The organism is Pseudomonas sp. LARHCG127, assembly GCF_052871455.1.
Genome location: NZ_JBIXJT010000002.1, coordinates 138,557 through 183,373, shown reverse-complemented (window position 1 = coordinate 183,373; position 44,817 = coordinate 138,557). Strand labels below are relative to the sequence as shown.

Below are 44,817 nucleotides of genomic sequence, written 5' to 3'. Positions count from 1 at the left end.
TTACCTTAAGCCTTGTGCATAACCCTGTGGGAGCGAGCTTGCTCGCGATGGCGGTGTGTCAGCCAATACCTAGGCAACTGAACTGACGCCATCGCGAGCAAGCTCGCTCCCACAGAGAGGGAAAAGTCGGTGGGGTCAGGCGTCGTTCTCGTGCGTCAACTCCAACACCCGGTCCACCAGCTTGTTGATGCCCGAAGCCGCTTCGCTGATGTTCTGCGCCAGCATGTAGGCCGGGGTGCTGACCAGTTTGCGCGCGCGGTCCTCGACGATGTCGGTCACCGCGCAGTCTTCGTGGGTGCCGCCCATTTTGCCCACGGCCGCCGCCGTGTCCGGGTCGTTGCCGATGGTGCAGATCACCCCCGGGCCATAGATTTTTGCTGCCAGGGCCGGGGAGATGCAGATCAGTCCGACCGGTTTACTGGCCTCGGCAAAAGCCTCGGTCAAGGCCAGGACTTCTGGCTGGACCGTGCAACCGACGCCTTCGACGGCAAAGTTGGAGAGGTTTTTCGCCGAGCCAAAGCCACCGGGTACGATCAGCGCATCGAAATCGTCGACGTTGGCCTCACGCAAATCCTTCACGTTGCCCCGGGCGATCCGCGCGGACTCCACCAACACGTTGCGGCTCTCGGGCATTTCCTCGCCCGTCAGGTGATTGATCACATGCAACTGGGCAATGTTGGGGGCGAAGCACTGGACCTGCGCCCCGCGCTGATCGAGGCGCAGCAAGGTGATCACGCTTTCGTGGATCTCGGCGCCGTCATACACGCCACAGCCGGAAAGGATCACTGCAATTTTTTTGCTCATGGGCTTTTTCTCCAGATTCATGGCGTTAAATGTCTACTAATTTGTCACTCGTTGCCATAGGGGGATCGGGCAGCTACACCTAACCTGCCGGTTATCTCCCTGCCTCGCATGCCCGGGTTGCGTCATGAACTTCATCCTGTATGCCGTGCCGTTCTTCTTTGTGCTGATTGCCGTCGAGTTGTTGGCCGATCGCTGGCGGGGCGTGAGCCACTACCGCGTGGCAGACGCGATCAACAGCGTGAGCACCGGCGTGCTGTCGACCACCACCGGCCTGCTGACCAAAGGCGTGGGACTGGTGACCTATGCCTTTGCGTTGAAGCACCTGGCCGTCATCGAGCTCCCTGCCGACCGGGCCTGGACCTGGGTGTTTGCCTTCGTGCTCTACGACTTCTGCTATTACTGGCTGCACCGCATGGGCCATGAGCGCAACATCCTCTGGGCCGCCCATTCGGTGCACCACCAGAGCGAGGACTACAACCTGTCCACCGCGTTGCGCCAGACCAGCACCGGCTTCCTGTTGAGCTGGGTCTTCTATGTCCCGCTCGCCGTACTGGGCGTGCCGTTGGTGGTCTTCGTCAGCGTTGCGGCGTTGAATCTGCTGTACCAGTTCTGGGTCCACACCCAGCACATTCCCAAGCTCGGCTGGCTGGAGTGGTGTTTCGTGACGCCGTCCAATCATCGTGCCCACCATGCACAGAACCCTCTCTACATGGATCGCAACTACGGCGGGGTGTTCATTATTTGGGACCGTCTGTTTGGCACCTTCCAAGAAGAAGACGATAACGAGCCGGTGGTTTTTGGCGTGACCACGCCGCTGGCGAGCTGGAATCCGTTGTGGGCCAACCTGCAGTTCTATGCCCAGCTGTGGGCCGATGCGCGGCGAGCGGAGCGCTGGTGGGACAAGCTGCGAATCTGGTTCATGCCCACCGGTTGGCGTCCGGCGGATGTCGCGGCCCGGTACCCGCTGAACAAGCCGGACTTGAGCCAGTTCCGCAAATTCGAAGTGCCGCTGGACCTGCGCCAGCAGTGGTACGTAGGGCTGCAGTTCGGCGTCTACATTGCCTTGGGCAGTTATTTGATGAACCTTGAAGGCAGCCTGCCGGTGGCCGCCCTGGTGCTGGGGTGGGGCGCGGTGGCGTTCGGTCTGTTCGTGTTGGGCGTGGCCCTGGAGAATCGCCCGTGGGCGCTGAAGCTGGAGCTGTTGCGGCTGGCGTCGAACCTGCCGCTGGTATGGCTGGCGCCCTTGGCCGGGTTGTGGCCGGCCAGCGCTGTGATGAGCCATGGGGCTTGGGTCGGGCTGCTCAGCTACAGCCTGCTCAGCGGCATCGGGCTGTACTGCTGCCGCAGCCGGTTTACTCGGTTGGCGTCGTAGGCTCGGCAGACTTGGCTTGTTCGAGTCGCTCGGCTTCGAGGACTTTCTTGGCCAGCCGCGCATTCTTGATGCGTCGGCGCAGCCACAGGACCAGGCCCAGCACCAGCAACGCGCCAAGCACCCATAGTTCGTATTTCTTGATGCTGCCCAGCATGCCTTCCAGCACTGCGCCGAAGTGGTACGCGGCGGCGGCCAGGGCCGTGGCCCAGATCGCCGCGCCGATGCCGTTGAGCAGCAGGTAGCGGCCCGGCGGATAGCCTGACAGGCCGATGGCCACCGGCATCACCGTGCGCAGGCCGTAGACGAAGCGAAAGCTCAGGACCCAGATGTCCGGATGCCGGCGGATGTGCTCCAACGCGCGATCGCCCATCAACTGCCAGCGCGGCTTGCGGGCCAAGAGCTTGCGGCCGTGCTTGCGCCCCAGGAAATACCACAGCTGATCGCCCGCGTAGCTGCCGCAGAACGCCACGACGACCACCAGGTTGATGTCCATGTAGCCACGGAACGCCAGGAAGCCTGCGAGCACGAGGATGGTTTCGCCTTCGAAGAACGTGCCGATAAACAAGGCCAAGTAGCCGAAGTCATGCAGAAATTGTTGGAGCATTGTCTGGGTGCTGGCGAAATGAACGCGCAGCCTAACCCTTCGGGCACATTCAGGAAAGTATCGAAATGTGTCTCGACGTGAACAATTCCTACAGAAGACAATGACTGCGACTACCGGTCGCGCTTTCGCACAACTGTCATGCGTTCGTCATAATAGCCGCTTATAACTGTCACGCTCGCCCGTCTGCGGGCTCAGGAGTCTGCCGTGAGCTTTACCCCCGCCAATCGTCTGTTCCCTGCTACCCGTCTGCGTCGCAACCGTCGTGATGAGTTCTCTCGTCGGCTGGTGCGTGAAAACGTGCTGACCACCGATGACCTGATCCTGCCGGTGTTCGTGCTGGACGGTGAGAACCGTCGCGAAGCGGTGGCGTCGATGCCCGGGGTGGAACGCCTGACCATCGACCTGCTGCTCGAAGAAGCCGCCCACTGGGTCGAGCTGGGCATTCCGGCGCTGGCCCTGTTCCCGGTCACGCCGCCGGCGCTCAAGTCCCTGGACGCCGCCGAAGCCTGGAACCCGGAGGGCATTGCCCAACGTGCGACCCGCGCCCTGCGCACGCGCTTCCCGGAACTGGGAGTGATCACCGACGTGGCGCTGGACCCGTTCACCACCCACGGGCAGGACGGTATCCTCGACGAAGAAGGCTACGTGCAGAACGACATTACCGTCGATGCGCTGGTCCGGCAGGCGTTGTCCCATGCCGAGGCCGGTGCCCAGGTGGTCGCGCCGTCGGACATGATGGACGGGCGCATCCAGGCGATCCGCGAAGCCCTCGAGGTCGCCGGTCACGTCAATGTGCGGATCATGGCCTACTCGGCCAAGTACGCCAGCGCCTATTACGGCCCGTTCCGCGATGCGGTCGGCTCGGCGCTGAACCTGGGCAAGGCCAACAAGGCCTCCTATCAGATGGACCCGGCCAACAGTCAGGAAGCCTTGCACGAAGTGGCGGCTGACTTGTCAGAAGGGGCAGACATGGTCATGGTCAAGCCTGGCATGCCCTACCTCGACATTCTTTGCCGGGTCAAAGACGAATTCAAAGTGCCGACCTTTGTTTATCAGGTCAGCGGCGAGTACGCCATGCACATGGCCGCGATCCAGAACGGTTGGTTGGGCGAAGGGGTGATCCTGGAGTCCTTGACCGCTTTCAAACGCGCAGGCGCTGATGGCATCCTGACTTACTTTGCCGTGCGCGCCGCCCAATTGTTACGAGAGCAGAAATAGCCTCCCAGGAACTTGCGATGAATACCGAAGGACTCACAGAAGTTGCCGTAAAAGACGCTCAACCCGTGGTCGAGCAAGTCGCCGAGACACCGCCGGAGCTGGAGCCCGCTCCCCCGGCTGTGGTCGAGCCCGCCCCGGCCCCGGCGATTGCCATTCCGAACCTGGACGACAGCAGCCTGTACATCCATCGCGAGCTGTCGCAACTGCAGTTCAACATCCGCGTGCTGGAGCAGGCGCTGGACGAGTCCTACCCGCTGCTGGAGCGGCTGAAGTTCCTGCTGATCTTTTCCAGCAACCTGGATGAGTTCTTCGAAATCCGTGTGGCCGGCCTGAAGAAGCAGATCACCTTCGCCCGTGAACAGGCCGGCGCCGATGGCCTGCAACCGCACCAGGCCCTGGCCCGCATCAGCGAGCTGGTCCATGGCCATGTGGACCGCCAGTACGCGATCCTCAACGACATCCTGCTGCCGGAGCTGGAAAAGCACCAGGTGCGCTTCATCCGCCGGCGCAACTGGAACACCAAGATCAAGACTTGGGTGCGCCGCTATTTCCGCGACGAGATCGCACCGATCATCACGCCGATCGGCCTCGATCCGACGCACCCGTTCCCGCTGCTGGTCAACAAGAGCCTGAACTTCATCGTCGAGCTGGAAGGCATCGACGCCTTCGGTCGCGATTCCGGCCTGGCGATCATCCCGGCGCCGCGCCTGTTGCCGCGCATCATTCGCGTGCCGGAAGACGTTGGCGGGCCGGGCGACAACTATGTTTTCCTGTCATCAATGATCCACGCCCATGCCGATGACCTGTTCCAAGGCATGAAAGTGAAGGGCTGCTACCAGTTCCGCCTGACCCGCAACGCCGACCTGTCGGTGGACACCGAGGACGTCGAAGACCTGGCCCGCGCCCTGCGCGGCGAGTTGTTCTCCCGGCGTTACGGCGATGCGGTGCGCCTGGAGGTGGCCGACACCTGCCCGAAACACCTGTCCGACTATCTGCTCAAGCAATTCAACCTGCATGAGACCGAGCTATATCAGGTCAACGGCCCGGTCAACCTGACCCGACTGTTCAGCATCACCGGCCTGGACAGCCATCCGGAACTGCAATATTCGCCGTTTACGCCGCAGATCCCGAAACTGCTGCAAAACAGCGAAAACATTTTCAGCGTGGTGAGCAAGCAGGACATCCTCCTGTTGCACCCGTTCGAGTCGTTCACGCCGGTGGTCGACCTGCTGCGCCAGGCCGCCAAGGACCCTCACGTCCTGGCGGTGCGCCAGACTCTGTACCGCAGCGGCGCCAACTCGGAAATCGTCGACGCCCTGGTGGACGCGGCGCGAAACGGCAAGGAAGTCACGGCGGTGATCGAATTGCGCGCCCGCTTCGACGAGGAATCCAACCTGCAACTGGCCAGCCGCCTGCAAGCGGCCGGTGCGGTGGTGATCTATGGCGTGGTTGGCTTCAAGACCCACGCCAAGATGATGCTCATCCTGCGCCGTGAAGCCGGCGAGATCGTGCGTTACGCCCACTTGGGCACTGGCAACTACCACGCTGCCAACGCTCGCCTGTACACCGACTACAGCCTGCTGACTTCCGACGATGCCTTGTGCGAAGACGTCGGCAAGCTGTTCAGCCAGTTGATCGGCATGGGCAAGACCTTGCGCATGAAGAAACTGCTGCATGCGCCGTTCACCCTGAAGAAGGGCATGCTCGACATGATTGCCCGGGAGACGCAGTTCGCCCTGGACGGCAAGCCGGCCCACATCATTGCCAAGTTCAACTCGTTGACCGATCCGAAGATCATCCGTGCGTTGTACAAGGCCAGCCAGTCGGGCGTACGCATCGATCTCGTGGTGCGGGGCATGTGCTGCCTGCGGCCGGGCATTCCGGGGGTGTCCCACAACATCCACGTGCGCTCGATCATCGGGCGGTTCCTGGAGCACACGCGGGTGTTCTACTTCCTCAACGGCGGTGAGGAGCAGATGTTCCTGTCCAGCGCCGACTGGATGGAGCGCAACCTCGACAAGCGAGTCGAGACCTGCTTCCCGGTGGAAGGCAAGAAGCTGATCCTGCGGGTCAAGAAGGAGTTGGAAAGCTACCTGACCGACAACACCCACAGCTGGAGCCTGCAGTCGGATGGCCGCTACATCCGCAACACGCCGACCGGCAACCAGAACCCGCGCAGCGCCCAGGCGACCTTGCTCGATCGCTTGAGCAGCCCGGTGTTGGCGGTTCGTTAAACGTCCTGGGGCGAGCTTGGCTTTTGTGGCGAGGGAGCTTGCTCCCGCTGGGCCGGTCCGACGCTTCGGGCGCAGCAGCCCCAAGCCTTGGGAGGGCTTCGCCCTCCAGCGGGAGCAAGCTCCCTCGCCACAAAGATCTGTGTTGTAGCTGGATCAGTGAATGTTCAGCACAATCCCGACCCGCGTCAGCCATTCCGCTTCCTGGGCGAAGTCAGCCTGGGTCAGTTGGTTCTCTTCCAGCCAGCCGTCGGGGAACATCACGTCCAGCTGATCGCCGTCGGCATGCAGGGCCACTTGCGGCATTTCCTGGGTGCCACGGATGTGGTGGAACAGGATCGCAAAACGCAGCAGCACGCACAGGCGAATCAGCTTGATGCCGTCGTCGCCGAACTCGGCGAATTTATCCTTGGGAATGTTGCGCCGATGGCCGCGTACCAATAGCGCGAGCATCTGCTGGTCTTCCCGGGAAAACCCCGCCAGGTCCGAGTGCTCGATCAGGTAGGCGCCGTGCTTGTGGTAGTGATAGTGGGCAATGTCCAGGCCCACTTCATGGACCTTGGCGGCCCAGCCCAGCAACTCGCGCCAGACCCCGTCGTTCAAGTCCCAGTCGTCAGCCACCTGGTCGAAGGCGTGCAGGGCCTTGCGCTCGACCCGTACAGCTTGCTCCTGATCGACGTGATAGCGCTCCATGAGCGAGCCCAGGGTGCGCTCGCGCACGTCTTCGTGATGATGCCGCCCCAGCAGGTCATACAGCACGCCTTCGCGCAGGGCGCCTTCACAGTGGTCCATGCGTTGCAGTTCGAGGGCGTCGAAAATCGCTTCGAGGATCGCCAGGCCCGCCGGGAAAATCGTCCGGCGGTCGGGCTTGATGCCTTCGAAATCGATCTTGTCCGCTTCACCGAGCTTGAACACCTTGCGCTTGAGCCAGGCCAGGCCCTCGGCATTGACTTCGCCGGTGCCGTGGCCACCCGCCTTGAGCGCCAGGCCAATGGCGCGAATGGTCCCCGAGGAGCCGATGGCTTCATCCCAGGTCAGGCGGTGCAGGGCGTGTTCGATGCTCATGATTTCCAGGCGCGCCGCTGTATAGGCCTGGGCGTAGCGGGCAGGAGTAATCTTGCCGTCGCGGAAATAACGTTGGGTGTAGCTGACGCAGCCCATCTGCAGGCTTTCGCGAAGCAGCGGCTCGAAGCGCTGGCCGATGATGAATTCGGTACTGCCGCCGCCGATGTCCGCCACCAGGCGCTTGCCCGGGGTGTCGGCCAAAGTATGGGAAACGCCCAGATAGATCAGGCGGGCTTCTTCACGGCCGGAAATGACTTCCACCGGATGGCCGAGGATGGCTTCGGCGCGGCGGATGAACTCGCCCCGGTTGCGTGCCTCGCGCAGGGCGTTGGTGCCCACGATCCGCACCGCGCCCAGGGGCATGCCGTTGATCAGTTGGGCAAACCGCTTGAGGCAATCGAGCCCGCGCTGGATGGATTCTTCACTCAGTTGGCGTTCTTCATCGATCCCAGCGGCCAGTTGGACCTTCTCGCCGAGCCGCTCAAGGATGCGGATTTCTCCGTTCTGGGCCTTGGCGACGACCATGTGGAAGCTGTTGGAGCCCAGGTCGATGGCAGCGATCAGGGACAGATTCTTGGCTTGGGATGGCGGCATGGTCAAAAAGTCTCGGTCGATAACCTCGCCATCCTGCCACGATCGACCGCTTACGCCAACGCGCCTGAACCAAACCCTTGAGCCAGAGCAGGCTGCAGGGTGCCTTTGTGGCGAGGAAGCTTGCTCCCGCTGGGCTGCGCAGCAGCCCCAAAACCAGTCAACCCGGCACACCAGGGATACATCGGCAGGCAGATCCTGCGATTGCTGCGCAATCGAGCGGGAGCAAGCTCCCTCGCCACAGAGGACTTCCTTGACAGTAAAGATCAGGCAGGCTCGACCGTACCGATGAAGTTCGCCAGCTCCGCCGTCTGCGGATCGGCAAACAGCACCTTCGGATCGCCCACTTCATGCACCTTGCCCTGGTGCATGAACACCAGTTTGTCGCCCACTTCCCGGGCGAAGCGCATTTCGTGGGTGACCATGATCAGCGTCATGCCTTCCTTGGCCAGTTGCCGCACCACGCTGAGCACTTCGTTGACCAGTTCCGGGTCCAGGGCCGAAGTGATTTCGTCGCACAGCAGCACTTTCGGCGACATCGCCAGGGCGCGGGCAATCGCCACCCGTTGCTGTTGGCCGCCGGACAAGCGGTCGGGGAACGCATCGAATTTCTCGCCCAGCCCGACCCGTTCCAGCATCTGCCGCGCCAGCTCGGTCGCCTTGGCCTTGGGCACTTTTTGCACAACTTGCGGCGCGAGCATGACGTTCTCGCCGACGGTCAGGTGCGGGAACAGGTTGAACTGCTGGAACACCATCCCGACTTTCTGCCGCAGGCTGCGCAGGTCGGCACGGGCGGCGTCGAGGTATTCGCCGTCGACTTCGATCACACCGTCGTTGATCGACTCCAAGCCATTGAGGGTGCGCAGCAAGGTGGACTTGCCCGAGCCGCTGCGGCCGATGATCGCCACCACCTGGCCTTCCTCGACGCTCAGGTCGATGCCTTTGAGCACGTGATGATCGCCGTAGTATTTATGCAGGGCGGTAATTCTAAGCAGAGGCATGCAGTCTCCTTTCCAGGTAACGCGCACTGAGGGACAAGGGGTAGCAGAGCAGGAAGTAACCGAGGGCGACCAGGCCATAAACCATGAACGGCTCGAACGTGGCATTGGCGAGCATGCCGCCGGTCTTGGTCAGTTCGGTAAAGCCGATGATCGACGTGACAGCCGTGCCTTTGACCACCTGCACGGAAAAGCCCACGGTCGGCGCCACGGCGATGCGCAGGGCCTGGGGCAGGATCACGTAGCGCAGCTGTTCCAGCGGGTTGAGGGCCAGGCTTGCGGAGGCTTCCCACTGGCCGTTGGAAATCGAATCGACACAACCGCGCCAGATCTCCGCCAGGTAGGCGCTGGTAAACAGCGTCAGGGCGATCGCCGCCGCCATCCACGGTGAAATCTCCACCCCGGCCAGGGCTACGCCGAAGAACACCAGGAACAGTTGCATCAACAGCGGTGTGCCTTGGAACAGCTCGATGTAGGTACGGGCGATGTTGCGGGGCAGGGCGCGTTTGGAGATGCGCAGCACCATCACCAGCAAGCCGATCACGCCACCGCCGATAAACGCCACCAGCGACAGGGCCAGGGTCCATTGCAGCCCGGTGAGCAGGTTGCGCACCACGTCCCAGAAAGTGAAATCGCTCATTGGCTGCTCCTGGCGATGTAGCGACGCCCGACCCAATTGAGGAACTGGCGGATCAACAGTGCCATGCACAGATAGATCAGCGTGGTCAGCGCGTAGGTTTCGAACGCGCGGAAGTTGCGCGACTGGATGAAGTTGGCGGCAAAGCTCAATTCTTCGGTGGCGATCTGCGAACAGACCGCCGAGCCGAGCATCACGATGATGATCTGGCTGCTCAAGGCCGGCCAGACCTTGCCCAGTGCTGGCAGCAGCACCACGTGGCGGAACGCCTCGAAGCGGCTCATTGCCAGGGCCGCGGCGGCTTCCAGTTGCCCCCGCGGGATGGCCTGGATACCGGCGCGGATGATCTCGGTGGAGTAGGCGCCGAGGTTGATCACCATCGCCAGTACCGCGGCCTGCCATTCGGAAATCTGCAGGCCCAGGGACGGCAAGCCGAAGAAGATGAAAAACAGCTGCACCAGGAACGGCGTGTTGCGGATCAACTCCACGTACACGCCGACGATCGCTGCGAACGGACGAATGTTCCAGGCCCGCACCACGGCCCCGACGATGCCCAGGCCAACCCCGAGCAACGTGCCGATGGCCGTCAGTTCCAAGGTGAACAGCGCGCCGCGCAACAGCAGCTCGGTGTTTTGCACCACCGGCAGAAAATCGAACTGATAAGCCATGCTCAGCCTCTCAAGCGACGGTCAGAGATCGGCCGGCAGCGGCTGTTTGAGCCAGGTCTGGGCGTTCTTTTCCAGGCTGCCATCGGTCTTGGCGGTGGCCAGGATCTGGTTGACCTTGTCCAGCAAGGCCGGCTCGTTCTTGTTCACGCCCACGTACACCGGCGAGTCCTTGAGTTTCACCTTCAGCGCCGGAACACGCTTGGGGTTGCGTTCGCTGATGGCGACCATCACCACATTGCCGCTGGCGATCAGGTCGACCTGGCCGGCCAGGTAGGCGGCGATGGTCGAGTTGTTGTCTTCGAAGCGCTTGATGGTGGCGCCTTCGGGGGCGACTTTGGTCAGCTCGATGTCTTCGATGGCGCCACGGGTGACGCTGATGGTCTTGCCCTTGAGGTCGTCCAGGGTGTTGATGGCGGCATCAGGCGGGCCGAACACGGCCAGGTAGAACGGCGCATAGGCACTGGAGAAATCGATGACCTTTTCCCGCTCCGGATTCTTGCCCAGGCTGGAAATCACCAGGTCGACCTTGCCGGTGGTCAGGAACGGGATGCGGTTGGTGCTGTTGACTGGGGTCAGTTCAAGCTTGACCTTGAGCTGGTCGGCCAGCAGTTTCGCGGTGTCGATGTCCAGGCCGCGGGGCTTCATGTCCGGGCCGACCGAACCGAAGGGCGGAAAGTCCTGGGGCACGGCGACCTTGAGGGTGCCACGCTTGACCACGTCTTCCAGGCCATCGGCGTGGGCAGGCAGCTGACAAAGCATCAGGCTGGCGAACAGGGCTGTGAGCAGGGCGCTGCAACGCTGAATCATGGCGAATCTCCGCAATCGGTGATGTGATTTCTGCGTTCGGACAGAGCACAGGCCATGCCAAGCCGGCTTTTAATCGGTCAAAGCCACGGTTTTGCTGGTGGGAGGCGGTCTTACTGGTCTGAACAGTTGCGCCGCGTTTCGCACCTTTATCGAGCGTCGGCATTTGCCGCCGAACCCTGCTGGGGCACGACTTGCCGGGCGCGGCGAATAGCTTTACAACTAGCCGCTCACTGGCCCGGTTCGTCTGAAAAATCATGAATTCCATCGCTCGTGCCGTTCCTGAAGTGGCGCTGCAAGCCATCCGCAAACTGATCGTCGATGAAGGCTTCGGCCCCGGCGATGCGCTGCCGTCGCAACGGGACCTGGCGCTGCAACTGGGGGTGAGCCGGGCGTCGTTGCGCGAAGCGCTGTCCTCCCTGAGTGCCTTGGGCATGATCAGCGTGCAGCCGGGCAAGGGCGTGTTCGTGCAGGCACCGGTAGAGGCTCCACGCAGCGAGTCGGCGCCGGGCTGGCCGTTCGCGGCCCAGGCTTCGCCGGTGGACATCTTCCAGTTGCGCTACGCCCTGGAGGGTTTCGCGGCGGGGTTGGCGGCGGTGACGCTCAGCGCCGATGAGCTCGACCGGTTGCAAGACAATGTCGAAGCCATGCGCCGGGAATTGAAGGTCGGGGATTTCGACGCCGCCGCGCGGCTGGATTTCGAATTCCATCGGCGAATCCTGCTGGCCAGCGGCAACCAGGCGATGCTGAGCATCCTCACCGCCAGCGCCGAGATCTTCCTGGAGAGCCAGAAACTACCGTTCATCCGGGCGGAGCGGGCGATGGAAACCTGGCAGGAGCATCGCAAGATCCTGCGCGCCTTGGCGCGTCGGGCGTCAGGCGCCGCGCAAAAAGCCATGCAGGAACATGTACGTAACGCTGCGCTGCGTACCGGCATTTCCTTTGTCGCTCCCGTAGCTTCTTGAACCGGGCCATACTCAAATACATCGTGCGCCATAGCGAGACTCAATCAACTGCGGCTTCCTGAACCCGGGAAGGGCCGCTATGATGGGCCACGTTTTTTTGCTGATGACCCCGGAGATTTCCATGAGCAGCGATCTGATCAAACACGTTAGCGACGCTAGCTTCGAAGCTGACGTTCTCAAGGCCGAAGGCGCGGTACTGGTCGACTATTGGGCTGAGTGGTGCGGTCCTTGCAAAATGATCGCTCCGGTCCTGGACGAGATTGCCGAGACCTACAAGGGCAAGCTGACCGTTGCCAAGCTGAACATCGACGAAAACCAGGAGACGCCGGCCAAGCACGGCGTGCGTGGTATCCCGACCCTGATGCTGTTCAAGAACGGCAACGTCGAAGCCACCAAGGTCGGTGCGCTGTCGAAGTCGCAACTGGCCGCTTTCCTCGACGCCAACATCTAAGCGCCGAATGCCACTGGAAAAGCCCCGCAAATCGCGGGGCTTTTTCGTTATTCGGGGCTAGACGCTTGCAAACCCAGGTGGTACATTCGGCCCCGCACTGGTTTCTCCATTGCCCCCTGCAAGCCGTCGCCGACGCTCTCCTTTCGAATAAGTACGCGATCCTGTCGCCTTCTCCGCGGCGCGGCCTCATTAAGCCAAAAGCTTAATTTCCCCCCTCCATAAATGATTACGTCATTCCTATATGAATCTGACTGAACTCAAGCAAAAGCCGATTACCGAACTGCTCGAATTGGCCGAACAGATGGGCATAGAAAATATGGCCCGTTCGCGCAAGCAGGACGTGATTTTCTCCCTGCTCAAGAAGCACGCGAAAAGCGGCGAGGAAATCTCCGGTGATGGCGTGCTGGAGATTCTCCAGGACGGCTTCGGCTTCCTTCGCTCCGCAGACGCTTCCTATCTCGCCGGCCCAGACGATATCTACGTCTCGCCGAGCCAGATCCGTCGCTTCAACTTGCGCACCGGTGACACCATCGTTGGCAAGATCCGCCCTCCGAAGGAAGGCGAGCGTTACTTCGCCCTGCTCAAGGTCGACACGATCAACTTCGATCGTCCGGAAAACGCGAAGAACAAGATTCTCTTCGAGAACCTGACCCCGCTGTTCCCGACCGTGCGCATGAAGATGGAAGCCGGCAACGGTTCCACCGAAGACCTCACCGGTCGTGTCATCGACCTGTGCGCACCCATCGGCAAAGGCCAGCGTGGCCTGATCGTGGCGCCGCCGAAAGCGGGCAAGACGATCATGCTGCAGAACATCGCGGCCAACATCGCCCGTAACAACCCTGAAGTTCACCTGATCGTGTTGCTGATCGACGAACGTCCGGAAGAAGTGACCGAAATGCAGCGCACCGTGCGCGGCGAAGTGGTCGCCTCGACGTTCGACGAGCCGCCAACCCGTCACGTGCAGGTTGCCGAAATGGTGATCGAGAAGGCCAAGCGCCTGGTCGAGCACAAGAAGGACGTGGTGATCCTGCTGGACTCCATCACCCGTCTGGCCCGTGCCTACAACACCGTGATCCCGAGCTCCGGCAAGGTGCTGACCGGTGGTGTCGATGCCCACGCGCTGGAAAAACCGAAGCGTTTCTTCGGCGCCGCGCGGAACATCGAGGAAGGCGGTTCGCTGACCATCATCGCCACCGCACTGGTTGAAACCGGTTCGAAGATGGACGAAGTGATCTACGAGGAATTCAAGGGCACCGGCAACATGGAACTGCCCCTGGACCGTCGTATCGCCGAGAAGCGTGTGTTCCCGGCCATCAACATCAACCGTTCCGGTACCCGTCGCGAAGAATTGCTGACCGCCGATGACGAGTTGCAGCGCATGTGGATCCTGCGCAAGCTGCTGCATCCGATGGATGAAGTCGCTGCCATCGAGTTCCTGGTCGACAAGCTGAAGACGACCAAGACCAACGATGAGTTCTTCCTGTCGATGAAACGCAAGTAAATCATCAGGACAGGCCAGCAAGAGCCGGGGAAACCCGGCTTTTTGCTATCTGTGCATTCACTATTCTGGACGGGCGGCGTTAAACTCGGGCCCCCGAACGCCACGGCGACCATGAGGCTTTTGCATGCAGTATCGCGACTTGCGCGACTTTATCAGTGGGCTGGAACAGCGCGGCGAACTCAAGCGCATCCAGGTGCCGGTGTCCCCCGTCCTGGAAATGACCGAGGTCTGCGACCGCACCCTGCGCGCAAAAGGCCCGGCGCTGTTGTTCGAAAACCCGACGGGTTATGACATCCCGGTGCTGGGCAACCTGTTCGGCACACCGGAGCGCGTGGCCCTGGGCATGGGTGCCGAAGCCGTCAGCGAACTGCGCGAGATCGGCAAGCTGCTGGCGTTCCTCAAGGAGCCCGAGCCGCCCAAAGGCCTGAAGGACGCTTGGTCGAAGCTGCCGATTTTCCGCAAGATCATTTCCATGGCGCCGAAAGTCGTCAAGGACGCGATCTGCCAGGAAGTGGTGATCGAGGGTGACGATGTCGATTTGGCTATGCTGCCGGTACAGACCTGCTGGCCGGGCGACGTCGGCCCGCTGATCACCTGGGGCCTGACCGTCACCAAAGGCCCGAACAAGGACCGCCAGAACCTGGGCATCTACCGTCAGCAGGTGATCGGCCGCAACAAGGTCATCATGCGCTGGCTGAGCCATCGCGGTGGTGCGCTGGATTACCGCGAGTGGTGTGAAAAACACCCCGGCCAGCCTTTCCCGGTGTCGGTGGCCCTGGGCGCGGACCCGGCGACTATCCTCGGCGCTGTCACGCCCGTGCCCGACAGCCTTTCCGAATATGCCTTCGCCGGCCTGCTGCGGGGCAACCGTACCGAACTGGTGAAATGCCGCGGCAATGACCTGCAAGTGCCGGCCACCGCCGAGATCATCCTTGAGGGGGTGATCCATCCCGGCGAAATGGCCGACGAAGGGCCGTACGGCGACCACACCGGTTACTACAACGAAGTCGACAGCTTCCCGGTGTTTACCGTCGAGCGCATCACCCATCGGATCAAGCCGATCTACCACAGCACCTACACCGGTCGTCCGCCTGATGAGCCGGCGATTCTCGGCGTGGCGCTGAACGAAGTGTTCGTGCCTATCCTGCAAAAGCAGTTTCCGGAAATTACCGATTTCTATTTGCCGCCGGAAGGCTGTTCGTATCGCATGGCCGTGGTGACCATGAAGAAGTCGTATCCGGGGCACGCCAAGCGGGTGATGCTCGGGGTCTGGTCGTTTTTGCGACAGTTCATGTACACCAAGTTCGTTATCGTCACCGACGACGATATCAATGCACGGGACTGGAACGACGTGATCTGGGCCATCACCACGCGCATGGACCCCAAGCGCGACACGGTGATGATCGAGAATACGCCGATCGACTACCTCGACTTCGCCTCGCCGGTGTCTGGCCTGGGGTCGAAGATGGGGCTCGATGCCACGCATAAATGGCCCGGTGAAACCACCCGTGAGTGGGGCCGGGTTATCGTCAAGGATGAAGCCGTTACCCAACGGATCGATGCCATCTGGAATCAGTTAGGAATAGATTGATGCGTGTAACCTTGCAGCCTTCCGGCGCGGTGCTGGAGATACAGCCGGCGGAGCGGATTCTCGATGGCGCGCGGCGCCTGGGCTATGAATGCCCGCAAAGCTGCCGCAACGGCAACTGCCACGTCTGTGGCGCGTTGCTGGTGGAAGGCCGTGTGCAACAGGCGGGCGAGGTGCGCGATCACGGTGAGATCTTCACCTGTATCGCCGAGCCGCTGGAGGACTGCGTGGTGCTGTGGGACGGCGTGCTGTCGCCGGGAGAGCTGCCGGTACGCAACCTGGCGTGCCAGGTCATCGAGTGCGCCGACGTAGGCGGTGATGTCTGGCGAGTGCGCCTGCGTGCGCCGGCGGGCAAGCCACCGCGCTATCACGCCGGGCAGTACCTGATGATCGAGAGGGAAAACGGCGAGAAATCGGCTTTTTCCCTGGCCTCGGCGCCGCATTCCGGGCGCGAGCTGCAATTGCACGTATTGGTGCGCGAAAGCAGTGCACAGGCGCTGCTGGAGCAACTGCGACGCAACCCCAGCGTGCGCGTGGAAATGCCGTTTGGCGACACGCATTTGTCCGAACTACCGGAAGGCCCATTGGTGCTGATCGCCGCTGGAACCGGCATGGCGCAGATGCACAGCTTGATCGAGCACTGCCGCGCGGCGGGCTTCAAGCACCCGGTGCACCTGTATTGGGGCGTGCGGCGGCCGGAAGATTTCTATGAAATCGAGCATTGGGACGAATGGAAAAAACTGCCGAACCTGTTCCTGCATAAAGTCGTCAGCGACTTGTGTGGCTGGGAAGGGCGCTGCGGGATGCTCCATGAAGCGGTGTGCGAGGACATCAGTGACCTTTCTGGTGTGCACGTCTATGCCAGCGGTTCGCCGGCCATGATCTATGCCACGCTCGATGCCTTGGTGGAAGCCGGCATGGACGCTCATCAGATGCGCGCGGATGTGTTTGCGTATGCGCCGCGGGGTTGAATCGCATTCACCCACCCAGGCTTAGTGAGCTTTTTTGTGGCGAGGGAGCTTGCTCCCGCTGGGCTGCGCAGCGGCCCCAAGATCTTGCGGTCGCTGCGCAGCCGAGCGGGAGCAAGCTCCCTCGCCACAACAGCGCGCATGTCCACCCGTCGATATAACTTCATATATTTCGTTTCGATATTTAGCCTTGAGGCTAGATACCGATAACGTATATAGGGTGCGCAATGGCATTTAACTTGCGTGAATTCCCCCGAGCGTCAACACCATGACGGCACCCCGACTACCTTCCGCCCCCGCGAGGAGCCAACCGCTAACGGCCATGACCGCTATCGAATCCGCCATTACCTGTGCCTTGTACCCGCCACGACTCGAACTGGGGCCGCAGCTGACCCGTGAACAATTGCTCGCCTCGATGCAATTGACCATGAGTCTCCACCAGGGTGGTCCGGTCTGGTTGTTCGCGTACGGTTCATTGATCTGGCGGCCGGAATGTACGGCGGTGGAGCGGGTGCGCGGCCGGGTCCATGGTTACCATCGCGGTTTATACCTGTGGTCCCACGAACACCGCGGCACCCCGGAATTGCCAGGGTTGGTGTTCGGATTGGATCGCGGCGGTTCGTGCAGCGGGTTCGCCTATCGATTGCCGGAGGAGAACCTCGAGGACTCATTGTTTGCCCTGTGGCAGCGCGAGATGCCGGTGCCGTCCTATCGCCCGCACTGGCTCAGTTGCCGTCTCGAGGATGGCAGTCGGGTGCAAGCCTTGGGTTTTGTGTTGGAGCGACACCTGCCCAGCTATGCCGGCAACTTGCCGGACCATGTGCTGAGCCAGGTGTTCGAAAGCGCCTGTGGGCGTTACGGCACTACTCGCGATTACGTCGAGCAGACCGTACACGCCCTGCGCAGCCACGCCATGCCAGACCGGAACCTGGAGGCGCGGCTCAAGCGCTGCCAATCAGCGCTGGATCAGGCGACCGCTTCGCGGCTCTGACTGGCGATTTGCTTGTGCCATAGGGTTGGCGCGAGGAATGCCATCGCCAGCAGGCAGGCACCGACCAACAGCACAAAACCGCCATCCCAGCCAAAGTGGTCCACGGTGTAGCCCATGGCGGCACTGGCCGCGACCGAACCACCCAGGTAACCAAACAGGCCCGTGAAGCCCGCGGCGGTACCGGCGGCTTTCTTCGGCGCCAGCTCCAGTGCCTGCAAACCGATCAGCATCACCGGACCGTAGATCAGGAAACCGATGGAAACCAGGGCGATCATGTCGACGGTCGGGTTGCCGGCCGGATTCAGCCAGTACACCAGCGTTGCCACGGTCACCAGGGCCATGAACACCATGCCGGTCAGGCCACGGTTGCCACGGAAGATCTTGTCGGACATCCAGCCACACAGCAGCGTGCCGGGAATGCCCGCCCACTCGTAGAAGAAATAGGCCCAGGAGCTCTTGTCCACCGTGAAGCCCTTGGCTTCCTTGAGGTAGGTCGGCGCCCAGTCCAGCACGCCGTAGCGCAGCAGGTAGACGAAGACGTTGGCCATGGCGATGTACCAGAGCATCTTGTTGCGCAGCACGTACTTGACGAAGATTTCCTTGGCGCTGAATTCGTTCTCGTGGCTGGCGTCGTAGCCTTCCGGGTAGTCGTTCTTGTATTTCTCGATCGGGGGCAGGCCCACCGATTGCGGGGTGTCGCGCATGGTCGCGAAGGCAAACACCGCAACGACGAGCGCTACGGTAGCGGGCACGTAGAATGCCGCGTGCCAATCATTGAACCAGGCCATGCCCAGCAGGAACAGCGGGCCGATCAGGCCGCCACCGACGTTGTGCGCCACGTTCCACACCGACACCACGCCGCCACGTTCCTTCTGCGACCACCAGTGCACCATGGTCCGTCCGCTTGGCGGCCAGCCCATGCCTTGGGCCCAGCCATTGATGAACAGGAGGATGAACATGATGGTCACGCTGGACGTTGCCCAGGGCGCGAAACCGAACACGAACATCACTCCCGCCGAGACCAGCAAGCCGAAGGGCAGGAAGTAGCGCGGGTTGGAACGGTCGGACACCAGGCCCATCAGGAACTTCGACAGCCCATAAGCGATGGCGATGGCGGACATGGCCAGGCCCAGCTGGCCACGGGTATAACCCTCGTCGATCAGGTACGGCATGGCCAGGGAGAAGTTCTTGCGCAGCAGGTAATACCCGGCGTAGCCAATGAAGATCCCGGCGAAGATCTGCCAGCGAAGGCGTCGGTAGGTGCTGTCTATTTTTTCTTCAGGCAGGACTGCCTGGTGTGCGGCAGGTCGAAAGAAAGCAAACATTCAAGTGCTCCAGGTTCTTGTTATGGCGGCGGATGCGAATGTTACAGTTTCGTTACCGAAAATAGCATCGCTCGTTGGCGCATAAAAAGCAGAAATTTCGATTGGTCATGTTCTTAAGTGAACATGTCGTTCAGACGTAAGCGAAGGGCGTCGTAGGAAATGCCTTCGCGATGCCCTTTCATGCGCCGCATCGGTGAATACGGGGCAAAGCAGTGGGAAACGTCCTTCGCCCAAATGGGAAGTCTCGCTATAGGGCCCATGAGCCATGGCCTTTACCCTTTACGTTTCTGCCAGGTCTGGCATTTCAACTGAGGGGTAGGGGCAATGAGGTGGTCCGTGGTGATGCTGTTGCTGTGCTTGTCCGGTACGAGCGGGGCAGCGGAAATGTTGTTGGTGCCCGAGCACAATCCCAGGCCGGATTACCCGACGGCCCTGGTCCGCAAGGGCATCATGGGTATGGCCCGGGTCGGCTTCATGGTGCATGCCGATGGTCATGTCGATGAGATCGCGATCCTGCACAGCGATCATCCGGATTTCGCCGAAGCCGCACGGGAAGCGGTCAGCCAATGGCGCTTCAAGCCTTGGTCGGTTGATCTCGAACACCCGGCGAAGACGCATGTCGTAGCGCCCTTCGAGTTCCGCCTGGATGACTTGCCACTGGACGCCAATAAATGGATCAAGACCTGGAAATGCTCGGACATTAACGCCCACGCCAACGGCCAGCTATGGGTGCAGGACTTGCTCCCGTTCCATTACACACGCCTCTACTTATCCAATGTGTTTTTCGTCAAACAGTTACCGGAAGCCGAGCGCCTGGCCTTGATCGCCCGGCTCAACAGGCTCTTGCCCTCGATCGTGCAGCGTTGCGGGAGTTTTCCTGCGGCGCGGTATGTGCGGATGTTACCGAAGGAAGTTCGAGAGTTGCTTTAGTGCGGGTCAATGGCGGTCCGGCGCATGGGGCCTGACCGCCTTGACGCATTCAACGCACCTGCACAACCACCTTCCCCACCGCCTTGCGCTGCCCCAGGTCATTGATCGCCTGGGCGGCGTTGCTCAGCGGATACACCTGGGACACCAGCGGCTTGAGCTTGCCCTCGGCGAACCAGCCGAACAGTTGCTGGAAATTGGCGGCATTGTCCTTCGGTTGGCGCTGGGCGAAAGAGCCCCAGAACACGCCCACCACGGCAGCACCCTTGAGCAAGGCCAGGTTCACGGGGAGTTCGGGGATGCGCCCGCTGGCAAAGCCGACCACCAGCAACCGGCCGTTCCAGGCGATGGCGCGGATGGCCTGGTCGAACAGGTCGCCGCCCACCGGGTCGTAGATCACGTCGGCGCCTTGGCCGTCGGTGAGGCGCTTGATTTCATCCTTCAGGCTGGTTTCGCTGTAGTTGATCAAATCGTCGGCACCGGCCGCCTTGGCCACGGCGAGTTTCTCCGCGCTGCTGGCGGCGGCGATCACCCGGGCGCCCATGGCCTTGCCGATTTCCACGGCCGCCAGGCCAACGCCACCGGAGGCGCCGAGCACCAGCAGGGTTTCGCCGGGTTGCAGGTTGGCCCGTTGCCTGAGGGCGTGCATCGAGGTGCCATAGGTCATGCTGAAAGCCGCGGCGGTGTTGAAGTCCATGGACGCGGGAATCGGCAACACGTTGTAGCCGGGGACCGCCACCTGTTCGGCAAAGCTGCCCCAGCCGGTCAGCGCCATCACCCGGTCGCCGACTTTCAAGTGGCTGACGTTCCCACCCACCTGGCTGACCACGCCCGCCGCTTCGCCGCCGGGGGAAAACGGGAAGGGTGGCTTGAATTGGTATTTGCCCTCGATGATCAGCGTGTCAGGGAAATTCACCCCGGCGGCGTGCACGTCCAACAGCACTTCGTTCTTCTTGGCGACGGGGCTGGCGACGTCTTCCAGCACCAGCGATTCGGCGGGGCCGAATTCTTTGCACAGCACGGCTTTCATCAGGGCTATTCCTTTGGGAGTGATGGCCGATAAGTGTAGGTGTGAGAGACAACGGGTCAACGAGCATGCCCCGCCCTGATAGCCGGCCATAAGCTTGTGCTTGAACGGCGGGTCGGTATGCTGGGCCGCAAACCGGATGAGGAATCGATTGTGAAAGCGTGGATCATGTTGATGCTGGCCCTGTCGCTGCCTGTGGCGGCGATGGCCGAAGAGGCCAAGGAAGCGAAAGAGGGCGAGGCACCGAAAGTCAGTTATATCACCCTCAGCCCGCCGTTCGTGGGCAACTATGGCTTGGACGGCACGGCGAAGCTGAAGGTCTACAAGGCCGACGTGGCCCTGCGCGTGACCGGTGATGCCGCCGCGGCGGCGGTCAAGGCCAACGAGCCACTGATTCGTAACCAGTTGGTGGCGTTGTTTGCCCAGCAGACCACCGAGGGGATGAACAACCTCGAAGCCAAGGAAAAACTGCGTCAGGAAGCGTTGAAGCAGACCCAGCAGGTGATGAACGACGAGACTGGCAAGCCGATGGTGGATGATTTGTTGTTCAACAACCTGATCATTCAATAGGTTTTGTGGTGGCTGGGCGGGCCCTATCGCGAGCAAGCTCGCTCCCACAGTGGATCTCCAGTGGTCCTATTTTGTGAACAACCGAGACCCCTGTGGGAGCGAGCTTGCTCGCGATAGCGGCCTACCGGACAGCGAATCACTCAAGGCTTCAGCGCAACCACCGCCGCCCACTGCTCCGCCGTCACTGGCATCACTGACAGTCGCGAGCCTTTCTGCACCAGCGGCATTTCCGCCAGGGCGGTCTGTTGCTTGAGGTAGTCGAGCTTCAGGACGTGGCGGAACGTCTCGACATGGGCCACGTCGATCGCGGTCCAGGGGTTTTTGTCCGGGCTGGCCTTGGCGTCGAAATAATGGCTGTCCGGGTCCAGGGCGGTCGGGTCGGGGTAGGCCGCCTGGATGATTTTGCCGATCCCGGCGATACCGGGCTCGGGGCAGCTGGAATGGTAGAAAAAGAATGTATCGCCCACCGCCATGGCCCGCAGGAAATTGCGTGCCTGGTAGTTGCGAACCCCGTCCCAACGGGCCTGGCCAAGCTTTTCCAAGCCCTGGATGGACAATTCGTCAGGCTCGGACTTCATCAGCCAATAGGCCATGATTGCTACTCCTTGGCGGTGTGGAAAAAAATAGTTCAGCGATTTTATGACAAACCGACAGTCGGTTGACGCCAGAGTTTGCGTGTAGGGTCCGGTTGCCGCAAAATGCCGGCCTTCCAAGCTTGACGCTGCTGCACGGCCAATAAGAAAACCGCTGCTGTCATCGTGTGTGATATGCCTTGAGGGGGGCAATCGATGAAACGCAAACCGGATTTGTTGTGGATCTTGGTCATTCTGTTCGGTCTGGGTGTCGTGACCACGGGTTACGCCCAAAGCCTGTGGGCCAACAAGACCGAGGCGCCGGTGGATATCACCCAACCCGCGCCATCGCTCAAACGCTGAACCCGCTTTTCAGCCGCCGCGGATGACCGCGGCGTCTATCCCGCGATATACCACTGCCTGTCGCTGACCGTCCCCTGTAGCGGCACGTCCCAGCTTGCCTGCGCCAATCGTTCGACCTTCTGGCATTCATGGGCCAGCCCCAATAGCGTCGGCTTGCGCCACTGCTTGCGCCGCGCCAGGTACGCCAGGCTGCGGTCGTAAAAGCCGCCACCCATGCCCAGCCGACCTCCCGCATCGTCAAATCCCACCAGTGGCAACAGCACCAGGTCCAGCGTCCAGACCTTGCGTTGCCGGGCGATGTTCTTGCGCGGTTCAGGGATACGAAACCGATTGGGCTGCATTTGTTCGCCGGGGTGGATGCGTTGGAATACCATCTTGGTCTGCGGCCACGGGCTGAGTACCGGCAGGTAAGTGGCCTTGCCCCGGCGCTGGGCCGCGCGCAGCAGCAGGCGCGGGTCGATTTCGCCATCGTTGGGCAGGTACAGGGCGATGTGCTTTGCACGGCGAAACAGCGGGTGCTGGGCCAGTTGTTTGTACAGCCCGCGGGCGGCTTGACGTTGCTGGGCGGGCGTCAGAGCGCGACGGGCCTGGCGCAGCAGGCGTCGAAGTTGCGGGCGGGGCAGCAGCGCGGGTTCGGTCATATCAAGGCTTCACGCAGTGGCGATGCCACAGCGTAACCGCAAAACAGGGTGCCCAGAAATGCCTGCGCCAGAAACGACAATGCCAGTTCATATGAACTGGCATTGTCTGGAGTCAGGCTCCCCGGATGAACCGCTGTCGGCTTAGCCCTTGAACCCGAAAGTTCAAGGTGGAAGTTGCAGGAGGCGTTAAGGCTTTCCGTCAAGCGGACATGCACACCGGCCCCAACGTGCAACCCCCGTGGTTGTGCGTATCGGCTCAGGGACATCACCAACTGGCAAGCACCCCAGGGAGTGACGCGAGTATACCCCAGGCAGCTTCGCGAATCAGCCCTTGGCGACGTCTGGATCGGTGGCGAGCACCAGATCGACCCGATCGAGCAGGTCGCGCACCTGTTCACGGGTCGAGCCGCTGACCTGTACGTCCGGCGTATCCTGGCGATGCAACAGGTCGTGGGTGATGTTCAAGGCGGCCATCACGGCGATGCGGTCGGCACCGATGACTTTGCCGCTGCTGCGGATCTCGCGCATCTTGCCGTCCAGGTAACGGGCGGCGCTCACCAGGTTGCTACGCTCTTCCTGGGGGCAGATGATCGAATATTCTTTGTCGAGGATCTGCACGGTAACGCTATTGCTTGAACTCATGAGTCTTGCTCCAGGGCCTTGAGGCGCGAAATCATCGATTCGACCTTACGCCGGGCGATTTCGTTTTTTTCAATGAGGTGCGCGCGTTCCTCGCGCCAGGTTTTTTCCTGAGCTAATAGGAGTCCGTTTTGGCTCTTAAGTTGCTCGACCCGGTCAATTAGCAGTTCGAGTCTGGCCATCAGCGCTTGCAGGTCGGTGTCTTCCATTGTGTCCACTGAAGAATGTGTCTGATGGAGGGATGTAGGTCGCACAGCCTCTGATAGTCTTGGCGAGTCTGTCGATGTAGGATACAAGGCCTCCATTCTAGACATAGCGCCGTCTGGCGCCTAGCTGCCCATGCCCATTCAGAATTCCCCGTATCAAGCATTTGCCACCCTGCTGAGCACCAGCGGTCATCCTGTCTCGCCTGCCGAACTGCATGGCCTGTTGCTCGGTCGCAGCTGCGCCGGCGCCGGCTTCGAGGCCGACGGCTGGTTGGCCGACGCCGCCGAGCTGTTGGAAGGCGAGCCGGCGGCCAACGTCCGTAACGCGCTGATCGGCCTGCAGGAAATGGTCAAGGGCGAGTTGACCAGCGACGACATGACCGTCGTCCTGCTGTTGCCCACTGACGACGCCCCCCTGGCCGAACGCGCCGCGGCGCTGGGCCAGTGGTGCCAGGGCTTCCTCGCCGGCTTCGGCCTGACCCGCCGCGAATACGCGCTGAGCGAAGAGGCGAAGGAAGTGCTGCAGGATCTGGCCGCGATTTCCCAGGTCCAGGATGCCCTGGAAGAGTCCGACGACGGCGAAAGCGACTACATGGAAGTGATGGAGTACCTGCGGGTCGCACCATTGCTGCTGTTCACCGAGACCAAGAAAACCGATGCAGCGGCCCCCAAGCCGTCCTTGCATTAATTTTTAGAGGGAACCCCGTCTGCCCATGATTCATATCCCGAAATCGGAATACAGCCGTCGCCGCAAGGCCTTGATGGCGCAGATGGAACCCAACAGCATCGCAATCCTGCCCGCCGCCGCCGTTGCGATCCGCAACCGCGACGTCGAGCATGTCTACCGCCAGGACAGCGACTTCCAATACCTCAGCGGCTTTCCCGAGCCGCAAGCGGTGCTGGTGCTGATGCCCGGCCGCGCCCATGGCGAATACATCCTCTTTTGTCGCGAGCGCAACGCCGAACGTGAGTTGTGGGACGGCCTGCGCGCCGGCCAGGAAGGGGCGATCCGTGACTACGGTGCCGACGACGCTTTTCCCATCACTGACATCGACGACATCCTGCCGGGCCTGATCGAAGGTCGCGACCGGGTGTATTCGGCCATGGGCAGCAACCCAGAATTCGACCGGCACCTGATGGAGTGGATCAACGTGATTCGCTCCAAGGCCCACCTCGGCGCCCAGCCGCCGAACGAATTCGTTGCCCTGGATCACTTGCTGCACGACATGCGCCTGTATAAATCGGCGGCGGAACTGAAGGTCATGCGCGAAGCGGCGCGGATCTCCGCCCAGGCGCACATCCGGGCGATGCAGGCGGCGCGCCCGGGGTTGCATGAGTTCAGCCTGGAGGCCGAGCTCGATTATGAGTTTCGCAAGGGCGGGGCGAAGATGCCGGCCTACGGCTCGATCGTCGCGGCGGGGCGCAACAGCTGCATCCTGCACTACCAGCAGAACGACGCGTTGCTCAAGGACGGCGACCTGGTGTTGATCGACGCCGGCTGTGAAATCGACTGCTACGCCAGCGATATCACCCGTACCTGGCCGGTCAGCGGCAAGTTTTCGCCCGAGCAGAAAGCGATCTACGAAGTGGTGCTGGCCGCCCAGGAAGCCGCGTTTGCCCAGATCGCACCGGACAAACACTGGAACCAGGCCCACGAAGCGACGGTCCGGGTCATTACCGAAGGGTTGGTGCGCCTGGGACTGCTGGAAGGTGAGGTGGACGATTTGATTGCCAGCGAGGCCTACCGGGCGTTCTACATGCACCGCGCCGGCCATTGGCTGGGCATGGACGTGCATGATGTGGGCGAATACCGGGTCGGCGGCGAATGGCGGGTCCTGGAAATCGGCATGACGTTGACGGTGGAACCGGGCATCTATATCAGCCCGAACAACCGCAGCGTCGCGAAAAAATGGCGCGGCATTGGCGTGCGCATCGAGGATGACGTGGTAGTGACCAAGACCGGTTGTGAAATCCTGAGCCGAGGCGTGCCGAAAACGGTCGCCGACATCGAGGCCCTGATGGCCGCCGCCCGGACGCAAGCGGCATGAGCCGGATCAACGTGGCCATCATCGGCGGCGGCCTGGTCGGCGCGAGCCTGGCCCTGGCCCTGCAGGCCGGTGCCAAGGCCCGGGGCTGGAAGATCATGCTGATCGAGCCCTTCGCCCCTGGCGACGCCTGGCAGCCAAGCTACGATGCCCGGTCCTCGGCATTGTCCTACGGTGCCCGGCAGATTTATCAACGCCTGGGTGTCTGGCAGGAAATTTCCCGCCGCGCCGAACCGATCAAGCAGATCCATGTGTCCGACCGCGGGCGGTTTTCCACGGCGCGGCTGTCGGCCATGGAAGAAGGTGTGCCAGCGCTGGGCTATGTGGTGGAAAACGCCTGGCTCGGCCAGTGCCTGTGGCAAGGCCTGGACCCGGAAGTGGTCAGTTGGCGCTGTCCGGCGCAGGTGACGCGCATGGAGCCATTGGTCGGCGGTTATCGCCTGACCCTCGACGACGAAACCACCCTGGAGTGCGATCTTGCGGTATTGGCCGATGGTGGTCGCTCCAGCCTGCGCGAGCAGTTGGGCGTCGGCGTGCGCAGTCGCCCTTATGACCAAAGCGCGTTGATCGCCAACATCACCCCCAGCGAAGCCCACAATGGCATGGCCTTCGAACGCTTCACCGATGACGGCCCGATGGCCTTGTTGCCGCTGCCGGAGAATCGCTGCGCGTTGGTCTGGACCCGCCAGGGCATGGACGCACAACGGCTGGCAGCCCTCGACGAGCGCAGCTTCCTCGCCGAATTGCAGGGTGTGTTCGGTTATCGCCTGGGTACGCTGAAGCAGGTGGGTGTGCGGCACTTGTACCCGCTGGCGTTGGTGGAGGCTGAAGAGCAGGTCCGTCCGCACCTGGCGATCCTGGGCAATGCCGCCCACAGCCTGCATCCAATTGCCGGGCAGGGGTTCAACCTGTCCCTGCGCGATGCCCAGGCCCTGGCCGATGCCTTGCTCGACAGCGACGGCGAGCCTGGAGACTTTGCCGTGTTGCAGGCTTATCGCGAGAGCCAGCGCACGGACCAGGCCCTGACCGTGGGCTTCTCCGACCAGGTCACGCGCCTGTTTGGCAGCAACCTGCCGCTGGTGTCCCTGGGCCGTAACCTCGGCTTGCTGGGCCTCGACCTGCTGCCGCCGGCCAAGCGCTGGTTCGCCCGCCAGGCCATGGGCTTGGGGACGCGTCCCGATGCGTGAGGCTGGCGTGGTCACTTCTTTTCATGGGCGACTGACGTCGCCAGCAAAACAGGCATAGAGCATGGAATTGCGTGCAGATCTGCTGATTGTCGGCGCCGGTATGGTCGGCAGCGCCCTGGCGCTGGCGTTGCAGGGCCGTGGCCTGCAAGTGCTGTTGCTCGACGGCAGCCCGATGAGCGTCAAGCCTTTCGATCCCCAGGCCGCGTTCGAGCCCCGGGTCAGCGCCTTGTCGACGGCCAGCCAGCGAATCCTCGACCGCCTGGGCGTCTGGGGCGGCATCACCACCCGGCGTGCCAGCCCTTATACCGACATGCACGTCTGGGACGGCAGCGGCACCGGGCAGATCCATTTTTCCGCCGCCAGCCTGCACGCCGAGACGCTTGGGCACATCGTTGAAAACCGCGTGGTGCAGGACGCGCTGCTGGATCGGTTGCATGACTGCGACCTGGGCCTGCTGGCCAATGCCCGGCTGGAACAGATGCGTCGTTCCGGCGACGATTGGTTGCTGACCCTGGCCGATGGCCGCACCCTGCGCGCGCCCCTGGTCATTGCCGCCGACGGCGCGAATTCGGCTGTGCGCCGCCTGACCGGCGTGGCGACGCGCGAATGGGATTACCTGCACCACGCCATCGTCACCAGCGTGCGCAGCGCCCGGCCGCATCGAATGACGGCGTGGCAGCGCTTCACCGACAACGGTCCGCTGGCGTTCCTGCCCCTTGAGCGTGACGGCCAGCATGACTGGTGCTCGATTGTCTGGTCCACCACCCCCGAAGAAGCGCAGCGCTTGATGGCGCTCGATGACACTCGATTCTGCAACGAACTGGAACGCGCCTTCGAAGGCCAGCTCGGTCCGGTACTGAGCGCCGACCCGCGCCTGTGCGTGCCGCTGCGCCAGCGCCATGCCAAGCGCTACGTGGCCGAAGGGCTGGCGCTGATCGGCGACGCCGCCCACACCATCCATCCGTTGGCTGGGCAGGGGGTGAACCTGGGCTTCCTCGACGCCGCCGTGCTGGCCGAAGTGCTGTTGCAAGCGGCCGCACGGGGCGAGCGCTTGGCGGACGTGAAGGTGTTGAGCCGCTACGAGCGGCGCCGCATGCCCCACAACCTGGCGCTGATGGCCGCGATGGAGGGCTTCGAGCGGTTGTTCCAGGCCGATCCGCTGCCGGTGCGCTGGTTGCGTAACACCGGGTTGAAACTGGTGGACCGCTTGCCTGAGGCCAAGGCGCTGTTCGTGCGCGAGGCGCTGGGGTTGATTGGGGATCTGCCGGATCTGGCCAAGGCCTGAAATGTGGGTTGGGGCTTATGGCCCCATCGCGAGCAAGCTCGCTCCCACAGTTGATTCGGTGAAACCTGTGGGAGCGAGCTTGCTCGCGATGGGGCCGGAACAGCCATCTCGACCCCACTGTTGCAACATTTGGAAATGTGTCCGCCTACTGTTCGATTGTAGTGCCAAATGTGAGTCCTTATCATTTGCGCTTCGCTCACCATCCAGAGATCGCTACCATGTTGGCAACCAAACGCCTGCTGTCCGCCCTCGCCTTGACCCTGGTCGGCACCACTGCCGCCCAGGCCGCCGATGAGGTGGTGGTCTACTCCTCGCGCATCGATGAACTGATCAAGCCGGTCTTCGACGCCTACACCAAGAAAACCGGCGTATCGGTGAAGTTCATCACTGACAAGGAAGCGCCGTTGATGCAGCGGATCAAGGCCGAAGGCGCAAACGCCACCGCCGACCTGCTGCTCACCGTCGATGCCGGTAACCTCTGGCAAGCCGAGCAGATGGGTATTCTCCAGCCGTTCACCTCCCCGGTGATCGATGCCAACATCCCGCCTCAATACCGCGCGTCCTCCCACGCCTGGACCGGCTTGAGCCTGCGGGCGCGGACCATCGTCTATTCCACCGAGCGGGTTAAACCCAGCGAATTGACCACCTATGAAGCGTTGGCTGGCAAAGAGTGGGAAGGCCGCCTGTGCCTGCGGACCTCGAAGAAGGTCTACAACCAGTCCCTGACTGCCACCCTGATCGAAACCCACGGGGCGGAAAAAACCGAGGAAATCCTCAAGGGATGGGTCAAGAACCTGTCCACTGACGTGTTCTCCGACGACACTGCGTTGCTTGAAGCGATCAACGCAGGCCAATGCGATGTCGGCATCGTCAACACTTACTACTATGGCCGCTTGCACCAGCAGAAGCCGGACCTGAAGGTCAAGCTGTTCTGGCCGAACCAGGCTGATCGTGGCGTGCACATCAACCTCTCCGGCATTGGCTTGACCCAGCATGCACCGCATCCGGAAGCCGCGAAGAAGCTGGTGGAGTGGATGACTACGCCAGAAGCACAGAGCATTTTTGCCGACGTGAACCAGGAATTCCCGGCCAACCCGAAAGTCGAACCGTCCAAGGAAGTGGCAGCCTGGGGCAAGTTCAAGGCCGACACCCTGCCGGTGGAAGTCGCGGGTAAACGCCAGGCCGAAGCCATTCGCATGATGGATCGCGCTGGCTGGAACTGAGACCCGTCCTGTTCAGTTCATTGAAAACATGTGGCGAGGGAGCTTGCTCCCGCTGAGCCTGTAGGAGCTGTGTAGGAGCTGTCGAGTGCAACGAGGCTGCGATCTTTCCCTAGACACTTGAGTCTCAAGCGAAAGATCAAGATCAAGATCAAGATCAAGATCAAAAGATCGCAGGCTCCGCCAGCTCCTACAGAGCCCAGCGGGAGCAAGCTCCCTCGCCACGTGACCATTTAACGAGAGTTCTCCTTGGCCCACCCCGCCCAACGCCGTTGGTACCCCCTGGTCTTCGCCATCGCCGCGTTGGTCCTGTTGCCCTTGAGCGTCTTGCTGCTGTCCTGGCAGAGCATCGACCAACAGATCTGGTCCCACTTGTGGGACACGCAAATGCCACGCTTGCTAGGTAACACCCTCACGTTGATCCTTGGCGTGGGGATCGGTGTGACGCTGTTGGGGGTCAGTCTCGCTTGGCTCACCAGCCTGTGTGAGTTCCCAGGGCGACGCTGGCTCGACTGGGCGCTGATGCTGCCGTTTGCGATTCCGGCCTATGTGCTGGCGTTTGTCTTCGTGGGTCTGCTGGATTTTGCCGGCCCTGTGCAGACGCTGATGCGAGAGTGGTTCGGCAGCGGCCTGCGCCTGCCTCGGGTTCGTTCCACCGGCGGGGTAATCCTGGTGCTGGTGTTGGTCTTTTACCCTTACGTCTATTTGCTGGCGCGCAGTGCCTTCCTGGCCCAGGGCAAGGGCTTGATGGAGGCTGCCCGGGTGCTGGGGCAATCGCCATGGCAGGCGTTCTGGCGCGTGGCGCTGCCGATGGCCCGGCCGGCCATCGGTGCAGGCGTGGCGCTGGCGCTGATGGAAACCCTGGCGGATTTCGGTGCGGTGTCAGTGTTCAACTTCGACACCTTCACCACCGCCATCTACAAGACCTGGTACGGATTCTTCAGCCTATCCAGCGCAGCCCAACTGGCCAGCCTGCTGTTGTTGGCGGTGATGCTGGTGCTCTACGGCGAACGCCGGGCCCGCGGCGCCCAACGAGCCAGCAACGAGCGGCCCCGGGTCAAGGCGTTGTACACGTTGCGCGGCTTCAAGGCCGTGGCGGCCAGTGGCTGGTGCTTCCTGGTGTTTGCCTGCGCGTTTGTCATCCCGGTGCTGCAATTGGTGGTGTGGTTCTGGCAACGCGGCCGTTTCGACCTGGATGAGCGTTATGCCGGGCTGATCGTCCATACCCTCTACTTGGGCGGCCTGGCCGCGTTGGTCACCGTCTGCGTGGCCTTGCTGCTGGCGTTCGCCCGGCGGTTGGCGCCGACCCGCCCGATTCGTGCCGGCGTCGGCCTGGCGAACCTGGGGTATGCCTTGCCCGGTTCGGTGTTGGCGGTGTCGATCATGCTCGCGTTCAGCTACCTGGACCGCGAGCTGGTCATTCCGCTGTCGGCCTGGCTCGGCGGCGCAGGCAAGCCGTTGCTGCTGGGCAGCCTGTCGGCGCTGTTGCTGGCGTATCTGGTGCGCTTCCTGGCCGTGGCCTACGGTCCGTTGGAGAGCAGCCTGGCGCGAATTCGTCCGTCCTTGCCCGAAGCGGCACGCAGCCTTGGGGTCAGTGGCACACGACTGTTTTTCAAAGTGTATCTGCCGTTGTTGTTGCCCGGGACATTGAGCGCGGCGTTGCTGGTGTTCGTCGATGTGCTCAAGGAAATGCCCGCGACGCTGCTGATGCGCCCGTTCGGCTGGGACACGCTGGCGGTGCGGATCTTCGAGATGACCAGCGAAGGGGAGTGGGCCCGGGCCGCGTTGCCGGCGCTGACGTTGGTCTTGGTGGGGTTGTTGCCGGTCATCGGATTGATACGACGTTCGGCCCATCGAAACAGCTAGGTGTCAGTCCTACCTCATGCGGCTACAATGCGCGGCATTCGGTGCGGTCCGTCTGTCGGACCGGGCAACTGAGAGCGTCAGAAAACTCCTTTTTTTCAGGCGTTCGCGCTACGCAGTGTCCGTCCGCACCTTCGCCAAGCCCGGAAGGAGAAACCCATGGGACAGCGTACGCCTCTGTATGACCTTCATCTCGCCCTTGGCGCGAAGATGGTCGATTTTGGCGGTTGGGATATGCCTTTGCACTACGGCTCGCAAGTCGAAGAGCACCATCAGGTGCGTCGCGACTGCGGTGTGTTCGATGTATCCCACATGACCGTGATTGATGTCGCCGGCCCCCAGGCCAAGGTCTGGCTGCAGCGCTTGCTGGCCAATGACGTCGACCGCTTGCAGGGCTCAGGCAGTGCCTTGTACAGCGCGATGCTCAATGAGCGCGGCGGCATTGTCGACGACATGATCATCTACCGTGTCGAGGACGGCTATCGGCTGGTCTTCAACGCCTCGACCCGCGATCAGGACCTGGCCTGGATGCAGGCGCAGCTCGGTGACTACGACGTGCAGTTACATGAGCGCCCCGAGCTGGCGATGCTGGCGATCCAGGGTCCCCACGCCCGGCAAAAGATTGCCGAGCTGGTCACACAACCGCGTGGCCAAATCATCCAGCAACTCAAGCCTTTCGAAGGCCGCGCCGACGGCGAATGGTTCATCGCCCGGACCGGCTACACCGGTGAAGATGGCCTGGAGATTGTGCTGCCCGCCCAAGAGGCTCCGAGTTTCTTCAACGATCTCGTAGGGGCCGGCATTTCGCCCATCGGCCTCGGCGCCCGCGATACCTTGCGCCTGGAAGCCGGCATGAACCTCTACGGCCAGGACATCAGTCAGGACGTTTCGCCCCTGGCCTCGAACATGGCCTGGAGCATCGCCTGGGAACCGGCGAGCCGTCCGTTCATCGGGCGCAGTGCGCTGGAGGCCGAGCTTGCCAGCGGTGTGCAGCACAAACTGGTCGGGCTGGTGCTGGAAGAGCGGGGCGTGTTGCGCGCCCATCAGGTGGTTCGCATCGCCAATGTTGGCGAAGGAGAGATCACCAGTGGTAGTTTTTCTCCTACGCTTAGCAAGTCGATCGCCCTGGCACGTGTTCCGATGGCAACCGCCGACCGGGCCGAGGTGGAAATTCGTGGTAAGTGGTACCCGGTACGGGTGGTCAAACCGACCTTCGTCCGCCATGGCAAAACCCTGATCTAACCTTTTGCGGCGGGCCGCTGGCCGCTGACACTTTCTCTTGAGGACACAGAATATGAGTGATATCCCTGCCGACCTGCGGTTTGCCGAAAGCCATGAGTGGGCCCGTCTGGAAGCTGACGGCACCGTCACCGTGGGCATCAGCGATCATGCGCAGGAAGCCTTGGGCGATGTGGTGTTTGTCGAGCTGACGGAAATCGGTAAGGTCTTTGCCGCAGGTGACCAGGCCGGTGTGGTTGAGTCGGTCAAGGCCGCTTCCGACATCTACTCCCCGGTTGCCGGCGAAGTGATCGCGATCAACGAAGAGTTGGGCGCTTCGCCGGAGTTGCTGAACTCCGATCCGTACGGTGCGTGGATCTTCAAGCTCAAGCCAAGCGACAAGGCTGAGCTGGACAAGCTGCTCGATGCGGCAGGCTACAAGGCCGCTATCGGCGAATAACCCGACTGTACCTGTGGGAGCGAGCTTGCTCGCGATAGCGGTGTATCAGCAGCATTGTTGTTGGCTGACACTCCGCTATCGCGAGCAAGCTCGCTCCCACAGGGGACTGGGGGCTGTCTCGGGATTATTCACCGGACAAAAAAAATGCCGCTCTCATCGAGCGGCATTTTTCATGGGCCGGGAATCACTCCTGGGCGACGGCGTTTTTCGCCAGGATCGCGTTGGCCAGTTCCATGTCGGTGGCTTGCAGGCCTGGGTTGTCGGCGCGTACTTTCTGCATCGCTGCCTCCAGGTAAGGGCCGCGGATACCGCCATCACTGGCGACGAAGCTGCCGGCATCGTCCTGGGCGGCGACGATCAGTTTGTGATCCTTGAAGGTCAGGTAGGTGGAACCGGTGGTCGCACCGGATGAGATGACGTTACGCCAAAACGTGTCGGCCATTGCCGAGCCAACAGGAAGAGACAGCAAGGCTAGGGTAGCGACAGCAAGTTTGAGACGCATGATAGGTGACTCCACTGGGTTAACTATGACGTTGGATTACCTGCGTCTCGATTCAGTTCCATGACTTGTCAGTCAGCCCGCTCCACTTGCAATACCGCGCCTTCCTGGGCCACCACCTTGACCCGCGTACCAATGGGCGACTCGGGCCCCTTGGCCAGCCAGACGCTGTCGGCCACCTTGAGCTTGCCGCGGCCTTCGACAATCGCTTCATGCACCAGGAAGACCTTGCCGATCAGTTCCTGTCCGCGCAGGTTCAGGAGCGGCTGATCGCTTTGGCGCACCGCGCTGCGCTGGCGTTGCCACCAGTACAGCGCCGTGGCGATGGCAAACAGGCCGAACAACAGGAACTGCAGCTCCCACGGCAGCTGCGGCAGGATGAACGTGAGTACGCCGACTGCCGCGGCGGCCATGCCGATCCACAGCAAGTAGCCACCGGCGCCGAACACTTCGAGGATCAGCAGGATCACGCCCAGCGCCAGCCAGTCCCAGTACGACATGTGTTGCAGGAACTCCCACATACGCGCGCCTCAGGCTTTCTTGCTGTCGAAGGTGGCCTTGACGATCTCGCCGATGCCACCGACCGCACCGATGACCTGGCTGGCTTCCAGCGGCATCAGGATCACCTTGCTGTTGTTGGCCGACGCCAATTTGCCCAGCGCATCGATGTATTTCTGCGCGACGAAGTAGTTCACGGCCTGGACGTTACCGTCGGCAATGGCCTGGGACACGACCTGGGTGGCCAGTGCTTCGGCTTGCGCCTGGCGCTCGCGGGCCTCGGACTCCAGGAACGCGGCCTGGCGGCTGCCCTCGGCCTCGAGGATCTGCGCCTGCTTCTTGCCTTCGGCGGTGAGAATCGCCGACGCACGCAGGCCCTCGGCTTCGAGGATCTGGGCACGCTTGATCCGTTCGGCTTTCATTTGCCCCGACATGGCGGCCATCAGGTCGGCCGGCGGGCTGATGTCCTTGATCTCGATCCGGGTGATCTTGATGCCCCACGGCGCCGTGGCTTCATCGACGGTGCGCAGCAGTTTTTCGTTGATGCCGTCGCGCTGGCTCAGCATCGCATCCAGCTCCATGGACCCCAGCACGGTGCGGATATTGGTTTGCAGCAGGTTGCGGATGGCGTGTTCGAGGTTGTTGACTTCGTAGGCTGCCTGGGCCGTATTGACCACCTGGAAGAAGCACACAGCGTCGATCTGTACCGTGGCGTTGTCGGCGGTGATGACTTCCTGGGGCGGAATGTCCAGCACGCTTTCCATGACGTTGATCTTGCGCCCGATGCGATCCATCACCGGGATGATGATATTCAGGCCGGGCTTGAGCGTATTGGTGTAGCGGCCGAACCGCTCGACCGTCCATTGGTAGCCCTGGGGTACGACCTTGAAGCCCATGAAGAGAATGACGACCACCAGGCCGATGAAAAGTAAAAGTACGCTACCGATCTGCATGACGGTTCCCTGTGCGAATTGAGATGGACCTGCGAGCCCTGAGTGTAGGGCAAACGGCCATTATCTTCCCTATAGTCCTTGTGGGGTGGAGATTTAGCGATACGTTGAGCCCTGTAGGAGCTGCCGAAGGCTGCGATCTTTTGATTTTGATTTTGATTTTTCGCTTGAGACTCAACTCTCTGGTACAAGATCGCAGCCTCGTTGCACTCGACAGCTCCTACGGCTTCCGCGGGAACAACTTCACGCCGTTACCTCTGCTCGCTCTGGGGCGTAACCCGCAGCACTTCCTCGACGGTGGTCAAGCCCGCCGCGACCTTTTGCGCCCCTGACAGCCGCAGGCTGCGCATGCCTTCCTTGAAGGCCTGGCGGCGCACCGCCAGCAGGTCGGTGTCGGGGTGGATCAAGGCCTTGACGCTGTCGGTCAGTTGCATGATTTCGTAGACGCCGGCGCGGCCGCGATAGCCGGTGTCGCGACATTCCAGGCAACCGACGGCCTGCTGGGCATTGCTCGGCAGCGGTGCCTGCCAGGGTCGGGTCAGGGTCTGCCAGTCGTCTTCGTTCAGGGTCAGGGGCGCCTTGCATTGCGGGCACAGGGTGCGCACCAACCGCTGGGCCATGACCCCGAGGACGGTGGCCTTGATCAAATAATGGGGCACGCCCAGCTCCAGCAGGCGACTGATGGCGCTCGGCGCGTCGTTGGTGTGCAGCGTCGACAGGACCAAGTGACCGGTGAGCGCTGCCTGGATCGCCATTTCAGCGGTTTCCAGGTCTCGGATTTCACCGATCATGATGATGTCCGGGTCTTGTCGCATGAGGGCCCGCACCCCGGCGGCGAAGCTCAGGTCGATGTTGTGCTGGACCTGCATCTGGTTGAACGACGCCTCGACCATTTCGATCGGGTCCTCGATGGTGCAGAGGTTCACTTCCGGCGTCGCCAGCTTCTTGAGTGTGGTGTAGAGGGTGGTGGTCTTGCCCGAACCGGTCGGCCCGGTCACCAGGATGATGCCGTTGGGCTGGCGGGTCATGTCCTGCCAGCGGCGCAGGTCGTCGGCGGAGAAACCGAGCTGGTCGAAATCCTTGAGCAGCACTTCCGGGTCGAAGATCCGCATGACCATTTTTTCGCCGAACGCCGTGGGCAAGGTCGACAGGCGCAATTCCACTTCGCCGCCGTCCGGGGTCTTGGTCTTGACCCGGCCATCCTGGGGTTTGCGTTTTTCCGCGACGTTCATCCGCCCCAGGCTCTTGAGGCGACTGACGATCGCCATCGTGACCTGCGGCGGGAATTGGTAGACGGTGTGCAGCACCCCGTCGATGCGAAATCGCACCGTGCCCTGCTCGCGGCGCGGTTCGATGTGGATATCGCTGGCCCGCTGTTGGAAGGCGTACTGGAATAGCCAGTCGACGATGTTGACGATGTGGGCGTCGTTGGCGTCCGGTTCCTGGTCGCTGGCGCCGAGGTTGAGCAACTGTTCGAAATTGCTCAGGTTGCTCGGTTGCTGATCGACCGTGGTGGCGCCGCTGACCGATTTGGCCAGGCGATAGAACTCCACGCTCAGGCGCTGGATATCCACCGGATTGGCGACCACCCGCTTGATCGGCAACTTGAGCACATGGGTCAGGTCGGCTTCCCAACTGTTGACGTAGGGTTGCGCGCTGGCGACGGTGACGGCGTCACGATCGACCGCCACCGCGAGGATCTTGTGGCGCTGGGCAAAGGCATAGGACATCAAGGGCGTTACGGCCGCCACGTTGATTTTCAGCGGGTCGATGCGCATGTAGGGTTGGCCGGCCTGCTGGGACAACCAGAGAGTCAGGTTCTCAAGGTCCAGGCGCTTGCCGGGCCGACTGAGGTCGTCCAGGTGCTGGTTGGCAATGAACTCCAGCGGGTGCAGCTGGCTGTTGGCGCTGTGGCGCCGGCGGGCGTTGAGCGCGGTTTCGGCCGAATCCTGGCTGATGAAGCCCTGGGTGACCAGTTGGCGCAGCAGATCATTGAGGTCCAGCCAGCGGTCCTGAGTGGCGTGTTTGGTGGACATGCGGGTTCCTATTGGACAATTGCAGCAAAGCCGCGATACAGACGCCTCGGCGTCCTCGCTCGGTCTGCAAAAGAATAGTCCCGACCCGGTGGTCCGTTGGGCCACTACCCGACCAATGCGTTACCAATTCTTGCCCGTGGGGGGTCAACCGGCCGCTTGGGCCGGCTCAACTCGCGCAATATCAGCGCCTTGCAGGTCCACCGAGCACATGCCGATCAGGTTACGTAATTTTTCTGCGATGACCTGGGCACGGTGCCAGCTCAGGCCGTCCATGACGATGTCCAGCGACAGCAGCTCGTCGAGGCGCTCGACGCGAACCTGCTGCGGGGTCAGGCCTTGCAAGGCAAACAGGTTCAATGCCCGGCAGAGCAGGTCCGGCTCGGCCTCGGCCAGCATCTGGTAGTGCACGCGGCAATGGGCATTGGCGGCGTGCCAGACGTCGGCGCGGGTCGGGGTGGTGGCAACGGCTTCAAGTGGGGGCATGTGCGGTCTCCTTGGCGGCGGAGAAATATTTACATGCGTCGCCGGGTATTTCTTATCTAAGATGGGTGCTTTCGGCGATGTTTCGAATCGCTTGAGTCTCCAGATCATTAATTTTGGGTTTGTCTATGCAAAGCGAGCTGGATAGCTATGACCGCAGGATACTGGCCCTGCTGCAAGAGGATGCCTCGCTGTCCAGCGCGCAGATCGCCGAGCAGGTCGGTTTGTCTCAATCGCCGTGCTGGCGGCGGATTCAGCGGATGAAGGAGGAGGGCATCATCCGCGCCCAGGTGACCTTGCTGGACCGCAAGAAAATCGGCCTCAACACGCAGATCTTCGCCGAAGTGAAACTCAACGCCCATGGCCGTTCGAACTTCACCGAATTCACCGAGGCGATCCGCGGCTTTCCCGAAGTGCTGGAGTGTTACGTGCTGATGGGATCGGTGGATTTTCTGCTGCGCATCGTCACGGCGGACATCGAGGCGTATGAGCGATTCTTTTTCGAAAAGCTGTCGATGGTGCCGGGGATCCAGGAGGTGAACTCGATCGTGGCGCTGTCGGAGATCAAGTCGACGACGAGTTTGCCGGTGGTGCGCTGAAGCTTGTTTTTGTGGTGTTCGGGTTGGCCTCATCGCGAGCAAGCTCGCTCCCACAGGGAATTTCAGCGTCCACAATAGGTGGGTACAACGCCGAACTCCTGTGGGAGCGAGCTTGCTCGCGATGGCGGCATCACAGGCGCAACAAGGTCTTCCAAGCCCGGTTCTGGTACACCGCAATCGCCTGTTGCTTGCGCGCATCCAGCGTTTCGTCGGTGATCGGTTGGTTGGCCAGTTGTGCCAGCTTGTTCAGCTCACCGTAGAGCCGATCCATTTCCGGGATCTCCAGCACATGGCGGGCATGGTGCAGCCAGGCCTGGATGCGTTCGATGCGGGGCAGTTGCTCGGCCAGGTCTTCCGGTTGCTGTTGATAACGTTGCAATTGCAGGGACGAGGACTCTTCGCCCAACAGGCGTGGCAACCAGCTGCCCAGTTGCGCCGCGCCCTGGCGATTGCCGCGGGTGTTGCGCTCGACGGCCCAGCTGCGGGCCAGCAGCCAGCGTGACGTGTTGAGGGAAAACAGGCCCCAGCGCGGGTCTTGCAGCTCTTCGAGGAACTGTTCCGGCGCGGCCTTGCGCACGTCTTCGTCGTCCAGGCCAGCCTGGACCAATGGGCGCCAGTCTTCCAGCAACGCGTCCAGGGCCAGGCGCAAGTCGTGGGTCGATTGGCGCGGCGCGGCCTGGCCGAGGCTGCTGAGCAGGGCGCGCAGTTCGGCGAGGCTTTCCACCCAGTCCTGCAGCAGGCGCCAATGGCCGTTGAAGCGGTATTGCTCGGCCAGGCGTTGGCTGCTGCCGAGCAAATGCCAGCTCAGCGCGGCGAAGGCATCGTCCAGCGGCGTTTCGGCAGTCAGTTGCGGGGCCGGCAGGCTCAAGGCGTAGCTGCCCGCGTCATGCAAGCGATAGCCACGCTCGGCCTTGCTGATGTCGCAGGGCATCAGGGGCAGGGTCATGGCCAGCTCGGCGGCCAGTTCCAGCAGGGCGGCGGGTTCGCCTTCGCGCAGTTCCAGCTCCAGTTCGCAGATTTCTTCCTTCTGCTTGCCGACCACCACGTGGCCCAGGTCCAGGGCCGCTTCGATGACCACCTTGCTTTTGCCACGGCCCCAAGCGATTTCAGCGCGTTCGCGGACGAAATCGGTGGTGAAGATGGCCTTGAGGGTTTTCTTGTCCAGTTCGGCCAAGGCCTCGGGCCAGCATTCGCCGTCGAGCTTCTTCAGGTCGAGCTTGGCCTTGGGCAGGTGCCAGTCGTATTCGTTGCGCTCGGACAGGCCGGCGACGCTCTGGCCGCGGGTCTTGAGGGTCTGGATCACCTCTTCGCCATCGCGACGCAGGCGCAGGGCGACCTTGGCCCGGGCCAGGTCACGTTCTGGCGTGTCGAAATACTGGTTCATCAATTCGTGGCGTTCCCAGCCACTCTTGTTGCGTTTTTTCAGCAGCGGATGCTCGCGCAAGGCTGCCAGGGTCTCGCGGCTGACGCGGAGTTTGATTTCGGTTTCTTTCTGCATGGCCGGAAAATCCAGGGATCGGGTGCGCAGCCGGGGGAAGGTGTGGCTGCCAAGGCCGTGCAGTGTACAGGACTGACTCGCCCTAGGTTTATTCCTGGGTCCAGATGGTTCTATGATGAACACCAATCTGTATGCCCGGAGCCAGCGATGCCTTTGCCGTCCATGAAAGATCAATTCGCTGCCCTGATCGCCACGCCTTCGGTCAGCTGTACCCAGCCTGGGCTCGACCAGTCCAACAGCGCTGTCATCGAGCTGTTGGCCGGCTGGCTCACTGAGCTGGGGTTCTCCTGCGATATCCAGCAAGTCAGCCCTGGCAAATTCAATCTGCTGGCCAGTTTCGGCAGCGGTCCCGGCGGCCTGGTGCTGGCCGGCCACAGTGACACGGTGCCGTTCGACGGCGCGTTGTGGCAGACCGATCCGTTGAAGCTCACCGAGATCGATGGCCGTTGGGTCGGCCTGGGCAGTTGTGACATGAAGGGCTTTTTCGCCCTGGCCATCGAAGCGCTCAAGCCGCTGCTGGACCAACCGTTCAAGCAACCGCTGCTGATCCTCGCCACCTGCGACGAAGAAAGCTCCATGTCCGGCGCCCGGGCCCTGGCCGATGCCGGCCGGCCCTTGGGGCGGGCAGCGGTGATCGGTGAGCCGACCGGCCTCAAGCCAATTCGGATGCACAAAGGCATCATGATGGAGCGCATCGACATTCTCGGGCGCAGCGGCCATTCGTCCGATCCGCGCCTGGGCCACAGCGCGCTGGAAGCCATGCACGATGCCATGGGCGAATTGCGCGGCCTGCGCCTGCAATGGCAGCGTGAATTCCGTAACCCGCAGTTCACCGTGCCGCAACCGACCCTGAATTTCGGCTGCATCCACGGCGGCGACAACCCCAACCGGATCTGCGGCCAATGCTCCATGGAATTTGACCTGCGGCCTTTGCCAGGCATGGACCCGCAAGTGCTGCGGGCGGCGATCCAGCAGAAGCTCAACCCCATCGCCGAGCGCCATCAAGTCAAGATCGACTACGCGCCGCTGTTCCCCGAAGTGCCGCCGTTCGAGCAGGCCGAGGACGCCGAATTGGTCCGCGTGGCCGAACGACTGACCGGCCATCGTGCCGAAGCAGTGGCGTTCGGCACCGAAGCGCCTTATCTTCAGCGCCTTGGCTGTGAAACCCTGGTGCTCGGTCCTGGCGATATCGCCTGTGCCCACCAACCGGGCGAGTACCTTGAAATGTCACGTTTGCAACCTACCGTGGAGCTGTTGCGGCAGTTGATCGGCCATTACTGCCTGACGTCGGCCACGGCCGATTAAATTGCGCCCTTGCGGGCCCGTATTCATCACATGAGGAGAGCGCGCGTGTCGCCAAGCCTGTTCCGACGATAACCACCAGCCCGTTGTGCGTTCTGTTTCGTCTTTTTTTGGCTGTTATTTATTACAGGTCCAGGTTCATGCCCGAATACGTCAATTGGCTTCGTCACGCTTCGCCCTACATCAACGCCCACCGTGATTGCACCTTCATCGTCATGCTGCCCGGCGACGGGGTGGAACACCCTAATTTCGGCAACATCGTCCATGACCTGGTGCTGCTCCACAGCCTCGGCGTGCGCCTGGTGCTGGTCCATGGTTCACGCCCGCAGATCGAGACCCGCCTCGCTGCGCGGGGCCTGACGCCTCACTACCACCATGGCATGCGCATCACTGACGCGGCGACCCTGGAATGCGTGATCGACGCGGTCGGCCAGTTGCGCATCGCCATCGAGGCGCGCCTGTCCATGGACATGGCGTCCTCGCCCATGCAGGGCTCGCGGCTGCGGGTCGCCAGCGGCAACCTGGTCACCGCCCGGCCGATCGGCGTGCTCGAAGGTGTGGATTACCACCACACCGGCGAAGTGCGCCGGGTCGATCGCAAGGGCATCAACCGCCTGCTGGATGAGCGCTCCATCGTATTGCTGTCGCCGTTGGGGTATTCACCCACCGGAGAAATCTTCAACCTGGCCTGTGAAGACGTCGCCACCCGGGCGGCCATCGACCTGGCGGCCGACAAGCTGCTGTTGTTCGGTGCCGAACAGGGGCTTATCGGCGAGGACGGACGGCTGGTGCGGGAATTACGTCCGCAACAGGTCCCAGGCCACATGCAACGCCTGGGCAGCGACTATCAGGCCGAACTGCTGGACGCGGCGGCCCAGGCCTGTCGTGGTGGCGTTGCGCGCAGCCACATCGTCAGTTATGCCGAGGACGGCGCGCTGCTGGCCGAACTGTTTACCCGCGATGGCAGCGGCACGCTGGTGGCCCAGGAACAATTCGAAGTGGTGCGCGAAGCGGCCATTGAAGATGTCGGCGGCCTGCTGGACCTGATCAGTCCGCTGGAAGAACAGGGGATTCTGGTGCGTCGCTCCCGCGAAGTGCTGGAGCGCGAGATCGAACAGTTCAGCGTGGTCGAGCGCGAAGGCATGATCATCGCCTGCGCGGCGCTGTACCAGATCGCCGATTCGGATGCCGGGGAACTGGCCTGCCTGGCGGTGAACCCGGAGTACCGCCACGGTGGCCGGGGCGACGAACTGCTGGAGCGGATCGAAACCCGCGCCCGCGCCCAAGGGCTCAAGACGCTGTTCGTACTCACGACCCGTACCGCCCACTGGTTCCGCGAACGTGGTTTCGAGCCCAGCAGCGTCGACCGTCTTCCGGCCGCGCGAGCCTCGCTCTACAACTATCAGCGTAATTCGAAGATCTTCGAAAAAGCCCTGTAACCCCTGGGGGCGCTCCCTGCGTGGGAGTGTCGCAGGGGGCGTCTTTTTGATTTCAGACAATGAATCGCCTGACGCATAGCCATCAAGCTCCCATCTTAAGCAGCCTCGGCGCCAAAGGATCAAGGGAACCCTCTACGCCGGGGTTTCCCGCTGAGCGCTTCTCGACAAAAAGCCATTCAGTAATTCGCCGGCTGGCCGATACGCCGGACCACGGTTGATGAAGCTTTGATGGCAGCTATATGTCGAAAAGAGCTGAAAACTGGTGAAACAATTCTTTTTGGAAGTAACAAGAATCCATTATCCTGCGGACCGGTGCAGGGGGGTTAGACCATGGTCGTAGTCACAAATGGTTACGATTGACTTGTCGGTCATGGTCTGGCGCTAATCGCGCATCCGCGGATTCCGGGCGTTCGATCCGGAACCAAAGACGCACAAGAATTAGAAAACGAGAGGAGCGAAGCATGAACAAGTCCACCTTGGCCCTGGCTGTGGCCGTTGGGGTATTGGCGCAGCAGGCAGGCGCCGCCGGTTTTATCGAGGACAGCAAGGCTACCTTGGGTCTGCGTAACTTCTACATCAACACGGATAACCGTGATTCGGCTGCTACTACGAACAAATCCGAAGAATGGGGCCAGGGTTTCGACCTGCGCTTCATTTCCGGCTACACCCAAGGCACCGTCGGTTTCGGTATCGATGCCATCGGCCTGCTGGGTATCAGACTGGATTCGGGCGGCGGTACCAACGGTGCCTCCAATAACAGCTATGGCGGCACGGTTTTCCCGAGCAAGTCCAACGGCGAAGCAGTGGATAACTTCTCCAGCCTGGGCCTGACCGCCAAGGCGAAGATCTCCCAGACCGAGCTGAAGCTGGGCACCCTGCAACCAAAACTGCCAGTCATCGTGACCAACGACGGTCGTCTGCTGCCGCAAACCTTCCAAGGTGGTCAGATCACCTCGAACGAGATCAAGGACCTGACGCTCGTCGGCGGCCAGATCGAGCACGCCAAGGGTCGTAACTCCAGCAACAACGAGGAGTTGTCCATTGCCGGTGCGAACGGTCGTACCGCCAGCGGTCGCGACAGCAACAAGTTCATCTACGGTGGCGGTGACTATAAAATCACCAAGGACCTGACTGCCCAGTACTACTACGGCAACCTGGAAGATTTCTACAAGCAACACTTCCTGGGCCTGGTGCACAACTGGTCCATCGGTCCTGGCGTGCTGAAGTCCGACCTGCGTTATTTCAACAGCCGCAGCGACGGCGCCAACGGTCATGATTCCACCTACTACACCACTGGCTACTATGGCGGCAGCGTCACCAAGGGCAAAGTCGACAACAACCTGTACAGCGGCCTGTTCCTGTACACCGTTGCCGGTCACACCTTTGGCGGTGGCTACCAGGCCAGCAACGGCGACAGCGATTTCCCTTGGCTGAACCAGGGTGACGGTTCGTCGGCTTACCTGACCACCGACATGCAAATCGCCAAGTTCGCCCGTGCCGGTGAACGTACCTGGCAGGGTCGCTACTCGTACGATTTCGCCAAGCTCGGTGTTCCTGGCCTGACCGCTGGCGTCATCTACCTGCGCGGCGACAACATTGACCACGCCACCGGTGACAAGACCGAGTGGGAACGTGACATCACTGTTGGCTACGTCGTACCGGAAGGTCCGCTGAAGAACGTTGGCGTCATGTGGAAAAACGCTACCTGGCGCAACGACATCCCAGGTCAGCGCGACCAGGATGAAAACCGCCTGATCGTCAGCTACTCGATCCCGCTGCTGTAAGCAACGCGCTCGCCTGACGAAAAAAAGCCCCGCCCGGCAATGCTGTTCATTTAAGGCAACCGACAAACCCGTGGCGAGGGAGCTTGCTCCCGCTGGGCCGCGAAGCGGCCCCAAAACCTGCCCAATGCGGAGCATCAGGCATACCGCACCCGCCGGTTTACGACTGCTTCGCAGCCGAGCGGGAGCAAGCTCCCTCGCCACAGGTCTCCATCATTTTTCTTAAGTTAACAGCGTTGATGCGCCGGGCGGGGCTTTTTGTTTTTCGGGTCAGGTAGCGGGATCCTTCTCGTATTCCCGCACCCTGGCGACACAACGCTCAATATTCGCCTCTTTGTTGATCAGTAATCATCGACCGTACACGCTGCCTTCTTCCTGAATATCTTTGAGCAATCCCGCTCGAGCCTCATCGAGAGCGGTTTTTTCGCTGAGGATAAAACATTCGAACAACCCCGCCTGTACGTCTCTGGCCCAAAGCCTCCGACCACGGGTCAGGATCTGGTACTGCATCACCGTCGTTGCCGCCCGTAAATCAAGCAGATCCACTGGGCATCCGGCTATATCCGCCAAGTCTCCGGAAAGTTGCCATAACAACACGGGGTCGACCTGACCGGACCAGAGAACAGCCAAATCGACATCACTGTCAGGCCCGGCGATGCCCTGTGCATGGCTGCCGAACAGGTAAACCGCCAGCAGTCCAGGGAGGTGGTTTTGCAGGTGAGTCAGCAAGG

At 61.8% G+C, this 44,817-nt stretch carries 44 protein-coding genes, 1 other RNA gene and 1 pseudogene (1 of these 46 running past the window's edge); 24 read left to right on the top strand and 22 right to left on the bottom strand.

All coding sequences use genetic code 11. From position 1 onward, the window contains the following. Nucleotides 1-135: 135 nt before the first annotated feature. Nucleotides 136-804 (bottom strand): isoprenoid biosynthesis glyoxalase ElbB, encoded by a 669-nt coding sequence (elbB, locus tag ACIPQ1_RS04265; RefSeq protein ID WP_446533646.1) that lies wholly within the window; start codon nucleotides 802-804, stop codon nucleotides 136-138. A gap of 124 nt (nucleotides 805-928) precedes the next feature. Here elbB and ACIPQ1_RS04260 point away from each other — a divergent pair, with 124 nt between their 5' ends. Beyond that, nucleotides 929-2,176 carry a sterol desaturase family protein gene (locus tag ACIPQ1_RS04260; RefSeq protein ID WP_411385925.1) on the top strand — a complete coding sequence of 416 codons (1,248 nt, stop codon included), beginning with the start codon at nucleotides 929-931 and terminating at the stop codon, nucleotides 2,174-2,176. Here ACIPQ1_RS04260 and ACIPQ1_RS04255 read toward each other — a convergent pair. Then, on the bottom strand, nucleotides 2,157-2,780 hold the full coding sequence (locus ACIPQ1_RS04255; RefSeq protein ID WP_186706835.1) for a DedA family protein: 624 nt from the start codon (nucleotides 2,778-2,780) through the stop codon (nucleotides 2,157-2,159). The two genes, ACIPQ1_RS04260 and ACIPQ1_RS04255, sit on opposite strands and share 20 nt — an antisense overlap. Before the next feature lie 204 nt (nucleotides 2,781-2,984). On the opposite strand from ACIPQ1_RS04255, the gene hemB reads away from it, so the two are divergent. After that, nucleotides 2,985-3,998, top strand: a complete 1,014-nt coding sequence (gene hemB / locus ACIPQ1_RS04250; protein WP_411385924.1) for a porphobilinogen synthase — start codon at nucleotides 2,985-2,987, stop codon at nucleotides 3,996-3,998. 17 nt (nucleotides 3,999-4,015) lie between these two features. Then, entirely contained in the window at nucleotides 4,016-6,232 is a 2,217-nt protein-coding gene (ppk1, locus tag ACIPQ1_RS04245) for a polyphosphate kinase 1 (protein WP_411385923.1), read from the top strand. 153 nt (nucleotides 6,233-6,385) lie between these two features. On the opposite strand, the gene ppx is transcribed toward ppk1, so the two are convergent. The 5 genes from ppx to ACIPQ1_RS04220 all read right to left on the bottom strand — a co-directional run bounded on the left by ppx (nucleotide 6,386) and on the right by ACIPQ1_RS04220 (nucleotide 10,995). Continuing rightward, a complete protein-coding gene (gene ppx / locus ACIPQ1_RS04240) occupies nucleotides 6,386-7,888 on the bottom strand; it encodes an exopolyphosphatase (protein WP_411385922.1) in 1,503 nt (500 codons plus the stop codon). Nucleotides 7,889-8,151: 263 nt separating this feature from the next. Next, entirely contained in the window at nucleotides 8,152-8,886 is a 735-nt protein-coding gene (locus tag ACIPQ1_RS04235) for an amino acid ABC transporter ATP-binding protein (RefSeq protein WP_446533645.1), read from the bottom strand. After that, nucleotides 8,873-9,523 (bottom strand): amino acid ABC transporter permease, encoded by a 651-nt coding sequence (locus ACIPQ1_RS04230; protein WP_198724570.1) that lies wholly within the window; start codon nucleotides 9,521-9,523, stop codon nucleotides 8,873-8,875. The genes ACIPQ1_RS04235 and ACIPQ1_RS04230 overlap by 14 nt, the downstream gene beginning before the upstream one ends. Then, nucleotides 9,520-10,188 (bottom strand): amino acid ABC transporter permease, encoded by a 669-nt coding sequence (locus ACIPQ1_RS04225; protein WP_250965006.1) that lies wholly within the window; start codon nucleotides 10,186-10,188, stop codon nucleotides 9,520-9,522. The genes ACIPQ1_RS04230 and ACIPQ1_RS04225 overlap by 4 nt, the downstream gene beginning before the upstream one ends. A 21-nt stretch (nucleotides 10,189-10,209) precedes the next feature. Beyond that, on the bottom strand, nucleotides 10,210-10,995 hold the full coding sequence (locus ACIPQ1_RS04220; RefSeq protein WP_411385921.1) for a transporter substrate-binding domain-containing protein: 786 nt from the start codon (nucleotides 10,993-10,995) through the stop codon (nucleotides 10,210-10,212). Between the two features lie 254 nt (nucleotides 10,996-11,249). Between ACIPQ1_RS04220 and ACIPQ1_RS04215 the strand changes: the two genes are divergently transcribed. The 6 genes from ACIPQ1_RS04215 (at nucleotide 11,250) to ACIPQ1_RS04190 (ending at nucleotide 17,456) form a co-directional block, all read left to right on the top strand. Further along, nucleotides 11,250-11,957, top strand: a complete 708-nt coding sequence (locus ACIPQ1_RS04215; RefSeq protein ID WP_250965004.1) for a FadR/GntR family transcriptional regulator — start codon at nucleotides 11,250-11,252, stop codon at nucleotides 11,955-11,957. A 121-nt stretch (nucleotides 11,958-12,078) separates the two neighbouring features. Further along, a complete protein-coding gene (gene trxA, locus ACIPQ1_RS04210; protein WP_003206727.1) occupies nucleotides 12,079-12,408 on the top strand; it encodes a thioredoxin TrxA in 330 nt (109 codons plus the stop codon). A gap of 241 nt (nucleotides 12,409-12,649) precedes the next feature. Beyond that, nucleotides 12,650-13,909: a transcription termination factor Rho gene (gene rho, locus ACIPQ1_RS04205; protein ID WP_003206716.1), complete on the top strand. Its 1,260-nt coding sequence runs from the start codon at nucleotides 12,650-12,652 to the stop codon at nucleotides 13,907-13,909. Nucleotides 13,910-14,033: 124 nt separating this feature from the next. After that, nucleotides 14,034-15,500, top strand: coding sequence for a 4-hydroxy-3-polyprenylbenzoate decarboxylase (gene ubiD, locus ACIPQ1_RS04200; RefSeq protein WP_039590257.1), 1,467 nt, complete (start codon nucleotides 14,034-14,036; stop codon nucleotides 15,498-15,500). Beyond that, nucleotides 15,500-16,468: a CDP-6-deoxy-delta-3,4-glucoseen reductase gene (locus ACIPQ1_RS04195; protein ID WP_250965003.1), complete on the top strand. Its 969-nt coding sequence runs from the start codon at nucleotides 15,500-15,502 to the stop codon at nucleotides 16,466-16,468. The genes ubiD and ACIPQ1_RS04195 overlap by 1 nt, the downstream gene beginning before the upstream one ends. Nucleotides 16,469-16,787: 319 nt before the next feature. Beyond that, nucleotides 16,788-17,456, top strand: a complete 669-nt coding sequence (locus tag ACIPQ1_RS04190) for a gamma-glutamylcyclotransferase (RefSeq protein ID WP_053189100.1) — start codon at nucleotides 16,788-16,790, stop codon at nucleotides 17,454-17,456. Here ACIPQ1_RS04190 and glpT read toward each other — a convergent pair. Further along, nucleotides 17,432-18,781, bottom strand: coding sequence for a glycerol-3-phosphate transporter (gene glpT / locus ACIPQ1_RS04185; protein ID WP_434573658.1), 1,350 nt, complete (start codon nucleotides 18,779-18,781; stop codon nucleotides 17,432-17,434). The two genes, ACIPQ1_RS04190 and glpT, sit on opposite strands and share 25 nt — an antisense overlap. A 324-nt stretch (nucleotides 18,782-19,105) precedes the next feature. On the opposite strand from glpT, the gene ACIPQ1_RS04180 reads away from it, so the two are divergent. After that, nucleotides 19,106-19,711, top strand: coding sequence for an energy transducer TonB (locus ACIPQ1_RS04180; protein ID WP_446533644.1), 606 nt, complete (start codon nucleotides 19,106-19,108; stop codon nucleotides 19,709-19,711). A 49-nt stretch (nucleotides 19,712-19,760) separates the two neighbouring features. On the opposite strand, the gene ACIPQ1_RS04175 is transcribed toward ACIPQ1_RS04180, so the two are convergent. Continuing rightward, a complete protein-coding gene (locus ACIPQ1_RS04175) occupies nucleotides 19,761-20,738 on the bottom strand; it encodes an NADPH:quinone oxidoreductase family protein (RefSeq protein ID WP_446533643.1) in 978 nt (325 codons plus the stop codon). A gap of 150 nt (nucleotides 20,739-20,888) precedes the next feature. On the opposite strand from ACIPQ1_RS04175, the gene ACIPQ1_RS04170 reads away from it, so the two are divergent. Then, nucleotides 20,889-21,305 carry a flagellar basal body-associated FliL family protein gene (locus ACIPQ1_RS04170; RefSeq protein WP_186707593.1) on the top strand — a complete coding sequence of 139 codons (417 nt, stop codon included), beginning with the start codon at nucleotides 20,889-20,891 and terminating at the stop codon, nucleotides 21,303-21,305. 140 nt (nucleotides 21,306-21,445) lie between these two features. Here ACIPQ1_RS04170 and ACIPQ1_RS04165 read toward each other — a convergent pair whose 3' ends face one another. After that, complete coding sequence (locus tag ACIPQ1_RS04165; protein ID WP_250964999.1) at nucleotides 21,446-21,898, bottom strand: EVE domain-containing protein; 453 nt, start codon at nucleotides 21,896-21,898, stop codon at nucleotides 21,446-21,448. 195 nt (nucleotides 21,899-22,093) lie between these two features. On the opposite strand from ACIPQ1_RS04165, the gene ACIPQ1_RS04160 reads away from it, so the two are divergent. Next, entirely contained in the window at nucleotides 22,094-22,240 is a 147-nt protein-coding gene (locus tag ACIPQ1_RS04160; RefSeq protein WP_162893876.1) for a hypothetical protein, read from the top strand. 35 nt (nucleotides 22,241-22,275) lie between these two features. On the opposite strand, the gene ACIPQ1_RS04155 is transcribed toward ACIPQ1_RS04160, so the two are convergent. From ACIPQ1_RS04155 to ACIPQ1_RS04140, 4 genes are all read right to left on the bottom strand, one after another. Continuing rightward, on the bottom strand, nucleotides 22,276-22,881 hold the full coding sequence (locus ACIPQ1_RS04155; protein WP_411385916.1) for a 5-formyltetrahydrofolate cyclo-ligase: 606 nt from the start codon (nucleotides 22,879-22,881) through the stop codon (nucleotides 22,276-22,278). A gap of 114 nt (nucleotides 22,882-22,995) precedes the next feature. Continuing rightward, nucleotides 22,996-23,175: non-coding RNA, 6S RNA (gene ssrS, locus ACIPQ1_RS04150), on the bottom strand. A 30-nt stretch (nucleotides 23,176-23,205) separates the two neighbouring features. After that, nucleotides 23,206-23,523, bottom strand: a complete 318-nt coding sequence (locus ACIPQ1_RS04145; RefSeq protein ID WP_053126417.1) for a cell division protein ZapA — start codon at nucleotides 23,521-23,523, stop codon at nucleotides 23,206-23,208. Then, on the bottom strand, nucleotides 23,520-23,729 hold the full coding sequence (locus tag ACIPQ1_RS04140) for a TIGR02449 family protein (protein WP_003177365.1): 210 nt from the start codon (nucleotides 23,727-23,729) through the stop codon (nucleotides 23,520-23,522). Before ACIPQ1_RS04140 ends, ACIPQ1_RS04145 begins: the two co-directional genes overlap by 4 nt. A gap of 130 nt (nucleotides 23,730-23,859) precedes the next feature. Here ACIPQ1_RS04140 and ACIPQ1_RS04135 point away from each other — a divergent pair, with 130 nt between their 5' ends. From ACIPQ1_RS04135 to gcvH, 8 genes are all read left to right on the top strand, one after another. Continuing rightward, nucleotides 23,860-24,414 (top strand): YecA/YgfB family protein, encoded by a 555-nt coding sequence (locus tag ACIPQ1_RS04135; RefSeq protein WP_446533642.1) that lies wholly within the window; start codon nucleotides 23,860-23,862, stop codon nucleotides 24,412-24,414. Between the two features lie 25 nt (nucleotides 24,415-24,439). Continuing rightward, nucleotides 24,440-25,774, top strand: a complete 1,335-nt coding sequence (gene pepP, locus ACIPQ1_RS04130; RefSeq protein ID WP_186707590.1) for a Xaa-Pro aminopeptidase — start codon at nucleotides 24,440-24,442, stop codon at nucleotides 25,772-25,774. After that, the gene (ubiH, locus tag ACIPQ1_RS04125; RefSeq protein WP_446533641.1) at nucleotides 25,771-26,958 is read left to right on the top strand and encodes a 2-octaprenyl-6-methoxyphenyl hydroxylase; all 1,188 of its coding nucleotides are present in this window, start codon (nucleotides 25,771-25,773) and stop codon (nucleotides 26,956-26,958) included. Before pepP ends, ubiH begins: the two co-directional genes overlap by 4 nt. Nucleotides 26,959-27,025: 67 nt before the next feature. Then, nucleotides 27,026-28,243, top strand: coding sequence for a 2-octaprenyl-3-methyl-6-methoxy-1,4-benzoquinol hydroxylase (locus ACIPQ1_RS04120; protein ID WP_411387567.1), 1,218 nt, complete (start codon nucleotides 27,026-27,028; stop codon nucleotides 28,241-28,243). A 218-nt stretch (nucleotides 28,244-28,461) separates the two neighbouring features. Then, nucleotides 28,462-29,466: an extracellular solute-binding protein gene (locus tag ACIPQ1_RS04115; RefSeq protein ID WP_250965460.1), complete on the top strand. Its 1,005-nt coding sequence runs from the start codon at nucleotides 28,462-28,464 to the stop codon at nucleotides 29,464-29,466. A 246-nt stretch (nucleotides 29,467-29,712) separates the two neighbouring features. Next, nucleotides 29,713-31,329, top strand: coding sequence for an ABC transporter permease (locus tag ACIPQ1_RS04110; protein WP_446533640.1), 1,617 nt, complete (start codon nucleotides 29,713-29,715; stop codon nucleotides 31,327-31,329). Nucleotides 31,330-31,485: 156 nt separating this feature from the next. Beyond that, entirely contained in the window at nucleotides 31,486-32,568 is a 1,083-nt protein-coding gene (gene gcvT, locus ACIPQ1_RS04105; protein ID WP_250965458.1) for a glycine cleavage system aminomethyltransferase GcvT, read from the top strand. A 52-nt stretch (nucleotides 32,569-32,620) separates the two neighbouring features. Next, complete coding sequence (gene gcvH / locus ACIPQ1_RS04100; RefSeq protein ID WP_411385913.1) at nucleotides 32,621-33,004, top strand: glycine cleavage system protein GcvH; 384 nt, start codon at nucleotides 32,621-32,623, stop codon at nucleotides 33,002-33,004. Nucleotides 33,005-33,188: 184 nt separating this feature from the next. Here gcvH and ACIPQ1_RS04095 read toward each other — a convergent pair whose 3' ends face one another. The 5 genes from ACIPQ1_RS04095 to ACIPQ1_RS04075 form a co-directional block, all read right to left on the bottom strand. Then, entirely contained in the window at nucleotides 33,189-33,509 is a 321-nt protein-coding gene (locus tag ACIPQ1_RS04095) for a DUF2388 domain-containing protein (protein ID WP_170867266.1), read from the bottom strand. Nucleotides 33,510-33,574: 65 nt separating this feature from the next. Then, on the bottom strand, nucleotides 33,575-34,024 hold the full coding sequence (locus ACIPQ1_RS04090; protein ID WP_446533639.1) for an NfeD family protein: 450 nt from the start codon (nucleotides 34,022-34,024) through the stop codon (nucleotides 33,575-33,577). Nucleotides 34,025-34,033: 9 nt separating this feature from the next. Next, on the bottom strand, nucleotides 34,034-34,954 hold the full coding sequence (locus ACIPQ1_RS04085; protein WP_186707583.1) for an SPFH domain-containing protein: 921 nt from the start codon (nucleotides 34,952-34,954) through the stop codon (nucleotides 34,034-34,036). A 248-nt stretch (nucleotides 34,955-35,202) separates the two neighbouring features. Continuing rightward, nucleotides 35,203-36,987 (bottom strand): GspE/PulE family protein, encoded by a 1,785-nt coding sequence (locus ACIPQ1_RS04080; RefSeq protein WP_411385911.1) that lies wholly within the window; start codon nucleotides 36,985-36,987, stop codon nucleotides 35,203-35,205. 144 nt (nucleotides 36,988-37,131) lie between these two features. Next, nucleotides 37,132-37,470 (bottom strand): hypothetical protein, encoded by a 339-nt coding sequence (locus tag ACIPQ1_RS04075; protein WP_411385910.1) that lies wholly within the window; start codon nucleotides 37,468-37,470, stop codon nucleotides 37,132-37,134. A 125-nt stretch (nucleotides 37,471-37,595) separates the two neighbouring features. On the opposite strand from ACIPQ1_RS04075, the gene ACIPQ1_RS04070 reads away from it, so the two are divergent. Then, nucleotides 37,596-38,066 (top strand): Lrp/AsnC family transcriptional regulator, encoded by a 471-nt coding sequence (locus ACIPQ1_RS04070; RefSeq protein WP_186707580.1) that lies wholly within the window; start codon nucleotides 37,596-37,598, stop codon nucleotides 38,064-38,066. A gap of 130 nt (nucleotides 38,067-38,196) precedes the next feature. Here ACIPQ1_RS04070 and ACIPQ1_RS04065 read toward each other — a convergent pair whose 3' ends face one another. Continuing rightward, entirely contained in the window at nucleotides 38,197-39,564 is a 1,368-nt protein-coding gene (locus ACIPQ1_RS04065; RefSeq protein WP_186707579.1) for a CYTH domain-containing protein, read from the bottom strand. A gap of 147 nt (nucleotides 39,565-39,711) precedes the next feature. On the opposite strand from ACIPQ1_RS04065, the gene argE reads away from it, so the two are divergent. From argE to ACIPQ1_RS04050, 3 genes are all read left to right on the top strand, one after another. Then, the gene (gene argE, locus ACIPQ1_RS04060; protein WP_446533638.1) at nucleotides 39,712-40,869 is read left to right on the top strand and encodes an acetylornithine deacetylase; all 1,158 of its coding nucleotides are present in this window, start codon (nucleotides 39,712-39,714) and stop codon (nucleotides 40,867-40,869) included. A 137-nt stretch (nucleotides 40,870-41,006) separates the two neighbouring features. Further along, nucleotides 41,007-42,305, top strand: a complete 1,299-nt coding sequence (gene argA / locus ACIPQ1_RS04055; protein WP_053126389.1) for an amino-acid N-acetyltransferase — start codon at nucleotides 41,007-41,009, stop codon at nucleotides 42,303-42,305. 461 nt (nucleotides 42,306-42,766) lie between these two features. Then, a complete protein-coding gene (locus ACIPQ1_RS04050; RefSeq protein ID WP_250965452.1) occupies nucleotides 42,767-44,089 on the top strand; it encodes an OprD family porin in 1,323 nt (440 codons plus the stop codon). A gap of 270 nt (nucleotides 44,090-44,359) precedes the next feature. Here ACIPQ1_RS04050 and ACIPQ1_RS04045 read toward each other — a convergent pair. Continuing rightward, nucleotides 44,360-44,431: pseudogene (locus tag ACIPQ1_RS04045) on the bottom strand (type VII toxin-antitoxin system HepT family RNase toxin); the annotation flags it as partial. Nucleotides 44,432-44,434: 3 nt separating this feature from the next. Further along, nucleotides 44,435-44,817, bottom strand: partial view of a type VII toxin-antitoxin system MntA family adenylyltransferase antitoxin gene (gene mntA, locus ACIPQ1_RS04040; RefSeq protein ID WP_446533637.1) — the 3' portion only. Its footprint extends 13 nt past the window's final position; only the last 383 of its 396 coding nucleotides appear in the window; the start codon falls outside the window, past its right edge; its stop codon occupies nucleotides 44,435-44,437.

Coding starts and splice junctions, on each gene's coding strand:
- elbB (WP_446533646.1), bottom strand. CDS start 804: ATGAGCAAAAAAATTGCAGTGATCCTTTCCGGCTGTGGCGTGTATGAC.
- ACIPQ1_RS04260 (WP_411385925.1), top strand. CDS start 929: ATGAACTTCATCCTGTATGCCGTGCCGTTCTTCTTTGTGCTGATTGCC.
- ACIPQ1_RS04255 (WP_186706835.1), bottom strand. CDS start 2,780: ATGCTCCAACAATTTCTGCATGACTTCGGCTACTTGGCCTTGTTTATC.
- ppk1 (WP_411385923.1), top strand. CDS start 4,016: ATGAATACCGAAGGACTCACAGAAGTTGCCGTAAAAGACGCTCAACCC.
- ppx (WP_411385922.1), bottom strand. CDS start 7,888: ATGCCGCCATCCCAAGCCAAGAATCTGTCCCTGATCGCTGCCATCGAC.
- ACIPQ1_RS04235 (WP_446533645.1), bottom strand. CDS start 8,886: ATGCCTCTGCTTAGAATTACCGCCCTGCATAAATACTACGGCGATCAT.
- ACIPQ1_RS04230 (WP_198724570.1), bottom strand. CDS start 9,523: ATGAGCGATTTCACTTTCTGGGACGTGGTGCGCAACCTGCTCACCGGG.
- ACIPQ1_RS04225 (WP_250965006.1), bottom strand. CDS start 10,188: ATGGCTTATCAGTTCGATTTTCTGCCGGTGGTGCAAAACACCGAGCTG.
- ACIPQ1_RS04220 (WP_411385921.1), bottom strand. CDS start 10,995: ATGATTCAGCGTTGCAGCGCCCTGCTCACAGCCCTGTTCGCCAGCCTG.
- ACIPQ1_RS04215 (WP_250965004.1), top strand. CDS start 11,250: ATGAATTCCATCGCTCGTGCCGTTCCTGAAGTGGCGCTGCAAGCCATC.
- trxA (WP_003206727.1), top strand. CDS start 12,079: ATGAGCAGCGATCTGATCAAACACGTTAGCGACGCTAGCTTCGAAGCT.
- rho (WP_003206716.1), top strand. CDS start 12,650: ATGAATCTGACTGAACTCAAGCAAAAGCCGATTACCGAACTGCTCGAA.
- ubiD (WP_039590257.1), top strand. CDS start 14,034: ATGCAGTATCGCGACTTGCGCGACTTTATCAGTGGGCTGGAACAGCGC.
- ACIPQ1_RS04195 (WP_250965003.1), top strand. CDS start 15,500: ATGCGTGTAACCTTGCAGCCTTCCGGCGCGGTGCTGGAGATACAGCCG.
- ACIPQ1_RS04190 (WP_053189100.1), top strand. CDS start 16,788: ATGACCGCTATCGAATCCGCCATTACCTGTGCCTTGTACCCGCCACGA.
- glpT (WP_434573658.1), bottom strand. CDS start 18,781: ATGTTTGCTTTCTTTCGACCTGCCGCACACCAGGCAGTCCTGCCTGAA.
- ACIPQ1_RS04180 (WP_446533644.1), top strand. CDS start 19,106: ATGAGGTGGTCCGTGGTGATGCTGTTGCTGTGCTTGTCCGGTACGAGC.
- ACIPQ1_RS04175 (WP_446533643.1), bottom strand. CDS start 20,738: ATGAAAGCCGTGCTGTGCAAAGAATTCGGCCCCGCCGAATCGCTGGTG.
- ACIPQ1_RS04165 (WP_250964999.1), bottom strand. CDS start 21,898: ATGGCCTATTGGCTGATGAAGTCCGAGCCTGACGAATTGTCCATCCAG.
- ACIPQ1_RS04160 (WP_162893876.1), top strand. CDS start 22,094: ATGAAACGCAAACCGGATTTGTTGTGGATCTTGGTCATTCTGTTCGGT.
- ACIPQ1_RS04155 (WP_411385916.1), bottom strand. CDS start 22,881: ATGACCGAACCCGCGCTGCTGCCCCGCCCGCAACTTCGACGCCTGCTG.
- ACIPQ1_RS04145 (WP_053126417.1), bottom strand. CDS start 23,523: ATGAGTTCAAGCAATAGCGTTACCGTGCAGATCCTCGACAAAGAATAT.
- ACIPQ1_RS04140 (WP_003177365.1), bottom strand. CDS start 23,729: ATGGAAGACACCGACCTGCAAGCGCTGATGGCCAGACTCGAACTGCTA.
- ACIPQ1_RS04135 (WP_446533642.1), top strand. CDS start 23,860: ATGCCCATTCAGAATTCCCCGTATCAAGCATTTGCCACCCTGCTGAGC.
- pepP (WP_186707590.1), top strand. CDS start 24,440: ATGATTCATATCCCGAAATCGGAATACAGCCGTCGCCGCAAGGCCTTG.
- ubiH (WP_446533641.1), top strand. CDS start 25,771: ATGAGCCGGATCAACGTGGCCATCATCGGCGGCGGCCTGGTCGGCGCG.
- ACIPQ1_RS04115 (WP_250965460.1), top strand. CDS start 28,462: ATGTTGGCAACCAAACGCCTGCTGTCCGCCCTCGCCTTGACCCTGGTC.
- gcvT (WP_250965458.1), top strand. CDS start 31,486: ATGGGACAGCGTACGCCTCTGTATGACCTTCATCTCGCCCTTGGCGCG.
- gcvH (WP_411385913.1), top strand. CDS start 32,621: ATGAGTGATATCCCTGCCGACCTGCGGTTTGCCGAAAGCCATGAGTGG.
- ACIPQ1_RS04090 (WP_446533639.1), bottom strand. CDS start 34,024: ATGTGGGAGTTCCTGCAACACATGTCGTACTGGGACTGGCTGGCGCTG.
- ACIPQ1_RS04085 (WP_186707583.1), bottom strand. CDS start 34,954: ATGCAGATCGGTAGCGTACTTTTACTTTTCATCGGCCTGGTGGTCGTC.
- ACIPQ1_RS04080 (WP_411385911.1), bottom strand. CDS start 36,987: ATGTCCACCAAACACGCCACTCAGGACCGCTGGCTGGACCTCAATGAT.
- ACIPQ1_RS04075 (WP_411385910.1), bottom strand. CDS start 37,470: ATGCCCCCACTTGAAGCCGTTGCCACCACCCCGACCCGCGCCGACGTC.
- ACIPQ1_RS04070 (WP_186707580.1), top strand. CDS start 37,596: ATGCAAAGCGAGCTGGATAGCTATGACCGCAGGATACTGGCCCTGCTG.
- ACIPQ1_RS04065 (WP_186707579.1), bottom strand. CDS start 39,564: ATGCAGAAAGAAACCGAAATCAAACTCCGCGTCAGCCGCGAGACCCTG.
- argE (WP_446533638.1), top strand. CDS start 39,712: ATGCCTTTGCCGTCCATGAAAGATCAATTCGCTGCCCTGATCGCCACG.
- argA (WP_053126389.1), top strand. CDS start 41,007: ATGCCCGAATACGTCAATTGGCTTCGTCACGCTTCGCCCTACATCAAC.
- ACIPQ1_RS04050 (WP_250965452.1), top strand. CDS start 42,767: ATGAACAAGTCCACCTTGGCCCTGGCTGTGGCCGTTGGGGTATTGGCG.